The organism is Campylobacter sp. BCW_6460, assembly GCF_001762705.1.
In the GTDB taxonomy this organism is placed as follows: Bacteria; Campylobacterota; Campylobacteria; order Campylobacterales; family Campylobacteraceae; genus Campylobacter_D; species Campylobacter_D jejuni.
On record NZ_MJXI01000034.1, the window covers coordinates 1 to 57,671 of the forward strand.

Below are 57,671 nucleotides of genomic sequence, written 5' to 3' on the forward strand. Positions count from 1 at the left end.
TTCTAAATCTTCATCATTTTTATCATCTAGTTCATCTAAACTAGGCTCAGTATCCAAAGCTGTATGTTCTTGGCTTAAGTCTTCTTTTTCGCTTCCGCCATCTTCCAAAGTTAAATCTAAATCAGTTTGAATGTCTTCTTGAGTCTGTTCTTTAGTTGCTTCTTGTTCTAAATTTTCATCTTCTAAATTTTGAGTTTCTAAAGTTTCGTTTGCATTATCATCTTGCGCATCATCATCAAAACTCAAATCTTCCATTCCATCTGAATTTATATCTAAAGAATTTTCATCAGGCAAATCATCTAAATTTAAATTATCTAAATCCAAGCTTATATCAGCATAAGGATTTTCATCATTGCTTAACATTGGCAAATCAATAGATGTATGTTTGTTTGTATCTTTATTATTAAGTAAATTTAAAAAATCTGTAGGTAAAAAAGGTTTTTGTAAAATTTGCGCATCTATATCTTCTACATTTTGGTTTCGCGGAGCTAAAAAAATCAATCTATCACATTTTTCTTTAAGAATTTTTAAAGGTGCTGGAGTATCGCTATCTACAACAATCACATCATAATTACCCAAATTTTCACTATAAGCATTAAGTTCTTCAAAATCATAAGACATTTTTTTAGCACTAAGGCTTACAAGTCTTGAAACTACAGGGTTTTCATTTAAAAGTAAAATTTTCATCACTTTAATCCTTAAAAAATAATCACTATTTTACGATAATTTCATTTATCCTTTCCTTAGGAGAAAAAAAGAGTTTGCATATGAGTAAAAAGTTCTAAAATTAAATTTTTAAAATATTGCATCATAACTAATAAAATAGCGATCAAAACTACAAAGCCTAAAGCTATCTTTATAGGATAGCCAATAACTAAAAGATTAAATTGTGGCATTGTTTTCATCAAAAGTCCAAAAATAACATCGGCTAAAAGTGAAATTCCAAGTATGGGAAAGCTCATAGTAAAACCTATGATGAAAATATTAAACATACCCATATTTAAATAATGCATTAAATTCTCATGCGGATAAAATCCACCTAAACTAATATAACCTAAAGAATGACTTAAAAACAAAAGCATTAAATGATGACCATCAAAAGCAAGAAAAAACATCAAAGCAAGCAAATTTAAAATTTGTGCCGTAATAGGCATACTCGTTCCAGAACTTGGATCTAATATACTTGCCATAGTAAATCCCATAGTAAAAGCAATCTGCTCACCTGCCATCATAATAATAGCAAAAATAATTTGAAGCATTAATCCTGCTATCATTCCAAAAATCACTTCACTAATAAGCTGTAAAACAAAAAAACTATCTAAATGCAAAGATTCTAATCTAGCCAAAGGATATAAATACATAGTCAAAAATAAAACTATAGTACTTTTTATCACCATAGGGATAGAATTATATGAAAAAAAAGGAAAAAAAACTATAAGACCACTCATTCTAGCAAGAAGCAACATAAAAGTTACAACATTTTTATCGCCTAAATAATTAACAAATTCCATTGGCGTTTATAGTATAAGTTTTATCACAAAAACTTGCAAGCTTACTATCGTGAGTTACAAAAAATAAAGCTGCATCATTTTCTTTAACATAGGAAATTAAAAGTTCGATAACATTTTTAGCATTATCAAAATCCAAATTTCCAGTTGCTTCATCAGCAAAAATAATCTTTGGTTTTTTACAAAGCACGCGCGCGATACTCACACGCTGTTGTTGTCCGCCGCTAAGCTTTCCTATTTTTTGATGTAAAAGCGTATCAATACCTAATCTTTTTAAAATTTTCTCATCTAAATTTTGACCCGATAAAACACTAGCAAGTTCGATATTTTCTAAAGCTGAAAAACCTTTAAAAAGATAATGTGTCTGAAAAATAATACCAAAATCATAACGGCGAATTTTTAATCTTTCGTTTTCATCTATCTGATAAAGACTAGAACCTTTAAAAAAAACTTCACCCTTTTTTGGAATTAATAAAGAAGAAAGTATATGCAAAAGAGTAGATTTGCCACAACCGCTACTCCCTTGAATAGCAATGCAATCTTTAGTATTTAAAGCAAGATTTAAACCCTCAAAAAGCGGATAATCAAAACTATGGCTTAAATTTTCCGCTCTTAAGAGTTCCATTTTTAACCGTTTTTAAAGTTGTGCAGCAACTTCAGCCGCAAAATCTTCAGTTTTCTTTTCTAAACCTTCGCCAACTTCAAAGCAAATAAATTCGACAATTTTAATTTTTCCGCCAAATTCTTTTTCTTTTTCGGCAATTACTTGTTCTACGGTTTTTTTATCATCCATTACATAAAACTGACCCATTAAAGTAAGTTTGCTATCAAGTTGAGAATTATCTGCTATAAAGCTATTCATTTTACCTGGGATAATATTGTCCCAAATTTTTTCAGGTTTACCTTGAGCTTTAAGCTCTTCTTTGATTTTTTCTTCAGCTTCTTTTAAAATTGCATCGCTTAATTGTTTGCGACTTGCAAATTGAGGAATTTTATGTTCAGGTTTATTTGGATCTTTAAGTCTGCGTCTTTCTTCATTTTCTTTTTCAAGTTCAGCAACCAAAGCTTTGTATTCATTTTCAACAAAAGTCATATCCAAATCTTCATAACTTAAATAACTTGGTCTCATTGCTGCAATATGCATACAAATTTGTCTTAACAAATCTCTTGATTTTGAAGCCACTTCAGCGCTATCGCAAGCTGCAGCGATCACAACACCAACACGGCCATTTGTATGGATATAACCATTTACAACGCCGTTAGCACCTGCTTTTAAAGTTGCAAATCTTCTTACAACTAAGTTTTCTCCTATAGTTGCAATTTGACTTTTTAAATATTCTTCAAATTTTACGCCATTGATTGTGCTTGAATGAAGTTCTTCCACACTTTGCAAGCTATTGCTTTGAATATGAGCTGTAGTATCTTTTGTTAAAGCGATAAACTGATCATTTTTTGCCACAAAATCTGTTTCGGAATTAATCTCGCTTACAGTTGCGCTTGTAAAATCATCGCTTACTTTTACACTTACTAAACCTTCTGCAGCAAGTCTATCTGCTTTTTTAGCAGCCTTACCTAAACCTTTTTCTCTTAAAAGTTGTACTGCTTTATCAAAATCTCCATTAGTTTCACTCAAAGCATTTTTACAATCCATCATCCCCGCACCTGTACTTTCGCGGAGTTCTTTTACCATTGCAGCAGTGATTTCAGCCATTATTCTTGCTCCTCACCGAAGTCTTCTTCGCTCATCGCTTCATCTAAAACTTCTTTTTTCTCTTCATCGGTGATTTCTTTTTCTTCATTTGGTAAAGCTTCACCATCTTGTTCTCTTAAAGCTTTTCCTTCATTAATCGCTTCAGCCATTTCTTGACAGAAAAGTTGCACTGAACGAATTGCATCATCATTTCCTGGAATAGGATAAGTTACCAAATCAGGATCGCAGTTTGTATCTAGTGGAGCTACAACAGGAATTCTTAATCTATTTGCTTCTTGAACAGCAATTTTTTCCTTGACTGTGTCAACAACAAAAATCATATCAGGTTGAGTTTTCATATAACGAATTCCACCTAAATAAGCTAATAATTTTTCTTTTTTTCTTGTAAGCATTAAAGCTTCTTTTTTAGTTAAAAGCTTAATACTTCCATCTTCTTCCATTTTTTCAATTACTTCTAATTTTCTAATTGATTGGCGAATAGTACCAAAATTTGTCATCATACCGCCAAGCCATCTATGATTTACATAAGGCATACCGCATTTTTCAGCGTATTCTTTAATCGCTCCACCTGCTTGTTTTTTTGTTCCAACAAAAAGTATAGTTTTTCCTTCGGCAGCAGCGTCACGAACGATATTATAGGTATATCTAAAATATCTTAAAGTTTTTTGTAAATCAATTACATAAATACCTTTTCTCTCGCCAAAAATGAATTTTTTCATCTTTGGATTCCAGCGTCTTGTTTGGTGTCCAAAATGCACACCGCATTCTAATAAATCTCTCATACTAACCATGAGTTTCTCCTTATAAATTTAGCTTTATTCCTCCACATCCCTTAATTTACACAAGCTAAAAAGGATTGATGTGTGTGAAATGAAGCTAAGATTCTATCAAATTTAAGTTTAGTTTTTACTTATATATGTAGTCCTTGGTAAGACTTAGATTATTATTGATTTCTTTTGTGATTAAAAATTGAAACAAATCCACGCTTCCAACACGAAAAGCAGAGGCACAAGAACGAAGGTACAAATCCCACATTCTTATAAATTCTTCATCATATTTTTCCCTTACCTTGTCTAATACTTTGTTAAAATTTTCATCCCATAAATCTAAAGTTTTTGCATAGTGCATTCTTAAACTTTCTGCTAAAAGAAGATGAAAATCCCACTCGCTCATAGCACTTACAACCTCTCTTAAAGAAGGTAAATATCCTCCTGGAAAAATATATTTATCTATCCAAGCATTTGTTTTTCCTTCAAACATGGCTAAAATAGAATGTAAAAGCATAGAACCTCCAGGTTTTAAAACTTGTTTTACTTTCATAAAATAAAGTCCTAAATTCTCTTTGCCTACATGTTCAAACATACCCACAGAAACAACTTTATCAAAATAATTTTCAAATTCTAAATCTTGATAATTTTGAAGTCTTATTTCTATTTTATCTTCAAGATCAAGTTCTTTTACTCTTTCCTTGGCTTTTTTACACTGCTCCTCTGAAATAGTAATTCCAACAACCTTAACTCCATACTTTTGAGCTGCCATAATAGAAAGCCAACCCCAGCCACAACCTATATCTAAAAGCTTTTCTCCTTCTTTTAAATCAAGTTTTTTAAGAGTATGTTCTATTTTGTTAATTTGAGCTTCATAAAGAGTATTATTAGGCTCTTTAAAATAAGCGCAAGAATAGCTCATAGTATCATCAAGCCAAAGCTTATAAAAATCATTACCTATATCATAATGACTTTTAATATTTTTACTTTCCTGTTTTTGGGCTATTTTACTCAAGACATCCTCTGTATTTTTTAAAAAACGCTTATTTGAAAAATAATACAAAACTTTAGCTATTTCATCATAATCACCTTCTATTTCTAGTTTAGACTCCATATAATGTTTTGCAAAAACTAAACTCGTATCACTAAATAATTTTAAAAAAGGTATTTTTTCTTTGAAAATTAAAGAAAATTTAGCAGACTGATTACCCACATGAAATTCTTCTTGATCCCAAAATACAATTCTAAAATTTCCATAATTCCATTTTGAAAGAATAAATTTAATCATTTGTTTTTCAAGCATGACATACTCCAATTAATAATAATTATTATTTGATAGTATCTCTTAATTAGGTTTAAAAATTAATAAAAATGAAGAAAAAATAAGATTTTTGCCATTATCACTAAATAATGGCAAAAAATGTAATATTAATGTAATTTAGACCAAACAGAGCGCTTCCAACCTATAGCAAAAATACTTAAAATTACAAAGAATATCATTACATAAATTCCTGTAGTTTTTCTTTCTTCTTTCTTGCTATCACCCACTTGATCAATATAAGATACAACCTTAGCCTGTGCAGCTTCTGTTAAACCTACTCTTGGCATAGCGGTTCCTGGAAGAAGTTTTTGAGTGTTATTAATAAAATCATGTAAATATTGCTCACCACGAGATCTTATCATCATAGAAAGATCAGGCGGAACAGAACCTAAATAAGTTTTTAAATCATTTTGATTTGATAGAGTAAAAAAGCTATCGTATTTCATATCATGACAACGTCCGCAAGCCTCAATAAAAGTTGCTTTATCTTTAGCAAATTTTATATCTTTTTCCATTAAAGCCACTTTTTGAGCGCTATTTTCCATTTTAGCATATTTTGCCTCAACATCTTTCTTAATAGTAGCATCTTCATTGGCTTCAAATTTAACACTCACATCTTTAAGATAAGCAATTACATTGGCTATATTTGCATTTGTAGCTTCTTCACTTTCTCCTGAAGTATCTTTATTGTAAGCTGTCATAATAAAAGCATCACCAAATTTATGATCTACTTTTAAAGCAAGCGCAGGATGCATAATCAAAGCAGCTAAAAATTTTTCATCAAAAATAGCACCAGCTGCACTAAGATCAGGTGGTATTACTCCCATAGAAGAATCAGTAATATTAGCTGCTATTCCATCTTCTTTTACACCATGACATGCAAAACAGTTATTTTCAAAAAATTCTTTACCTTTTTTTGCATCACCCTTAGCAAAATCGATCTTTGCAACATCTGCCCAAAGTGTTTCAACTTTGCTTAATTCTTCTTTTGCTTTTTCAAGTTCTTTGTTTGCACTCTCTATTCTTTTAGCATCTCCTGAAGCTTGTGCATCTTTTAGAGCTAATTCTTTAGCCTCAACTATACCTTTTGCAAAAGTAGTATCTTCTACAGCAAAATCAAAATTTGCAGGAGCAACATGAGGCTTCATCACTGAATGAGCATAAGGCTCTACCCCCCAATATACAAGTGCGGTAAAAACTACTACAACTAAAAATATTTTTATTTCTCTCATTGTTTAGCTCCTTTTCTCTCCATAATAGTAATAACCGGTAAAACTACAATAAGTAAAAGTAAAAATACTATAGAAGCGTAAAATCCTACCCAAGCATTTACACCTGTTGGAGGTAATTTTCCATAAACTGTTAAAACAATTAAATCGATAAGCAATATCCAAAACCAAATGAAAAATAAAGGTCTTTCATGAGCTGGTTTTACAACATCACTTCTATCAAGCCAAGGAAGCAAGAAGAAAATCACTTGAGCAATACCAAATGCAGCCAAACCTATATCAAAAGCTTTAATACCTGCAATATCAAAGAAAAATCCTCTTAAAACTTCATAACTCCATAAGAAATACCACTCAGGATAAATATGAGCTGGTGTTTTAAGCGCATTAGCTGGATCAAAATTAATTGGATCCATTGCAAATTCAAATTTAAAACAGACCAAATAAAAGAAGAAAATCATAAAAAAGCTTATATACATAAAATCTTTTGATAAAAATCCTGGCCAAAAAGGAATCACTTTAGAACCCTTTGTGTCACCTGCCATGTATTTTTCAGCCTCTAAATCAAAGTCAAGTTCTTCAGAAATTTCATTATTAACATGAGGAATTCTTAAAGAATAGAAGTGAAATGCTATAATAGCAATGATAACTATAGGAAGCAAGCACACATGAAGCATAAAAAATCTTGTTAAAGTTGGATCAGAAACCGCATAATCTCCACGAATCCAAATCACAAGCTCAGGGCCAATAAATGGTATCCCTCCAAAAAGATTAGTGATTACTTGAGCTGCCCAATAACTCATTTGTCCCCAAGGAAGCATATACCCACTAAAAGCTTCAGCAGAAAATACAACAAACAAAAGCATACCGCTAACCCAAATCATCTCACGACCTTTTTTATAAGAACCGTAATAAATTCCTGTTAGCATATGTATGTATATAATCAAAAATACAACAGAAGCGGCAACACCATGCATGTGACGCCAAAGCCATCCATAATCCACCTCTTGCATAATAGTCTTATTCACACTATCAAAAGCAAGTGCAGTATCTGGTTTATAATACATTACAAGTAAAAGTCCTGTAACAAAAAGCACTGCAAAAAGAGTGGTTAAAATAACCCCCATTGCCCAAAGAAAGTTAATTTGCTTTGGTATCCAATACTTTACCATCAAAACATCAAGTAGTTTATGTACTGCAAGTCTTTGATCAAGCCAATCTACAAGACCATTAGCTTTTCTAATTTGTGCCATCTTAAGCCTCCGCTATCATTTTTTTATATTCAGGACCCTCTTCGCCTAAAACAAGTTTGGTTCCATCAATCTTAAAAGGAGGAATTTCAAGAGGCTTTGGAGGAGGTCCAAAGACATTTTTTCCACTTGTGTCAAATTCTCCACCATGACAGGCACATTTAAACAATTGCTCACTTGGTTGGTAAGCAGGTATACAACCCAAATGCGTACAAAGTCCTATAACCACAGTATAAGCTGCGTTATCTACCACAACATCACGTTTTTCATCTTTTGGCATACTCGCATCTTTTTTTAATATAAAAATAGGCTTTTTACGCCATTCTATAGTTCTAAGCTCTCCATCTTGCATTCCTGATAAATCTACTGTAGTAAAACCTGCAGCTTTGACACTTGGAAGCGGATCCCAAGTTTTTTTCATCGCAACAAGCGAGAAAACACCGCCTACAGCAGCTACGCTTCCAAATGCAAAGCCCATAAAGCTTCGTCTACTCTCAGATGTAGCCATAACTTGTCCTTTCGATTTTATTTTTTAACCAAGTTAAAAGTTTATCGAAATTAAAATAAATTTTTTCTTTGTTTAACAAGTTTTGATATTTAGACAATAAGAGCAAAAAGAGAAAAAACAAGCACAGGTAAAGTTATCAAAAAGCCAAATTTACAATATTGCCAAAAAGAAATATTAATGCCTTTTCTAGCCAAAACTCCAAGCCAAAGCAAAGTTGCCAAAGAACCTATTGGCGTAAGTTTTGGGCCTATATTTACCCCCAAAAGATGAGCATAAATCATCAAAGAATCAAAAGAAAAATTCTCAAAATATTCTTTTAATGCCAAATCTCCGATTAAAACCATAGGCAAATTATTAAACACAGAAGATCCAAAAGCTGAAATCAAAGCCACACCAAAAATTCCACTCTTATCTTGCATCAAAAAAGCATAACTTTTAACCAAAATTTCACTCACACCTATTTTATGTAAAGCAAAAACTACCATATAAAGCCCAAAACTAAAAAGCAAAACTCCATAAGGTGCTTCAAAAAGAATTTTAATACTTTTTTTACCTTGAATTTTTAAAACAATAAGCCAAAAAATTCCCGCCCAAAGTAAAGCAAAAAAACTTATTTTAATATCAAAAATTTCACCTATAAAAAAACTGATCACAAAAAGAAATAAAAATACTATGCAAAGAAAAAACAACTTCGATGAAATTTGCTCTTTTTTGACTAATTTAAATTCAAGCCTTTTAGGCAAAACTCTCACATAAAGCACAAAAACCATAACTATAGTAGAAAGCAAAATAAAAAAATTTGGCAAAAACATATTTTTAGCAAATTCTAAAAATTCTATCTTAAAATAATTTGCTGTGATGATATTGGTTAAATTTGAAATAACCAAAGCGTTTGAACTTGCATCACATAAAAAAGAAAGACTAAGCAAAAAAGAACTTAAAATAAAAGCATGATTTTTACAATCTTTAAGAGTTGAAAATAAAGCTATAATAATAGGTGTAATGATTAAAATCGCTCCATCGTTAGCAAAAAATGCAGAAAGAAAAAAGACAAAAATCAACAAAAATAACATCAATTTTTTTGTGCTGATATAAATTTTTTCTTGATTTTTCTCTCTAGAAAAATGCAAAATTTTACTCGCAATAAAATCAAAAAATCCTAAAGCTTCCAAGCTAAAAGAAAGGATAATCAACCCAACTAAAGTTAAAGAACTATCCCAAACCAAAGAAAAAACAAAATAAGCATCTTTAAAATCTACTAATTGAAAAATAAAAACAAAAAAAGCTCCCAAGCTAGAAAATACCCAAATAGGTAAATTCCATGGACGCCAAAAAAGTAAAACTAAAGTAGATAAAAAAATAAAAAAAGCAAGCATTTAAGCTTTTTTCTTTTGCATTTTGATATAAATTTGCAAAATATCCAACGCCACAGGAGTGATTCCACTGATTTGACTTGCAGCAAAAATAGTTGGAGGTTTATGATGATTAAGCTTTTCTACAACTTCATTACTCAAACCGCTTACACTTTTAAAATCAAAATTTTCAGGAATTTTAAGCTCGCTAAGATTTTTCATTTTTTCTACTTGAGCTTTTTGCATACTAATGTAATGATAATACTTTGCCTCATTTAAAATCTCTCTTAAGGAGTAATGATCCATAGTTTCAAACATAGGATCAAGTTTTTTTAATTTTTCTATATCAAAACTTGCTCTTGCGACAATTTTTTGAAGATTGACTATAGAAGAAATTTTATCTTCTCCTAAACTCTCTAAAAAAGCATTATTTTGGTTATTAGGTGTGAATTCTTTAGAAAGTAAAAATTCAAGTCCTTTTTGAAGATTGTTTGCGATATTTTGTATATAAGTAAAATCTTGCTCACTTAAAAGCCCTAAATCATAGCCATATTTTCCAAGTCTAAGTATAGCATTTTCTTCCCTTAAAAGCAGTCTAAATTCCGCTCTTGAAGTAAACATTCTATAAGGTTCTTTTGTACCTTTTACTACCAAATCATCAATTAAAACTCCTATATAAGCTTCATCACGCCTTAAAATCAAAGGCTCTTTCATATCTATGCTTAAACTTGCATTGATTCCTGCCATAAAGCCTTGTGCTGCAGCCTCTTCATAACCTGTAGTTCCATTAATCTGTCCTGCACAATAAAGATTTTTAATCTTTTTAAGTTCTAAAGTATGCTTAAGTTCAGTTGGCTCTATATAGTCATATTCTATAGCATAACCAAAACGGGTTATTTTAGCATTTTCAAAACCCTTTATAGAACGCAGCATTTGAATTTGCACTTCATAGGGCAAAGAAGTAGAAAAACCATTGATATAATACTCCGTTGCATCGATAGTTTGAGGCTCTATAAAAAGATGATGACTTTCTTTGTCGCTAAAACGATTGATCTTATCTTCTATAGAAGGACAATACCTTGGCCCCACGCCTTCAATCTGTCCTGTAAAAAGTGGGGCACGATAAAAATTATTCTTAATAATCTCATGTGTAGTTGTATTAGTGCGTGCGATATAACAAGGAAGTTGAGTAGGATTAAAATTTCTTGAACGAAAACTAAAAGCTTTAGGATTTACATCGCCATCTTGGATTTCAAGTGCGCTAAAATCAATACTTTTTGCATCTACTCTTGGGCAAGTTCCTGTTTTTAAACGCCCCATTTTTAAACCCAAAGTTTGTAGATAATTGCCTAAATTTACTGAAGCAAGCTCCCCTACCCTTCCTGCTTGAAGTTTATTTTCGCCTATATGAATAAGTCCATTTAAAAAAGTCCCTGTTGTAAGTATCACTTTTTTGGCAAAATATGTATTTTCTAAATTTGTTTTTACGCCTTTAACTTCATCATTTTCTACGATTAAAGCATTCGCTTGTTCTTGAGAAATTTCTAAATTTGGAAGTTTTAAAAGTTTATTACGTGCAATGATACGGTACTTATCCATATCAATTTGCGCCCTACTTCCTTGAACGGCTACACCCTTACTTTCATTTAAAATGCGAAATTGTATTCCCGCTTCATCGGTGATTTCACCCATAAGACCACCCATGGCATCAAGTTCTTTTACCAAATGCCCTTTTGCAAGTCCACCTATAGCTGGATTACAACTTGCTGCTCCTATTTGCTCAATCAATGTAGTTAAAAGTAAGGTTTTTTTACCCATTCTAGCAGCAGCAGCACTTGCTTCAACACCCGCATGTCCACCACCTATAACAATGACATCAAACATATTTTGCCTTGAAAAATGTGAATTTTTAAAAGAAAGATTATATAATATTTAGACTTAAAACAAACTCGTTTTAAGCCTAACAAAAATTTATTTAGCTTCTTGAAGAGAGAAAATTAACTCATTATAAGTTTTATCTGCATCTTTGCAGAAATTTTTAAGCATCTCAACACCTTTATTTAAACCTTGTTGCTGTTCTACTCTTAAAAGATCGCTATAAAGGCTTTCTATTGTAGAAATAGCGCTTTTATTTGGCATACGACGAACGGAATAATAGCCTATGATATTATTATTAATATCTATTGATGGAGTTACATTTGCAAAAACCCAGTAGTAATTGTTATCTTTAGTTTTGTTTTTTACGTAAGCAAAAATTTCCTTACCCTCTCTCATATAATCCCATAAATATTTAAAAACAGTTTTTGGCATATCTTCATGTCTTACTATGTTATGAGGTTTATTTAAAACTTCACCCATGGTATAACCTGCATACTTTAAAAAATCATCATTTGCATAAACTATTTTACCTTTTAAATCTGTTTTAGAAGTAATTAAACTATCTTCTTGTAAAAAAATTTCTCTTGACATTTTCCCACCCTCTTAATTTATATTTTTAATTTTGCTAAGATTTCAGCACTTCTTTGCTCTAGTGATTTAATATCATTTACAATCGCATCATAAGCTTTTTGATCGATATAATCTTGACTTGATTCTTCTATTGCTTTTTTAGCATTATCTTTTATAAATTCTTTAGCTAAATTTAACTCAGTTTCAGAGCTAAGTTCATTAATAACACCTTGAGCTCTCTCATCTTGGCAAAGATTAGAAATTGGATCTACACTTTCAAGATTGAAATTTTGAGCTCCATTTAAATTTAAATATATATTTGATTTATAAAGAATATGATCGATTTTAACTACAGATAAAATCAATCTCTTTGCAAAGGATCCAAAATTAACACCAAGAGCACTACTATTTTCTTCTAGACGTTTAAAAGCTTGAGAAAATTTATTAATTCTTTCTTCAGATTCACTAACAATGTTAAAAACTTGATCGCTGCCACTTTGGATATTTACAAAATCCTGTTGCATAGTCTGAATTGCAATGGAAATTTCGCTTGTAGATCTTTGAGTTCTTTCTGCTAACTTTCTAACTTCATCAGCCACAACCGCAAAGCCCCTACCATGTTCTCCTGCACGTGCAGCTTCAATAGCAGCATTTAAAGCTAGAAGATTGGTTTGATCAGCTATATCGCGTATTACTTCAACCACTGAAGTAATATTTTGGGAATTAGCTACAAAAGTTTGCACTGTTTCCTTGCTCGAATTTACAACATCCATTAAAGAACCCATAGCACTTTGCAAAGAATCCACCTCTGAGCCATTTTCTGTAGCTGTATGAGTAATGGCATCAACTGTATCATATACATTTTTCATCATGCTAATATCTTGATTTAATGAGCTAGAAATTTGAGACATATCTTTATTTTGATTTCCAAGGCTTAAATCCATTAAAGTTCTTGATAAAGCATTTTTAAAAGTGGATCTTGCTGTCACTTCTATGTTTGCTAAAGCTTTATTTATAAATTCGATATTATGAGCAAAAATTCCTTTTAAACCTTCAGGCAAAGCTTTGCGATAAAATTCACCTTTTTGAGAACAAGAAATAGAAGTATTAATTTCCCTTAAGTAAGCTTCTAGTCCATCAATAGTATTGTTAAGATTATCTGCTATTTCGGCTAATTTTTTGCTTTTTGTTTTTACATAGATCATTCTATTGTCAAAATTTCCTTCTTTTAACTCTCTACAAAGAACCAAAAGTTTATCTATCATTATTTGCTCATCTTTGTGTTGTCTAAGCAAATAAATCGTTAAAACAGCGATTAAAATAAAAATTATCACTCCAATATAAATATGAATAAAAATGGCGCCTAAAACACCGATAATACTTAGAAAAATAGTTGATAATAATCCATTTTTCACCATAAATTTACCCCTTTATTAAAAATTTTTGAAGTCATAAATTAAAGTATATTTTAGTAATATATATTACTTTAATCACTAAAAATTATACAAAAAAATAATTAAATATATCTTATTTAATTATTTTTTTGTAAGTTAAAAATAAGTTCATTATAAGTCATTTTATAAGAACTTACAATATCCATTAAAGCTGAAATTCCAGCATTAATGCCTGATTTTTGCTCTTTTTCAAGTAAAATTTTATAAATTTCTTTAATTATAGAAAGAGATTTTCTATTAGGCGCACGGCGAACAGAATAATAATTGATGATATTTCCATTGGCATCAAATGAAGCACTTACATTTGCAAATACCCAGTAAAAACTACCATCCTTAGCTTTATTTTTTACAAATGCAAAAATTTCTTCTCCTTTTTGAATATAATCCCAAAGACATTTAAATACAGTACGTGGCATATCTTCATGTCTTACTATATTATGAGGTTTATACAAAAGCTCATCGACCTTATAACCTGCATATTTTAAAAAGTCATTATTGGCATAAATGATATTCCCCTTAAGATCTGTTTTAGAAGTAATTAAAGCATTTTCAGATAAAACTATTTCTTTCATAATTAAAACATCCCAATAAAACAAATAAATCAAAAATAGAATTATTACTAACAATAAACAATAAAAAGTATACTAAATTATAAAATTTTCAAAAAATATTTTAAATTTTATAATGCAAATAATGAGAAATTTTGTAACATTTATATAAAAAATTATCATATCATATAAAAGAAAGTATTTCTAGATTTGTTTTTTTGTTAAAATTTACAATACGCATTGTTAAAATTATATTTCACAAAAGATCAAAAGGAGTGAATAAACTTGGAAACTTTAAGTCAAACTTTAGCTGAAAGAAAACCGCCTTTATATAAACGTATTATAAAAAGTCTTGGATTTTGGGTGATTATAGGCATTATTACAGGTATTATACTTGGTTATACAGATAAAGAATTAGCCATTGCTAGCAAACCAGGAGTTGATTATTTTATAGGTGCTTTAAAGGTTCTTATAGGTCCTATTATTTTTGTTACTTTGGTTTTGGGCATCATTAGTCTTGAAAGTTTAAAAAAAGTAGGTAGTATTGGCGCTAAAGCGGTTATCTACTTTGAAGTTGTAAGTACTTTAGCACTTGCTATAGGTATTTTTATGGCAAATGTTATGCAACCAGGCCATGGAATGAATCTTGATCCAAGTCAACTTGATACAAAAAGCGTTCAAAAATACATTTCTCAAACCACAGAAGTAAGCGCGAGCTCTGAGATCATGCATATTTTAAAAGATGCTATGCCTACTGATATTATCACGCCTTTTACAGAAGGAAAAACCATACAAGTTTTAGTTATTGCTATAATTACTGCTTTGATTATTTCTTTAATGAGAATAGAAGATAAACAAGCAATTCAAAGAGTTTTTGAAGTGGTACAAAATTTTGTTTTTAAAATTCTACAAATCATTATGTATTTTAGTCCTATTGCCGCCTTTTCAGCAATGGCTGTACTCATAGCTCAATACGGAATTGGCTCTTTGATCAACTTAGCATATTTACTTTTAGTAATGCTGATTTCATGTCTTGTTTTTATATTTGGAATCTTAGGTCTGATTTGTTATTTTGCAAAAGTAAATATCTTCAAATTTATGAGATTTATCTCAAGAGAAGTATTGATCGTTTTTGCAACCAGTTCAAGCGAGTCTGCACTTGCTCCTTTAATGAGAAAACTAGAAAAAGCAGGACTTTCTAAAGCAACAGTCGGACTTGTTTTACCAACGGGATATAGTTTTAATCTTGATTGTACAAATATTTATCTAGCTATGAGCTTAATCTTTCTAGCACAAGCTTTCAATGTAAATTTAAGTTTAGCACACGAAATCAGTATTTTAATAGTATTAATGATAGCCTCAAAAGGTGCAGTAGGTGTAACTGGATCAGGTTTTATAGTGCTTGGAAGTACGCTTGCGGCTCTAGGAAATATGGAAATTTCAGAAGCAAATGCAACCTTAGCGCAAGTTCTACCAGTAGCTGCCATAGGTGTTCTTTTAGGTGTTGATAAATTTATGTCTGAAATGAGAGCGGTTGGAAATCTTTGTGGAAATTCAGTAGCAGCCTTAATCGTTGCGATCTGGGATAAGCAAATTGATCGGGAAAAATTCAACTATGCTATGGATAATCCAGAAAAATTCCATAATGCTGGAATGAACTAATGGGTTCTTTGGAGGAAATCATATCGATTAACCTCCTCTAAAGTATTATCTTTTTTCCTAAATTGTTTTAAAAAACTTTCATTGAAATTAAAACTAAATCCAACTTGAACAACGGTATCATCAACAGTCTCTCTTGCGCTATAATCACGACGCAATAAATTTAAACTAAATACACTATAAGGAGAGTAAGATACTTGATAATTAGTTTTATCATTATCCTTGCTTATATCAAAAGCAAAAGCGGTGTAAGTTGGAATTACAAAACTCATTCCAAGCTGTAAATTTTTTTCTGCTTCATTGGGTATATAATAATTACTATAAGCCTTTATAAATTTACTATAACCAAACTCTGTACCAAAGCTTTTAGTATCTTTTTGTTCTTTTTGTTTATCAATAAAACCATTAACTCCAAATAAAAAATCATCTTTTTCATAACGATTGATTAAGCCCCCTGAGTAATTATAATTATCTTGAGCCACAAAAAGTTCTTTTTGAAAAAGCAAAGAATTATTCTCTCCCTCATAAAGAGAACTTAAATTTTTAACCTGCGCGTTTTCGTTTTGAAAATCTAAATTCCCATCTGTTTTATCTATACCATTATTATTTTCTAAAGTTTTTGAAAGCAAGCTATCAAAAGTGCTTTTAAAATCCACATTCTCTTCTTGAATTTTTGGAGCTTCTTTGGTATTTTTATAATCAAAGTGCTCCCAAGAATTTTGATTATTATTTTTTGCTAAAGCCTCTGTAAGTTCATCGGCATTGAGTAAAGAAAACAATGCTATTATATAAAAAATACCCCTCATTATTCTTATATTCCTTATTATTTCTTGTTTGAGTATTTATTATAAAAAAATAATATAAATAAAAATTCCATAAAGACTAAAAATTAAAATTAGCAAATTTAAAGTAAATAAGTGTATAATTAAAATAAAAAAGGGTTATTAATGCAAAAAGACAACCTCATAGCTTTTGTTATTTTTATTATTAGCACCATCGCATTTGTTATTTGGGGATTTGGTTATATTTCGCAACATCAACTGATTCTTTTTATTCTTGCTTCTATATTTGGCATTTTTATGGCATTTAATATAGGTGGAAATGATGTAGCCAATTCTTTTGGAACAAGCGTTGGTGCAAAAACAGTAACCATTAAACAAGCTTTAATTATAGCAGCTGTTTTTGAGCTAAGCGGGGCAATCTTCGCAGGCGCAGAAGTTACTAAGACCATACGCAGCGGTATTGTTATTTTTCCAAATTCTTTAGATCCTATGCTTTTTGTTATCATTATGCTTGCTGCACTTTTAAGCTCTGGGGTTTGGATTTTTATTGCAACCAAGAAAGGCTTACCTGTATCAACCACACACAGTATAGTTGGTGGGATTGTAGGTGCTAGCATTATGATGGGGCTTTTAAAATTTGATGGGATTCAAACACTCTCCATGGTTAAATGGAGTGAAATTTTAAGAATAGCTATTTCTTGGGTAGCTTCGCCTCTTTTAGGGGGTATTGTAGCTTATACTATTTATTCATACATTGATAAGAAAATTTTGAAACCATCAGAAAAACTAAACGATGATTTGAAAAATATCAAAAAAGAAAGAAAGAAATTCAAAGAAGAATATTTTTTAGATTTAAAAACAAAATCCCAAGAAGAACAAATTAAAGAACTTTCCGCTATAGCTTTAGATGAGGAAGAACAAGAAAATAATTTCTATAGAAATAAAATGAAGGAATTTAAGGATCAAGAAAAAGATATAGATATTTACTCTATTTTAAAAACTCATATGCCAATCATTGCTTGTATTGCTGCTGCTATCATTTCGGCAATGTTTTTATTTAAAGGTTTAAATAATGTTAGCACTTTAGATATTTTACAAAACTTTTGGATTATCGGAATTATAGGAACTATAAGTTATGTTGTAACATTTGCTATAGTCAAAATCGTTAAAAAAACAGAACTTAATAAAACTACTGATAGAATTTTCTCATGGTTTCAAATATTTACAGCCTCTAGTTTTGCATTTTCACACGGAGCCAATGATATAGCCAATGCTATAGGTCCTTTTGCGGCGATTTTAGATGTCTTAAAAAACGGCACAATTAACGCGACTTCTCCTGTACCTTTTGCTGCTTTAGCTATGTTTGGAGTTGCTCTAGTTGTAGGACTTTGGTTTTTAGGTAAAGAAGTGATTACTACAGTGGGTTCAAAACTTGCAACCATACGCCCTACTACTGGATTTTCTGCAGAACTTGGTGCAAGCATAGTTATACTCTTAGCTACACAATTTGGGATTCCTGTTAGCTCCACCCATATACTCATAGGTGCTATCTTGGGTATAGGAGTGTATAATAAAAATGCAAATTGGATTATGATGAAGCCTATAGGATTGGCTTGGATTATCACTTTACCAGCTGCTGGTATTATGGCAGCACTTGTATTTTTAGGATTTAAACTATCTTTAGGAATTTAAGTAAAGCTTATTTTTCTAAAATATTTTTTCCTTTAATTATATGCATTTTAATCTTTCCAAAAAGTTTATCCTCAGAATAAAGAGAACTTTTTGGAGCAAAAATTTCTTCATTCTCATCAAAAAGAACTAGATTAGCTTCTTTTCCGACTTCTATAACTCCACTATTTAAACCTAAAAATTCACTAGGATTTTTACTTGTAAATTGACAAAGCTCTTGCCAATTTAAAAATCCTTCTTTGATTAAAAAAGTATAGCAAAGACTTATAAATTCGCATACGCTATGGATTCCAAAGGCCGCTTCATCAAAAGCTAAATCTTTTAAAGAAATTGATTTTGCACTATGTAAAGAAGTTAAAAAACTAATTTTTCCTTCTTTTAAAGCCTCTCTTAAAGCCAAAACATCTTCTTTACTTCTTAAAGGTGGCATAAGTTTCGCAGCAGTATTAAAATCTTCACAAGCACTATCATCTTTGATAAGATGATGAATGCTTACAAGTTTTAAATCCTTTTCATCTAATAATACCAAAGAATCTCTCAAACTTAAAAGATCAAAAACAACCTTATTTTTATAAAATTTAGCCAATTCTTTCATTTTAGCCACCTGGCTAGTTTCAGCGATTTTACTCATGCCTATAAGCCCTAGCTCAAAACTCATTTCACAATCATTCATCACTCCATTATCATCAAAATCCTTATCATAACAACGCACAAAAATTGGAGAGTCTTTCATAAAGGCATATTGTGAACTTACTTTTAAAGTATTTGCATCCAAAGAACTATCAAGCTCTAAAGCGCAAGCACCTTTATTTAAAAGAGTGGCTAAATTTTTAAGCTTGCCGTTTGCATCCTTGACCCGAACACTTGAAAAAATTTGCATCTTTCTTTGAGCTAAATTTTGTAAAAATAAAGCAAAACTTTCTTCATCAAAATCCATACAATCACGCAAAACTATACTAGAAATTCCTCCTTTTAGACACTCATTTTCTAAAAGCTCTAAATTAGCTAAAGAAAATTTATCGTTTTTTAAACTCACACACAAATCCACAAAAGATGGAAGTAAAGTCATGCCTTTAGCATCTAAAATTTCTTCACCTTGTAAATTAGAACCAATATTAGTAATTTTTCCTTCTTTAACCTCTATATCTTGTAAAGAATTTCCATAAATTTTTGCATTTTTAATTATCATGATTTTTCCTTAATCATTTTGCTTTAGTAAATTCTGCGTTGCTTCTTGCACACTTTTACCCTTAAAAATTGCCACTACTTCATTTACAATAGGAGTATAAATTCCTTTCATTTTTGCTAATCTTTCTATAGCATAAGCAGTTTTTACACCTTCTGCTACTTCATTAAGTTCAGCTAAAATACTATCTAATTTTTGATTTTGCGCCAGTTTTAAACCCACTCTATAATTTCTTGATAAAATACTCGTTGCAGTTAAAAACAAATCCCCTGCTCCACTTAATCCTAAAAAAGTTTCTTCTTTAGCACCAAAAAATTTACCAAAACGGTGCATTTCTACAAGTCCTCTTGAAATCAGTGCTGCTCTTGCATTATTACCAAGTTTTAACCCATCACTAATCCCACTTGCAATCGCTAAAACATTCTTATAAGCACCACAAATTTCAGCACCACGCACATCATTATCAATATAAGTTTTAATAAAATCAGGGAAAAAACTTGCAAATTTTTTACAAAGCTCTTGATTTATCCCGCTAATTATCAAGGCTGTAGGAAGTTTTTGCATTACTTCAGCAGCAAAAGAAGGGCCACTTAAAACACAAAAATTTTCTTTTGACACAAAATCCAAAAAAATTTCATCTAAAAATTGACAACTTTGATCTTCTATGCCTTTTGAAGCAATTAAAATTTTTTGTCCCTTGTTGATAAAATTTTCTTTAAGCCAAGCACGCATTCCTTGAGAACTTAAAGCAAAAACAAGATATTCACATTCTAAAGCTTCTTTTATGCTAACAAAATCTTCTAAATCACGCTGATGCAAAGAACTGATAAAACAATTGTGATTTTCTTTTAAGGCTAGATGTAAAGCACTGCCCCATTTTCCCGCACCAATAACCGCTATACGCATCAACCAAGCTTTGCTTTTAAAATTTCATTTACTTTTGCAGGATTAAAAGCTCCTTTACCTTCTTTCATTGCTTGACCCACAAAAAATCCAAAAAGCTTCTCTTTACCACTTTTATATTCTGCAACCTTATCAGCATTTGCATTTAAAATTTGTTCAATCACCGCTTCTATGGCTGAGTCATCACTTACTTGCTTAAGTCCTAGCTTTTCTATAGCTTCATCAATTTCCACACTAATATTTTCAAATACAAAAGCCAAAACATCTTTAGCCGCCTTTGCACTGATAGTGCCATCTTCTATGCGTTTAATTAAAACTCCAAGCTTTTGAGCATCTACAGGAGAATTTTCTATAGTCAATTCTCCTTTTAAAAGTCCCATGAGTTCAGTATTTAACCAATTTACACAAAGTTTAGGATTTAAATTTTGAGAAATAAGACTTTCAAAAAAACGACTCATTTCTAAAGAACTGATTAAAACCTCAGCATCACTTTCTTTTATACCAAGCTCGTCTATAAAGCGTGCTTTCTTCTCATCAGGAAGTTCAGGGATTTTAATATCTAAAAACTCATCTTTTAATAAAACAGGCAATAAATCAGGATCAGGAAAATATCGATATTCTGCTGCTTCTTCTTTGCCACGCATACTTCTCGTAACTAAATTTGTCGTATCAAAAAGTCTGGTTTCTTGAACTACTTCTTGTTCGTAAGTTCCATCTTCCCAAGCCTCACTTTGTCTTTTTACCTCATATTCTATGGCTTTTTGGATAAAACGAAAAGAATTAAGATTTTTAATCTCTACTCTAGTATAAAGTTTTGTATCGCCCTTAGGTCTTATGCTAACATTTGCATCGCATCTAAAACTTCCTTCTTGCATATTTGCATCTGAAATATCTAAAAAGCGTATAATAGAATGAAGTTTTTTAAGATAAGCTACTGCCTCATCACTACTTCTAAGCTCAGGCTCACTGACAATCTCAAGCAAAGGAGTTCCTGCACGATTTAAATCCACTTTAGAAAAATTACTTTCATGGATATTTTTACCTGCATCTTCTTCCAAGTGCGCTCTTGTAATACCTATGCGTTTATTTTCACCATTTACATTGATAAAAAGCTCACCCTTTTCTACTATAGGGATATCAAATTGTGAAATTTGATAAGCCTTAGGTAAATCTGGATAAAAATAATTCTTGCGATTAAAAACACTTTTTTTATTAATTGTTGCATTGACAGCTTTTCCAAAAGCTATAGCTTTTTTTACAGCCTCTTCATTTAAAACAGGCAAAGCTCCTGGTAAGGCCAAACAAGTGGGACAAACATTAGTATTTGGAGCTTCTCCAAAAGAAGTTGCACATGAGCAAAAGATTTTTGTTTTTGTATTTAACTGAGTATGAACTTCAAGACCTATAACTACTTCAAACATAAAATTTCCTTGAATTTTTAAATGTTTTATTTTATCTTTTTTTCTTTTAGAAAGGCTTTAAATATTAACTTTAAATGCTATAATCCTTAGGCAATTTATATTTAAGGAGTTAAAATGCCATTATTAGACAGTTTTAAAGTTGACCATACTAAAATGCCAGCTCCTGCTGTGCGTTTAGCTAAAGTTATGAAAACACCTAAGGGTGATGATATTAGTGTGTTTGATTTGCGTTTTTGCATACCAAATAAAGACATTATGAGCGAAAAAGGCACTCATACCTTAGAACATTTATTTGCAGGATTTATGAGAGATCATTTAAATTCAAATTCAGTTGAAATTATTGATATTTCACCTATGGGTTGTCGCACGGGTTTTTATATGAGTTTAATTGGAACACCTGATGAGAAAAGTATTGCAAAAGCTTGGGAAGAAGCTATGAAAGATGTTTTAAGCGTAAGCGATCAAAGCAAAATTCCTGAACTTAATATCTATCAATGCGGAACTTGTGCCATGCATTCTTTAGATGAAGCCAAACAAATTGCCCAAAAGGTTTTAAATCTAGGTATTAGCACAATGAATAACAAAGAATTAAAACTCGAGAATGCTTAAAAAGAATCTTTATTTTTAAATGATTAAGCTTTAATTAATATATTTTTATATATGATTTTGAAATTTTATTATTTTAAAAGGAGAAAAAATGAAACTGATGTGCGAGATGTGTAGTATCTAGTGCGTCCTTTGGCTTAACATTATGTTTCCAAAGGTCCAAAAAGTGGATAAGGAGATATAATGTGTAAGAAAGTCAAAAAAGTTTATTTTTTCAAAATACTCATTTAAAATCTTAACTTACAAAAATTTCTCTAATAAAATTTAATTCAAAATATCTTCTTATCCTTAATTTTAATTTAAGGAGTAAAAATGAATTTACCTATACTTGATTTACAAGCTTATGAAAAAGATAAAAGCACTTTTCTTAAAAACTTAAGAGAAATCGCTTCTAAAATAGGCTTTTTTTATCTTATCAATACCGGTATAGATAAAAATTTAAACAAGAAATTATTCAAACTTGGCAAAGAATTTTTTAATCTTCCTAGAAGTTCGAAAGAGCTTATTTCTATGGTGCATTCTCCTCAATTTAGAGGTTATACTAGCGAAGGTTTTGAATACACAGCAGGAGCTAAGGATTATAGAGAACAACTGGATATAGGCACAGAAAGAGATGCTTTAAACTGGAATTTAAACTCACCCTTATGGCAAAGATTAGAAGGTCCTAATCTTTGGCCTAGTGAAATTCCAGAACTTAAAAAAACTTTCTTAACTTGGCACGAACAAACCAAAAAAGCTTGTTTAAAGCTTTTAAAAACCTTCGCTCAAGCCCTTGATCTGCCTAGCAATGCTTTTGATAAACTTTATGGAAAAAATTCTTATGAACATTGTAAAATCATACATTATCCTAAAAGTTCAAAAAACACTACTCAAGGCGTGGGTTCACATAAAGATGTCGGGCTTATCACTTTTGTTTTTCAAGAAAAACAAAGCGGACTTGAAGCTTTTATAGATGGTAAATGGCTTAGTATACCCCCACTTGAAAATAGCGTTGTAGTTAATATAGGAGAATTTTTAGAACTAGCTACCAATGGCTATTTAAAAGCTACTATTCACCGCGTGAATTTAAGCCCAAAAGAACGCTTTAGCATAGCTTATTTTCTTGGAGTGCAACTTGATAAGGATATACCTATTTTTAAGTTAAATCCAGAGCTTGCTAAAGAAAGCAAAGGTGTGGATACTGATCCTAAAAATCCACTTTTAAGAAATGTTGCAAGTAATTATTTTAAAAGAATGATACGCTCTCATCCTGATGTAGCAAGCATTTATCATAGTGACTTGATAGAAAAATTTAGTTTTGCGTAAAGGAGAAAAAATGACTTTATTTACTAAAGCTTTTTGCGTCGCTACTCTTTTTACCGGTTTTGCATGGGCAAATGAAGAACTTAAAGTTGGCTCTTCTACAACACCTCATGCAGATATTTTAAGATTTATAAAATCAGCGCTTCAAAAACAAGGTTATGATTTAAAAATTTATGAATTCAATGATGGAGTAATCCCTAATGTAATGGTTGAAAATGGTGAGTTAGATGCTAATTATTTTCAGCATGAACCCTATTTAAAAGAATTCAATCAAAGACAAGGCACCCATCTTGTAAAAGTTGCCAGTATCCATATAGAACCTATGGCAGTGTATTCTAAAAAACATAAAAAATTTAACCCCAAGGAAGGACAAAGCATTTCTATACCCAATAATCCTACAAATGAAAGCCGTGCTTTACGCATTGTAGCAAGCAAAGGACTTATAGAAGTTAAGGATAATGAGCTCATCACTCCTTTAGATATCACTAAAAATCCTAAGAAGCTTAAATTCGTAGAGTTAAAAGACGCTCAACTTACAAGGAGTTTAAATGATGTAGATTATTCTCTTATTAATAGCAATTTTGCTATTTTAGCAGGTTTAAACCCTGTAAAAGATGGGCTTTATACAGAAAGTAAATATAGTGAATATGGCAACATCATCGCTGTTAAAGAAGGTAATAAAAACCTTCCTAAAATCAAAGCCCTAGTAAAGGCCTTGCAAAGCGATGAAGTTAAAAAATTTATAGAAGAAAAATATCAGGGTGCTTTAATCCCTACATTTTAAGGAGAATAAATATGAAAAATTCAATCATTTCTTATCCAAGAATAGGTGCAAATAGAGAATTAAAATTTGCTATTGAAAAATACTTTAAAAACCAAAGTTCTAAAGAGGAGCTTTTAAAAAGCGCTAAGGATTTAAGGATTAGACACTGGCAAGAAATTCAAAAAGCTGGCATTGATTTTATCCCTAGTAATGATTTTTCACTTTATGATAATGTCTTAGATGCGGCTGTGCTTTTTAACATTGTTCATACAAAGTATAAAAATTTAAATTTAGATGCTTTAGATGAATACTTTGCTCAAAGTCGAGGTTATCAAGGAGAAAATGGAGATGTTACAGCCTTAGCAATGAAAAAATGGTTCAATACAAATTATCATTATTTGGTGCCTGAGTGTGATAATGCTGATATTATAGCTTTAACAGGGGATAAAATTTTTAAAGAATATCTCGAAGCTAAAGATCTTGGCATAGAAAGCAAGCCTGTTTTAATAGGCATTTTCACACTTTTTAAACTCATTGCCTTTAAAGATGAAAAAACTCAAAAACTCGCCAAAGAAAAGCTTTTAAACGCTTACATAGAGCTTTTTGATAAACTAAATGAACTTAAAGTGACATGGCTTGAACTTGATGAGCCTTATTTGGTTTATGATTTAAGCAAGGAAGATATCGCTTTGTTCGAAGAATTTTACCAAGAACTTTTAAATCACAAAAAAAATCTTAAAATTTTACTTCAAAGCTATTTTGGAGACTTAAGAGATATTTATCCTAAACTTTTAGAAAGCAAATTTGATGCTTTGGGGCTTGATTTTATCGAAGGTAAACAAAGCTTAGCCTTAGTTCAAAAATACGGCTTTGCTAAAGATAAAATCCTTTTTGCAGGTCTTATTAACGCCAAAAATATCTATGCTAATGATTATGCTAAAAGCCTAAAGCTTATTAAAGAGCTTCAAAAATATACACAAAATATCATCTTAAACACTTCTTGCTCACTTTTACATGTGCCTTATAGCACTGAATTTGAAAGCAAATTGGATCCAAGCTATCTTAAACTTTTTGCCTTTGCTAAAGAAAAACTTCAAGAACTTAAAGATTTAAAAGAAATTCTAAATTCTAGCGAAGAAAATCCGCTCTTTAGAGCCAATCAAGAGCTTTTTAAAAATATCCCAGAGCGTTTAGATGAAAAAGTCAAAGCAAGGCTTAAGGCTTTAAAAAAAGAAGATTTTACCAGAATGCCTAGTTTTAAAGAACGCGCCTTAATCCAAAAAGAATTTTTAAAACTCCCTCTTTTACCAACCACAACCATAGGTTCCTTTCCTCAAAGTGCTGATGTAAGATCTAATCGCCTTGCCTTTAAGCAAGAAAAAATTTCAGCTCAAAACTACACTGAATTTAACCAACAAAAAATCAAAGAATGCATACAAATTCAAGAAGAAATAGGACTTGATGTTTTAGTGCATGGAGAATTTGAAAGAAATGATATGGTGGAGTATTTTGGAGAGAATTTAAAGGGCTTTTTATTTACTCAAAATGGTTGGGTGCAAAGCTATGGCACAAGGTGCGTTAAGCCTCCTGTAATTTGGGGTGATGTATCACGCACAAAGCCTATTACCTTAGCTTGGTCTAAATTTGCACAAAGTTTAAGTCAAAAAATCGTAAAAGGTATGCTAACTGGACCTGTAACCATACTTAATTGGTCCTTTCCAAGAGAAGACATCAGTCTAAAAGAAAGCACTGAGCAAATTGCCTTAGCTATAAGAGATGAAGTATTAGATCTTGAAAATGCAGGTATAAAAATCATACAAATTGATGAAGCGGCTTTGCGTGAAAAACTACCTTTAAGAAAAAGTGATTGGCATAGTGAGTATTTAGATTGGGCTATTCCTGCTTTTAATCTTGTGCATAGCGGGGTAAAAGCTAAAACTCAAATTCACACTCATATGTGTTATAGTGAATTTAGTGATATCTTAAAAGAAATTGACGCTATGGATGCTGATGTGATTTCTTTTGAAGCTTCAAGATCAAACTTAAGTCTTTTAGATACCCTAAAAGCTATTCATTTTAAAACTGAAGTAGGACCAGGAGTTTATGATATACATAGCCCTAGAGTTCCAAGCATAGAAGAGCTAAGCTTAACCATAGAAAAAATTTTAAACAAATTACCTAAGGAGCAAATTTGGATCAATCCAGACTGCGGACTTAAAACAAGGGCTTATGAAGAAGTTATAGCCTCTCTTAAAAATTTAGTTACAGCTACGCAAAAAATACGAAAACAATTATAAGGAGTTTTTATGTGTAATTTTTCTTTTGAAGTTTTTCCACCAAGAAAGGATGAAAATATCAAAAATCTTCATGCTATCTTAGATGATTTAGGGCAATTAAGCCCTAATTTTATCAGCGTAACCTTTGGAGCTGGAGGCTCTGTTAACTCACAAAACACTTTAGAAATTGCAAGCTTAATCCAGAAAGAATATCAAATTCCTAGCATAGTACATTTACCTTGTATCCATTCTAGTAAAGAAAAAATCACTCAGATACTTCAAAAATGCAAAGAAAAAAATCTTAATCAAATTCTTGCCCTAAGAGGCGATATATGTGAGAATTTAGAAAAAAGCAAAGATTTTTCTTATGCTAGTGATTTAATTTCTTTTATAAAAAAACAAGAATATTTTGAAATTTATGCCGCATGCTATCCTGAAAAACATAATGAATCTAAAAATTTCATCGAGGATATACACCATCTTAAAACTAAGGTAAATGCAGGAACAGACAAGCTCATTACTCAACTTTTTTACGATAATGAAGATTTTTATACTTTTAAACAAAATTGTGCTTTAGCAGGTATTGACATACCTATTTACGCAGGTATTATGCCTATTACTAACAAAAGACAGGTTTTAAAAATTTCTCAACTTTGCGGAGCTAAAATCCCTCCTAAATTTGTTAAAATTTTAGAAAAATATGAAAATAATACTTTGGCTTTAGAAGATGCAGGTATCGCGTATGCTTGCGATCAAATTGTCGATTTAATCACAAGTGGCGTAGATGGAATTCATCTTTATACTATGAATAAATCCAAAGCAGCTATTAAAATTTATGAAGCTGTAAAGCATTTGCTTAAAGAAGAGCTTCGTGCTTAGAAAATAAACTATTTTTTGCTTTTATCTTAACTTATTTTCATTTTTTAGCTTATGGTTTTCTATAAGTAAAACAAAAATTAAAGATAAAAGCAAACCTGGTATAATACCCAAGCAAAGATAGAAAAAAGAATTATATTTAAAAAAGAAGAAAAGTGCGCCAAAAAGCATTAAAGCTAAAGATGCACCTTTAAAAAATTCTAAAATATAGATCAATGACCTTCCTCAACAACAGTTGCACCCGCTAAATATACATAAGTTAAAATCATAAAAATAAAAGCTTGTAAAAATGCCATAAAAGTTAAAAGCACATAAGCAGGAAGCGGAGCTATATAAGGAACTAAAGCTAAAATTACCATCAAAAATAAATCGTCACCTTTAATATTTCCAAACAAACGGAAGGACAAAGAAACCACACGAGAAAGATGAGAGACTATCTCTATAGGAAACATCAAAGGAGCTAAAAGTTTAATAGGTCCCATGAAATGAGCAAAATACTTTACAAAACCTTGTGCCCTAATACCCTCAAAATGATAATATACAAAAACTATAATAGCTAAGGACAAAGTCAAATTTAAACTTGCAGTTGGAGCGTGAAAACCAGGTATTATACCTATAATATTACTAAAAAACACTATAATCCCCAAAGTTGCAACCAAAGGAAGATATTTTCTTGCACCTTTTTCACTTCCCATGGTATCTCTACCCATAGATAAAACTCCCTCTAAAAAAGCCTCACCTAAATTTTGCATACCGCGTGGAACAAGTTGCATAGAACGAGTAGCCATCATAGCCACTATAACAGCAATTAAAGCTACCAAACCTATGTGAAAAAAATAAGAAAAAGTATGACTTGCATCAAGCAAAGAGCTAAATAAAAATAAATCTTTCATGGTTTCCTCAAAAATTTTATTCTAAACTCGAAATTTTAGCAAAATCTTACTTATATTTTAATGAAAATTTACATCCATTCTAAAACTTGCGAAAGTTCTTTAGCAACAAAACACTTAAGCCCTATATCTTCCAAAGGCTTAGAAGGAACAATGGCATTTTTAAATTTTTGCATTTTAGCTTCTTTTAAACGCGTATCAAGGCTAAAAACCTCTCTAATTTCTCCATTTAAACTAAGCTCCCCTATAAAAATACTATCTTTGCTCAAAGGGCGATTTTTAAAGCTTGAAATAATAGCTGCAACCACAGCCAAATCCGCCGCAGTTTCACTTACTTTTACTCCGCCGCTAATATTTACAAATACATCATAATGCCCTAAAGGAATTTCAAGTTTTCTTTCAAGCAAAGCCAAAAGCATATCTAAGCGATTTTTTTCATATCCTGTAGCGCTGCGTTTTGGGTAAGAACTTTCACACACTAAAGCTTGAACTTCTAAAACCAAGGCACGAGATCCTTCCATCACAACACCTAAAGCACTTCCTGAAATAGCCTTTCCACGAGTAAAAAAACGATTTGCTAAATCTTTTGCGCTGATCAAACCTTTAGCAGTCATCTCAAAAATACCTACTTCATTCGTTCCACCAAAACGATTTTTAAAGCCTCTTAAAAGTCTGATTTCTTTAGTGGCATCTCCTTCAAAATAAAGCACCACATCTACCATATGCTCAAGAACCCTAGGCCCTGCTATAGCACCTTCTTTAGTAATATGCCCTATGATAAAAGTACTGATATTATAAGCCTTGCTAACACGCATAAGTTCAAAAGTAATCTCACGCACCTGAGTGATGCTTCCTGCTGCTGAAGTGATTTTATTTGAATATAGAGTTTGTATAGAATCAACGATAAGAATGCTATAATCTTTTTTGTGCAATTCTTCTAAAATATTTTCAAGGCAAAGTTCAGTAAGTAAAAATAAATTCGGAGTATTAGCCTCAAGACGATCAGCTCTTAATTTAATCTGGGCTTTACTTTCTTCGCCACTGACATAAAGCACTTTTTTACCCTGTTTAGCTAAATTTGAAGCAATTTTTAACAAAAGCGTAGATTTTCCCACACCTGGACTTCCGCCTATAAGCACTAAAGAACCTTCAACAAGCCCTCCGCCTAAAACCAAATCAAGCTCATTATCATCTGTGCTGTATCTTGTAAAATGTTCTAACTCCACATCTTCAATACAAACAGCCTCACTTGTTTTCATACTAACTTGTGCAAGCTCTTTTAAAACTTTAATTTGCTCAGCTTTTAATTCTATAAAACTATCCCAAGCTCCACAATCAGGACATTTTCCAAGCCATTTGCTTTGTTGATTTCCACAAGCTTGGCATTCAAAAAGTGCTTTATTTTTTGCCATTATTCAAAAATAGGATCTAATAAAGTATCTAAGTAAGCATTTGCATTAAATTCTTGTAAATCCGTCATTTGCTCACCCACGCCTACATAAAAAATAGGAAGCTCAAGCTCTCTTGCTATACTAAAAAGTGCACCCCCTTTAGCTGTCCCATCAAGCTTTGTGATAATCACACCATCAAGTTTTACAAGCTCATTAAAAGCTTTAGCTTGTAAAATTCCAGCATTTCCCTGTGTTCCATCTAAAACTAAAATTTTTCTATGGGGTGCACCTTCTAAAGCTTTGTTTGAAATTCTCACAATTTTTTCAAGCTCATGGGCTAAATTTTTTTGATTTTGCAAACGCCCTGCTGTATCGATAATAACCCTATCAAAATCCTTTGCTTTTGCTTTAGAAATGGTATCAAAAGCAACCGCTGAAGGATCATGCCCTTGTGCAGTTAAAACTATATCTACATCCACTTTTTGCGCCCAAAGTTTTAATTGCTCAATCGCACCTGCTCTAAAAGTATCACACGCTCCTAAAATCACTTTTTGATTTTGGTTTTTATATAAATAAGCAAGTTTGGCAATACTTGTTGTTTTTCCCGCTCCATTTACTCCTAAAATAAGCTCTACAAAAGGTTTTTCTTGATTGGTTTCTTTTTTTTCATAAAGAAAATAAGAACCCATAACACGCTTTAAATCTTCTTTTTTTACTTCATTTTGAGGCGGTAAATAATAAATTATCTCTTCAACTATTTCATAACTTACATCTGCTTCAAGCAAAATTTCTTCAAGCAAATCTTTGGTTATCTTTTTATTCTCTCCTTTAACTCCAATAATATTTTCAAGAGTTTTTGCAAGTCCTTTTTTAAAAAAATTAAACATTAAAGTATAGCCTTTTGTATATCGATTTCTAGCATTTCTTCAGGAATAAGCCCTAAATACTGATTAATCAATTTAGAATGCTTGTTGTAAAGAAACATGGTAGGAATTCCATTTACCCCACCTAAAACTTTAGCTAAAAGATAGTTATTTTCACCATTAGAGACTTTATAAGATATTTTATGTTGTTCTATAAATTTTTGAATCTCCTCATTAGACTTATCCTCTAATAAAACTCCAACTATATTAAAATCATTGTTATACTTTTCTTGCAGTTTGTTAAGATGAGGAATTTCGGCAATACAAGGAGTACACCAAGTAGTAAAAAATACAAACAAAGTTGCCTTATCTTCATCGTTGAAATTTAAAACGGCATTTTCTTTTTTTACTGAAATTGATCCTCCATCAATCAAATTAAGTTTAAAATTCATATCATCACTTTGATTTATACTTGCCTCGGTGCTTAAATTTACATCATTTTGCTGTTTTTCTTTATCATTGCTACAAGCAACAAATAAACAAGATATTACCACTAGTAAAAGTATTTTTTTAATCTTCATTATTTATCAATCCTTTATTCTTCTTTATAAAAATGCTAAAATTATAACATATATAAGATAATATTTTTTTAAAGGCATATTAATGGAAAAAACAGATTTTAGGGCATTGCAAAAAATACGCCTTTTCAAACATTCAAAACTAAATTTCAAACAAGATTATAAAATATTTAAAGAATGTCTTAAAATAATAAAACTATTTAAAGCTAAAAATATTTTAATTTTTATTCCTTTGCATTATGAACCAAACTTAATAAAATTTCGCCATATTCTTAATAAAAATTACAAACTTTTTGTTCCATTTATGCAAGATAAAAGTTTAAAAATTGTAAAATTAAGATTGCCTTTTATTAAAAAAAGGTTTGGGGTTTTAGAGCCTATAGATTCTTTTTTTAAAGCAAAAATTGATTTAGCCATTGTGCCTGTAATTGGCGTCGATAAAAATTTAAAAAGAATAGGACATGGGCAAGGTTTTTATGATAGATTTTTTGAAAATTTAAATTACAAACCTCATATAATATTTGTCCAAAGTATAGATGCTTTAAGTCAAAATAATCTAACACAAAAGCATGATATTTCAGGAAAATTATACATAAACCCTTATAAAAAATATTACAAGAAAGAAAGAAAAAATGATAGAATCACTGATCGCATTTATAGCCGCTATAGTCGGACTCGGTATAGGATATTTAGTTGCAAAAAAAATCAATGATGCCAAATATGAAATTTTCGTAGAGCAAGCTAAAGCTAAAGCTAAAGCTATAGAATACGAAGCAGAGCTTATTTTAAAAGATGCAAAAAATTCAATTCTTAATGCAGAATTAGAAGTTAAAAAAAAATATGAAGAAAAAACTCACAAAATTCAAAAAGATTTTAATCAAAAATTTGATGATCTTTCTAAAAAAGAACAAAAACTTCAGCAAGAAGAAGAAAAACTAAAAGAAGATAAAGAATACCTTTGCAAGTCACAAAAACACATTCAAAACTTACAATCTGATGTTGATAAATTAAAAAATAAATATCAAGAAAAACTTGACGATGTTTTAAAAATTTTAGAACATTCTACAGGACTTACACAAAATGAAGCTAAAGCAATCATTCTTAAAAAAGTAGAAGAAAATTCTCGCGAGCAAATTGCACATATAGTAAGAAAATATGAAGAAGAAGCAAAAAATGAAGCCAAAAGAAAAGCTAATTTCATCATTGCTCAAGCTACCTCTCGTTTTGCAGGTGAATTTGCAGCTGAAAGACTTATCAATGTTATTAACATTAAAAACGATGAACTTAAAGGACGTATCATTGGTAAAGAAGGACGCAATGTTAAAACCTTAGAAATGGTTTTAGGTGTTGATATTATCATCGATGATACACCAGGTGCTATTATAGTAAGTTGTTTTAATCTTTATCGCCGTGCTATTGCTACAAAAGTTATAGAGCTTTTAGTTGAAGATGGCAGAATTCAACCCGCGCGCATAGAAGAAATTCACGAAAAAGTGTGTAAAGAATTTGATAGTGCTATTCTAGAAGAAGGCGAAACCATAGTTATGGATCTAGGTTTAAATAAAATACACCCTGAAATTGTAAAACTCATAGGAAAACTCAAATACCGCGCAAGCTATGGACAAAACGCTTTAGCACATTCTTTGGAAGTAGCTCACCTTGCAGGAATCATTGCTGCTGAGTGCGGTGGGGATGAAAACTTAGCACGTCGTGCGGGAATTTTACATGATATAGGAAAAGCATTAACCCATGATTTTGAAGGATCTCATGTGGATTTAGGCGCAGAACTTTGCAAACGCTATAAAGAGCATCCTGTAGTAATCAATGCTATTTACGCACACCATGGACACGAAGAAGCTGCAAGCATAGAATCAGCAGCTGTTTGTGCAGCAGACACTTTAAGTGCTGCACGACCTGGAGCTAGAAGAGAAGTGTTAGAAGCTTTCTTAAAAAGAGTCAGTGAGCTAGAAGATATCGCTAAAAGTAAAGAAGGGATTAAAAATGCCTATGCAATCAATGCCGGAAGAGAAATTCGCGTCATAGCCAATGCTCAGCTTGTTAATGATGATGAAAGTGTACTTTTGGCTAAGGAAATAGCAGCTGAAATTCAAGAAAAAATGCAATATCCTGGCGAAATTAAAGTCAATGTTATACGTGAACTTAGAGCTGTAGAATACGCTAAATAAGGTTTATTATGCAAGATATGATTGATACTTTAATAAAATATGGTTATATTGTTTTATTCTTTTACTCTTTAGGAGGTGGAATGGTTGGAATTTTAGCTGCAGGAGTTTTAAGTTCTCAAGGAAAAATGGATCTTAGTTTTTGCATTACTCTTGCTTTTATTGCTAATACCATAGGTTCAACTTTGCTTTTTATACTTGGAAAATATTATAAAAAAGATATTATGCCTTATTTTAAAAAACACCGACGCAAGCTAGCCCTTGCTATGATGAAAACAAAACAACACGGAATTATTTTATTTGTAACTCAAAAATTTATTTATGGTTTAAAAACTTTCATTCCCATAGCTGCAGGTATGGCAAAATATAATTTTATTAAATTTTTTATTATCAATACTCTAGCTAGTTTGGCATGGGCTATTGTTCTAGGTTTTGTTGCTTATACTTTTGGGTATGTTATTGAAGCAATTTTTGATAAACTGAGTTTATATCCTTATACTGCTCCTTTATTTTTATTATTTTTAGCTGGAATAATTTGGCTCTATTTAAGTAAATTTTCCAAAAAATAATGTCTCTATGGAATTCTTTTTCTTACTCTTTTAAAGAATTTCATTATTTATTTTTATCTGTTGTTATTATTTTTATTTTTAATATCCTTTTAGAATATAATAATTTTTTAAAATTTAAAAACCAAAAACATTACTTTATAAATAACGCTCTATTAACGCACCAATATACAAAATATAATAAAAAAAATAAAAAATACTGGGTTTTAAAGCTACAAACTGAAAACTTCACTTTTTATACTACAAGTTTTAAGGATTTAAATTTAAGCAAGAATCAACTTTTAAGCCTTAGAATTATCACCCATAATATTAACTTTAAAGACTATCTGAGCAAAAGTTTTTACGCACCTTCTTATGATTTTCAAAAATTAAAAGAAAAAGAATACAATCCCATTATATCTTACTTCTTAAATCAACATACAAATGAAAAAATTAAAGAATTTTATGGTGCTTTATTTTTTGCACTGCCCATATCTTTAGAGCTTAGAAACGATGTAAATTACTACGGCATAGCACACCTTATAGCAATTAGCGGTTATCACATAGGCTTGCTTTTTAGTTTAATTTTCTTTATTTTAGCTCCAATTTATAGTTTTTTCCAAAAAAGATATTTTCCTTATAGAAATTTACGTTTAGATTTAAGTATTTTAATTTTTACACTACTTTTAGCTTATGCTTGTTTAATAGGATTTGTCCCTTCTTTTGTGCGCTCCTTGATTATGGCTTTTTGGGTTTTTTATCTATTGTGTAAAAATATAAAAATTATTAATTTCTTTACGCTTTTTTGTAGTATTTTATTATGCATTTCTCTTTACCCTAGACTTTTATTTAGCATTGGATTTTTATTTTCTATTTTAGGTGTTTTTTATATTTTTTTATATATGCATCATTTTGCAAATAAATTTAATAATCTTATAAATATTATTTTGCTTAATATTTGGACTTTTTTTGCTATGGTTTTACCTGTGCTTTATTTTTTTCCACTTATAAGCTACCAACAAATTTTAGGTATTATTTTGAGTGGAATTTTTGTAATATTTTATCCTTTAGTATTATTTTTACATCTTATAAACTATGGAGATTTGTTCAATTTTATCTTAGATGAATTTTTTAAATTTAAAATTTATGGAACTAATATCCATATCCCATTTTGGATTTTTATAAGTTATCTTATTGTTTCTTTAATCTCTGTGCGATTTAAATATCTAGCTTTTCTTTGTATTTTTGCGAATTTTATTCCCTTCATTATGATTGTGATTTAGAAAATAATAGAGTTTAAGCCCAAAAAGATAAATAATCCAAGAAATATAAATCCAAATAAAAAAGAATAAAATAGTAGAAAAAGATCCATAAACACTAGCGTATGTTTTATTATATACCACATAATATACAAACAAATTTTTTCCTATATACCAAATAGCACCCGCTCCAAAAGATACTAAAGCTAAACTTCTAAGAGTTCCCTTATGAACAGAACTTGAATAAGATATAAAAAATAAACCCCAAATAATTACAAAGGGTAAAATTTCAAAAAAATTAAACCCTATTTTATAATCATCTAAAGTTTGTTGGATAAAACCTGAAATATAAAAACTAAGCCCAAGCCCTAAAGGAACAAGAGTCAAAAGAGTCCAATAAGAACTAATGCTTTGCCAAAGTCCTTTAGGTTCATTTTTAGTAATACGATTGATTACAAAATCATAGCCTGAAAAAAAAGCTAAAGAAGTAAATGCCATAGCAATAAGACCTACAATACCCAAATTTACACTATTTTTTAAAAAAGTATCGATGTAAGTAGCAACAACATCTTGTTGCGTTGGTATTAAAAAAGCAAAAATTACTTGCTTTGCTTTTTCATAATAAGCTTTAAAACTAGAAATTTGCGTAAAAACAGAAAAACATACAAATAAAATAGGTATTAAAGATAATACAGTATAAAAACTAAGCGCTGCTGCATAATTTAAAATTTCCTTATCACGCAAATTTAGCAAAATAGTAAAAAAATTTTTCACCTTCTAAAGTCCCATTTTAAAAGGATTTAGTATATTATTTGGATCAAAAGCTTTTTTAATATTTCTCATTAAATTCATTTCGGCTTCAGAAAAAGCTAAATTCATAAAAGGTGCTTTAGAGAGTCCGATACCATGCTCTCCGCTTAAAGTTCCTCCAAGTTTCACTGTTAATTTAAAAATCTCTTCCACAGCTTCATAGCCTTTTTTCACTTGCTCTTGATCATTTTTATCAGGAACCATCACATTAGTATGCACATTTCCATCCCCTGTATGCCCAAAACAAGGAATTTTAAAACCATATCTTTTAGAAATCTCATCTATACCTTCAAGCAAGGCAGGTAGTTTAGAACGCGGAACTGTAATATCTTCATTAAGTTTTAAAGTTCCATACATGGCAATGCTTTGAGAACAATTTCTTCTAGCAAACCAAATATCTGCGGCTTCTTGTTCGTCTTTTGCTATTTTAAATTCACTAGCTCCAGCTTCTAAAAAATAATGTTCTAAATTTCTTAAATCCTCATCAATAGCTTCTTTAACATTACCATCCACATCAGCAATCAAAATAGCACCAGCTTCTATAGGCAAACCTTTATTAAATTTACTCTCAACCGCTCTAATGCTAAGATTGTCTAAAAATTCCATAGATACAGGACTTACACCGCTAGCAAGACTTTTGTAAACCGCATTCATAGCACTTTTTACACTTGGAAAAATAGCAAAAGCGGTTTTTTTGAATTTAGGTAAAGGCATTAATTTTAAAGTAAGCTCACTTAAAACTGCCAAAGAACCTTCACTAGCGATTAAAATTCCTGCCAAATTATAACCTGCCACATCTTTAATAGTGCGTTTTCCTGCACGAATGATTTCTCCGCTAGGCAAAACAGCCCTTAAAGCCATCACATAATCTTTTGTAATGCCATATTTTGCAGCTCTCATTCCCCCAGCATTTTCGCTTACATTACCCCCTAAGCTAGAATACTCCATGCTAGCAGGGTCAGGCGGGTAAAAAAGTCCGTATTTAGCCACTTCTTTTTGTAAATGTATATTAATAACCCCAGGTTGCACAACAGCCACTAAATTTTCAAGATCAATTTCCAAAATTTTATTCATATGCTTTTCAAAAGCAAGCACCACACCGCCATTAACAGCTAAAGCTCCTCCTGTAAAACCAGATCCTGAGCCTCGCGGTATGACTATGATATTATTTTCATTGCAAAATTTTAAAATTTGAGCAATATCTTCTTCATTTCTTGGAAAAAGAACCCCATCGGGTAAATAATGCTTTTTTGTCGCATCATAGCTATAAGCTCTTTTGTGAATTTCATCAAAATAAGCGTTTTCTTCTCCTAAAAATCGTTTAAAATATTGTTCAAATTCTTTTTTCATGTTTATTGCACCTTGGGAAGATTAATCAAAGCATCATAATACCTATAATAATTTCCTATTTCTTGAGAGTTAAAATCAAAAAAATTACTTTTATATCCACCTATACGAGAATAAAAAGGAACCTGAACGCTAGTTGGCTTGCTTATAGGCACTTCATAAAGCTTATTAAAATCTTGACAATCCACAACTTCTGCTTGGTTTTCCAAAGCCACAACCAAAATGCCAACCGCATTATCATCACAAAATTGCCTAAAATCTGAACGCTTAGGAGAAAGAGTGGCCGTTCTAATTAATTGTGCTCCAAAAATGTCAATATGGGTAAAATATATCTGCGGAAATTCTCTAACAAGTTCATTATAAGTTTGTTCATCAGGAGCAATTACCAATCCTCTATCATAAAGAAAATTTAAAACAACCTCATCACCTACTTTAGGTAAAACATTTGGTAAAGGCAAAGCATCTTGCTTAAGAGCTGAAAAAACACTAAATTCTAATTTTGCCAAACCATTTTTTTTATCTATAACACTTGCTCTAGCGATGATACTTTGCGAATTGCTAAAATGTTGCACTACTACACCACTTGAATAAAGTTTTATATCATCACTATCTTTAATATAACCATAAATATCATCAACTTTTACAAGTTTACTTTTTATAGGTTTTAAATCAAATCCAACCGCAAAGAGACTAAGGTTTAAAGCTAAAAAACACACTATAGTTTTAAACAAATTTACTCCTTAAATAAAAATTTATAGAATTATAATCCTTTTTTGTTAAGCAATTGTAAGAAAAATAAAGTAAAATATAGCTTTCAAATTTCAAAATTCTTTTAAAAATTAAGGTTATCTCATGAAAAAATTATTGCTTTTATTTATTTTTGTTGTTCAAAGTTTTGCAGCTTTAAGTGTTGAAGAGCTAACTTGGGATAATGGGGATACCTTACTTAAATTCTTACAAAGAAATTCCATACCTATGTCGCTTTATTATGGACTTGATAGAGAAGATCAAGAGCTTGCTTCTGATATAGCCTACAAAATAAAATATCAAGTTTTAAAAGATGAAAACAACAACATAGAACAAGTTTTAATTCCAATTAGTGATGATTTACAAATTCATATCTATAAAGATAAAGGTGGACAATACACTCTTGCTTTTACTCCTGTATCTTATCAAAAAGAAGATAGAATTTTACATTTAACCATTAAAAGCTCTGCTTATCAAGATGTCTATGAAGAAAGTGGTAGCAGCACTTTAGCTCGTGCTATGGTTCGTGCTTTTCGAGGAAGTATAAATTTTCGCAATATCCAAAAAGGTGATGAAGTAACCCTATATTATGAACAAAAAAGACGCATGGGTAAACTTTGGGGTGATATAAATATAAAAATGGCAATGGTAGAAATCAATAAAAGCGCAAGAGAAGTCTTTTCTTATAATGATATATTCTATGATCGTGATGGCAAAGAATTGGAATCTTTTTTGCTTACAAAACCTGTGAATTACACTAGAATTTCTTCTCCTTTTACAACAGCAAGATATCATCCTATATTAAAACGCTATCGCGCCCATCTTGGTATAGACTATGCTGCACCTACCGGAACCCCCGTGAAAAGTGCTGGCAAAGGAGTAGTAACCTTTATAGGCACAAAAGGTGGTTATGGAAATGTAATTCAAATCAAGCATGACTCAGGTTATATGACTTTATATGCTCATCTTAGTCGTTTTGCAAAAATTAAAAACGGACAAAAGGTAAATCAAGGACAAGTAATTGCATATGTTGGTTCAACTGGTATGAGCACAGGTCCTCATTTGCATTTTGGAGTATATTTAAATAATAGAGCTATAAATCCTGCATCTGTTGTAAAAATCGCCAAATCAGAACTTAGTGGAAAAGCGAAAGAGAATTTTAAACATATCATAGCTGGATACGAGCAGGTTGTTAAAGAAGCCCTAGCTTCAAATCAACCCAATCCTCCAAAAGAAGAAGATTTTGAAAACTATATAGAATTTTAATTACTCAACAACGCTTTATCTTTTGCATTGATTAAAGAATTTAGAAGAGTTGCAAGCTCTTCTTTTTCTTTTTCATTAATTTCACAAAAATCCGCATCAATCAATTGTTTCACCAAAGCTTCATTTAGCAAATCCCCATCGCCAAATTCTCTAGCTTTTTGAATGATTTTTAACACTCTTAAATCTTTTCTTTCGTACATTTTAATCCTTTAAATAAACCACACTCACAAAACGCTTAGTCGTTTTATCTCGACGATAAGAAAAAAAACTCTCATCATCAAAGCTACAAATTCCACAATCTTTAATATTTTCAATGCCTAAATTTTGCGCTTGAAATTTTACTAAAGCTTTTAAATCAAGTTTATCGTCTTGAACAAATTCTTTAAATTCTTTTTTAGCAAATTCTAAAATTTCTCCATCTATTTCATAATTTTTAGCACAAATTCCAGGCAGGATAAAAAGATGAAATTTATTTTTATCTAAATGTGAATTTTGCATAGCAATTTGATCAACGCATTCTTTTAGGATATTTTCAAAGCTTCCTTTTCTACCTGAATGCAAAGCTGCTATAATGCCACTTTCATGATATAAAATTAAAGGCAAACAATCCGCACTTAAAACACAAAGAGCAGTATTTTTTTCCTTACTTATAAGCCCATCACAACTGAGATTTTTTAAATTTTTATCATAAATAATAACTTTATGAGAGTGAATTTGATCCATAAAAACACATTTTTCAATGTCTTTAAAACCTAAATGAGAAAATAAATTCTCATTATGAATTTTAGCCCTAAAAACATTATAATCCTTATCAAAAGCACAAAAAATACCGACTTTATCATTTTCTAATAAAGATAAGAAATTCTTTCCACTTCTTCCCATGATAATCCTTTGTTTTTGCCTTGTAATTGTGCATAAATATAACGAGCAAGCAAATCACTTTCTATGTTGATTTTTCTACCTACTTGATAGTCTTTAAAAAGCGTTTCTTTAAAGGTAATAGGAATAATAGTAAGCCTAATACCATTTTTTAAAATTTCATTGATAGTAAGACTTACTCCATCAACACCTATACTTCCTTTTTCTGCCATAAATTTCATAGCTTCTTTAGGTAAAGATATATGAAAATCTACTCCATTTTCATCTTTTTGAATTTTTTCAAGTGTGCCAATAAAATCAATATGTCCTTGCATAAGATGTCCATCAATTCTATCACCGTATCTTAAAGCAGATTCTATATGAACTTTATCTTTTAAATTTTCTATAGCTATATGAGTGCGACTTTCACGAGAAAGCTCCACTTCAAAACCTCCCTCATAAAGTTTTGTTACACTCAAACAAGCTCCATTCACAGCTATACTATCGCCAAGATTTGGGCGATATTTTGCTTTTAAACTTAAAGTATTGTTTTGATAAGATTGAACTTTAGCAATTTCTCTTATGAGTCCATTAAACATTTTTTACCTTAAAAAATCTTATTTAATAATTTATTTACCGCTTTATCTACTTTATCGCCTGTACTTTTAGCACCATCACTCACACCACCACCTACTACATTTTTAATAGAATTTAACACACTTCCTGCATTTAAATTTACTTTAGGGTTTTCCGTAGTTCCTGTAATGCTTCCTTTAAAATTGGCTCTATCGAGTTTAATATCAAAAGGCAAATTTAAAGCCCCGCTTTTAGAATTTAAAGCTCCTGATTGTACTAAAATATAAGAACGATCTGCTTGCATATTAAGATCAAGTTTGATATTTTCTTTTTTAATCAAAGCTTTAGCATTAACAGTGCGATAAACATCATTTGTAATATCTTTTAGCGTTAAAATTTTTAAAGCATTGGTAATAAGATTTGGTTTTAATTTACCCTCTTTCATGTCCAAATTAACCTCGCCTTCTTCGCTTAAAAGATTGTAATTTGCCTTCACATCTGCCTTGCCTTGATAAACATCCATAAAGTCCAAACTTTGAGCTAGACTACTTAAATCCACTCCATTTAAATCAGCAAGCAAAAGGTTATTTTTAAGTGTGCTTTGAAGCTTCCCTTCAAATAAATTTGGACTATTTACAACAAAATTTAAACTCTTATCAAAACCTACCTTTCCATTAAATTCTGCCTTACCTTTAAGTTTTCTATCCAACAAAAAGCCTAGTTTTGAAAAATCATTTATCTTTAGACTAAAATCCGAATTTAAAAGCATTTTGCCTATATCAAAACTTCCTTGTAGTTTTGTAAGATCAGCTAAAGATGAATTTAAAACGGAATCAAATTGAGCGATATTGTTTTTAAAATTAATTTTGGTATTTAAATCATAACTTGTATTGTTTGGAAAATTTTTATTTAAAATGTTACTTAAAGTTGTAGCATTTAAAATACCTTTAGCTTCTAAATTTGCTTTACCATTAAGGTTGTTAAATTCGATATTATCTAAATTAACTTTTGCATTAACAATCCCACTGGCATAATTTGGCATACCTGCTATAACAAAAAGTTTAGATAAATCAAGTTTATCAATGTTTAAATCAAGTTTTTTACCATTTGAATCAGCCTTGATTACACCATCTGCCAAATTTGCATTTGCATTTAAATTTTGTATTTGAGTGCCTATAATATGAGCTTTTGCAGTAAGATCTGCCTTACCTTGTAATTTTTGTCCTGCTATAGTACTAAACTGAGACAAGTCATCAATAAAAGCATTTAAATCTGTATTTAACTCACTATTTTTTAAATTATAAGTTCCTTGAAGTTTTTTAATATTAAGCAAATTTGAAGCAAGTAAAGCATTGTAAGAAATATTGCTATTTTTTGCATTTGCTTTAGTATCAAGACTAAAAATTGTATTTGGAAGTTCTATTTTGGCTATTTTTTTAAGCTCATTGGTGTTAATCTTTGCATTGTTTATTTTTGCTTCAAGATCGAAATTAGAAAAATCTAAATCCGCATTTAGAAGTTTAGCATTTAAATTTCCAGAAACCAAAGCTCCATATCCTGCAAGAGCTAATAATTTTTCCAAACTTACTTCATTAATATCTGCAAAAATTTTATTATTTTTCAAACTTGCCTTTACCTCTCCACCAAGTCCGATAACTTGAGCATTTAAACTTGATAAGGCATTATTTACAACACTTGTTTGACCTATCACACCCAAACTACCATTTAGTCTAGTTTTTGTAAGTTTTTCAAGCTTTGCAAGAGAAGGAATACTTAAATTAAAATCAGTACTTAAAGCATTCTTGCTAATATCATAAAGAGTTTTTTGGGTTTGCAAGTTAAGATAATCATTGTAAATTTTACTTACAGCATAAATCTTATCTTCTTTAACATTGGCCAAAATTTCTGCTTTAGGATTAGAATTTAAAGGCAAGTCTAAAGAAAAATCTTTTTTTATCGCCTCATAGTTTATATAACTTGTATCAAGTTTTATGATAATATTTCCATTAGGTTTTAAATTCTGTGCTGAAATTTTTGCTTGAGCATTTAAAAAACCTTTAGCGTAACTAGGGTAAGATAAAAGATGAAGTATTTCTTCTACCTTAAGATTTTGCGCATCTAAATTTAAAGCAATAGGATTGTAATTATACATTCTTGCATTTAAAAGTACATTTGAACCTAATAAATAACCTTTTCCATCTAAAGTAAAATCACTTGCTTTACCTTGAATCTTACCGCCAAAAGAAAGGTTTTGATTTAAATTTAAACCTAAATTTTTAGCATAATTTTGATTTAAAGAAATAAGATAGTCAAAATCAAATCCAAGCTTAAAAGGACTCAAAGCTCCCTTGAGATTGAAATCTGCCATATTTGCGATATTTGCTTGCAGTTCAAGACTTGAAAAACGCAAATTAAAATGCGTGATATTTACGTCTAATCCCGCACTTTCTTTGATCTTTTTTTGCGCTATATTTACCACTATATTATTACCAAAACTTGTGAAAAGTATGGTATAAATAGCAATTAAAAGCACAACAACAAAAGCTATAACTCCATAAAAAATCTTTTTCATTTTTATCCTTTAGTTTATTTTATAAAATAACTTTAGTCTATAAAACTAAACTTTTATAAATATTTTAATTTAAAGTATTGACAAAATTCATTTTTTATAGTATGATTTTATCACTCTAAATAAAAGAGTGCTAAAATCAATATTTTTAAGGATGGACAAAAATGAATTTTCAACCTTTAGGAAAGCGTGTTCTAGTTAAACGCGTTGAAGAAACCAAAACAACAGCCTCAGGCATAATTATACCAGATAATGCTAAAGAAAAGCCTTTAATGGGTGAAGTAGTGGCAGTAAGTAAAGAAATCACTGATATTGCAAATGGTGATAAAATCGTGTTTGCTAAATACGGTGGAACAGAAATTAAACTTGATAATAATGAATATTTAGTTTTAAATTTAGATGATATCTTAGGAATTTTAAAATAATTTATAAAAAGGATAAAAAATGGCAAAAGAAATTATTTTTTCAGATGAAGCAAGAAATAAACTTTATGAGGGTGTTAAAAAACTTAATGACGCGGTAAAAGTAACTATGGGGCCAAGAGGACGCAATGTTTTAATCCAAAAAAGCTTTGGTGCTCCAAGCATTACTAAAGATGGCGTAAGTGTTGCTAAAGAAGTAGAACTTAAAGACAGTCTTGAAAATATGGGTGCTTCACTTGTAAGAGAAGTAGCAAGCAAAACAGCTGATCAAGCAGGGGATGGAACAACTACTGCAACGGTTTTAGCTCATGCAATTTTCAAAGAAGGTTTAAGAAATATCACAGCAGGTGCAAATCCTATTGAAGTAAAACGCGGTATGGATAAGGCTTGCGAAGCTATAGTAGGCGAACTTAAAAAACTTTCTCGCGAAGTAAAAGATAAAAAAGAAATTGCACAAGTTGCTACAATCTCAGCCAACTCTGATGAAAAAATCGGAAATTTAATCGCTGATGCCATGGAAAAAGTGGGCAAAGATGGTGTTATCACTGTTGAAGAGGCAAAATCAATCAATGATGAATTAAATGTAGTTGAAGGTATGCAATTTGACAGAGGTTATTTAAGCCCTTATTTTATCACTAATGCAGAAAAAATGACAGTAGAGCTTTCAAGCCCTTATATCCTGCTTTTTGATAAAAAAATTGCAAATTTAAAAGATTTATTACCGGTTTTAGAACAAATTCAAAAAACAGGCAAGCCACTTTTAATTATCGCTGAAGATATTGAAGGTGAAGCGCTTGCAACTTTGGTTGTAAATAAACTTCGCGGTGTTCTTAATATTTCAGCCGTAAAAGCTCCAGGTTTTGGCGATAGAAGAAAAGCTATGCTTGAAGATATAGCAATTTTAACAGGCGGAGAAGTGATTTCTGAAGAACTTGGAAGAACTCTTGAAAGTGCGACCATACAAGATCTTGGACAAGCTTCTAGCGTAATCATCGATAAAGACAATACAACCATAGTAAATGGCGCAGGTGAAAAAGCAAATATCGATGCAAGAGTAAATCAAATCAAAGCACAAATTGCTGAAACAACTTCAGATTATGACAGAGAAAAATTGCAAGAAAGACTTGCAAAATTAAGCGGTGGTGTTGCAGTGATTAAAGTAGGTGCAGCAACTGAAACTGAAATGAAAGAGAAAAAAGATCGTGTTGATGATGCTTTAAGTGCTACTAAAGCAGCAGTTGAAGAAGGTATAGTAATTGGTGGTGGTGCAGCACTTATCAAAGCAAAAGCTAAAATCAAACTTGATTTAAAAGGTGATGAAGCAATTGGTGCAGCTATCGTTGAAAGAGCTTTAAGAGCACCTTTAAGACAAATTGCTGAAAATGCAGGATTTGATGCAGGTGTGGTTGTAAATAGCGTAGAAAATGCTAAAGATGAAAACACAGGATTTGATGCTGCAAAAGGTGAATATGTCAATATGCTTGAAAGTGGAATTATCGACCCTGTTAAAGTAGAAAGAGTAGCTTTACTTAACGCAGTTTCTGTAGCTAGTATGCTTTTAACCACAGAAGCAACAATTAGTGAAATTAAAGAAGATAAACCTGCTATGCCAGATATGAGCGGTATGGGAGGAATGGGTGGTATGGGCGGAATGATGTAATATCTGCTCTAACCTCTAATCAGCAAGAAAAATTCTTGCTGATTACCAATTTAATTTAAAAACACTCCCTTGATTTTCTACAGATTCGCAAATAATCTTAATATCATTATCATCACAAACTTTTTTTACCAAAGAAAGCCCTATACCAAATCCTCCTTGATCGGTATTAAATCTTGTATATCTATCAAAAATTTGATTTAAATTTGACTTTGAAATTCCACAACCTGTATCCGCAATACTTAAAAAATTGGCTTTCAAAATTATAGAAATTACTCCACCTTTTTTATTGTATTTAATAGCATTGCTTATAAGATTATCAATCAATTTAGAAATTTGATTTTTAGGGGCAAAAATATTTGCTTGATTTAAATCAAGCTTTAGTGTAATTTTTTTTTGCTCAAAAAATACTTTAAAATATTCCAATCTTTCTTCAAGTAGCATTCTTAAATCAAATTTTTGTTTTTCTGTTTCTAAGGTATTAGGAAAATTATAAAAAACAAGATCAGAATACACTTGAGACAAACTTTTTGCAGCAAGCTTAATCCTTGTAAATTTAGCATTATCTCCTAAATTTTGATGCTCAAGTTGTTCTATACTCATCAAAATAACACTTAATGGAGTATTGAGTTCATGAGTTGAATCTTTAATAAAACGATTTAGTGTGCTGATTTTATCCTCTAAAGGCTTTAGAGCAATTTTTACTAGAATATAAGATATTAAGCCCAATATGCAAAAAGCCATAATAGCAAAACCAAAAACTTTCGTTCTAATCCAAAAAAGATCTTTACCAACATCTTCACCCTGTATTAAAATTTGCAAACCATCGTTAGTATTTACTTCTTCATTGCTAGCATGTCTTAAAAAATAATGATCCGCACTCATAGGAGCAAGGAAAAAAACCTTATTATCACAAATACCTCCACCTTTAAGCTCTATCTTTGCCTTTCTTAAATCAAAATCTATATTACTAAAAACAATCTTTTTAGCATCAAATATAGCAAATTTTAGTGCTGTGCTTTGAGCAATATTTTTTGCACTTATATCTATAGGGGTAAAACGAGAATTTAAGATGCTTATAACAATATTTCTATGATTTTCCCTCAAAGTGGCACCCTTTAAAACAACCAATTCTTCATATAATTTTTGATACCATAATGCAAAAAAAATAGTTAAAAAAATACCTGTAGTTGTTAGATAGATTAATAAAATTTGCCTAATGACTTTTTTAGCCATAGCAATATCCCCTGCCTCTTTGATTTATAATTTTTTCTTTTCCTAAAATTTTACGTAAATTTTTCACATAAGCCCTTAAACTTAGCTCACTAGGCTCTTCATCATAATCCCAGAGTTCTTCAAAAATTCTCTCTGTGCTTAAAAAGTTGTTTTTATTTTTAAGTAATAAAGACAAAAGCTTAATTTCTTTACTCGGTAAAGTCAAGGCTTTATTATTATAGTAAAGAATTTGTGTAGTAAATTCAAATCTAAATCCATCCCCTAAATCTTCAAAATCTTCATTTTTATGTGAAAAAGCTCTTTTAAGCAAAGCTTTAACCCTAATAGATAGCTCAGCAAGTTCAAAAGGTTTTTTTATATAATCATCACAACCTGCATCAAAGCCTTGTTTTAAATCGTTTGTTGTGTTTAAAGAAGTCATGAAAATTGCTGGGGTTTGCTTTCCGCTTTTTCTTAATTCTTTAAGCAATGAAAATCCATCTCCTAAAGGAACTTTTACATCTAAAATCCAAAGATCAAAATATCTTTCATAAGCTATATCTAAAGCTTCTTGCGCATTATTGCATAAAAATACTTCATATCCTTCATCATTTAAAAACTCTTCAATGATCTCACTCAAACTCAAATCATCTTCTAAAAGTAAAATTTTAGCAGCCATAATTTAAATCTTTCTAATTTCAAATCTCTTAAAATATATATCATTGTATCAAAATTCCTATCAATTATTTAATAAAATTTCATTTTTATTTAATTTATTTTTATCTATAATCCTTTTATATAAATAAATTTTTCCTTAAGGAGTTAAAATGCTTCCAAAATGGGATAATAGCTATAGTGTGCACAATGCTAAAATTGACGAGCAACATAAAAAGCTTTTTGAACTTGCTGCAAAAGTTGAAGTTGTATCAGATAGATCTGTAAGTAAAAATGAAGTCAAAGAACTTTTGGCTGAATTTTTTAATTATATGAAAGATCACTTTAATGATGAAGAAAAATACATGCAGCTAATAGGCTATCCAAATTTAGAAGAACATCGAAAAATACATAAAGAAATCATCCAAACCATGATTAATTTAATCAAAGATATCAAATCAACCAATGATCTTAAAGAAAAACTTTATATAGTGGCTAAAAAGTGGCTTTTAGAACACATACTATACGAAGACATGAAAGTTGAAAAATGGAGAAGTTCTTCTTTATCTACAGATGATGGCAGTGATATTAGCTTTGAAGCAGCAGAAGATGAAGATAATGAGCATCCACAATTTTATCTTTATATCTGTAATTGTCCTGGTAAAATTCACGATGTTCCTTATAACATTCATCAAAAAATAGAACTACAAGGTCACAAATTTACCTGCAAAACTTGTAAGCAAATTATAAAATTTTACAAAAAACATTCTTAAGGAGGATAAAATGAAACACAATGTAAAAACTTATTCTTTTAGAATGCCTTTAGAGCTTAAGGAGCGTTTGGATAATTTAAGTAAAAATCTTTCTAAGCCAAAATCAGCTATAATAAAAGAAGCTATAGAAGCTTATCTTAATGAAGTTGAAGATTTTTCTTTTGCTGTTAATGCCCTAGAAGAACTTAAAGATGGGGATTATCAAAAGGCGAGTAAAAAAATAGATAAAATTGTCAAAAATCTTCAAGAAAATTCTAATGATAACGAACTTGGTGATTTTGATTTTGCTATTGAAGCTTTAGAAGAACTTAAAGATGGGGATTATCAAAAGGCGAGTAAAAAAATAGATAAAATTGTCAAAAATCTTAAACAAACAAAATAAAAACTTTATCACAATTTTTTGTGATAAAGACTTATTAATTTTTTATGTTAAAATACATTTACGAATATTAAAATGGAGTTAAAAAGTGGCTCCGGATGTAGGATTCGAACCTACGACCAATCGGTTAACAGCCGACTACTCTACCGCTGAGCTAATCCGGAATATTTAAAAGTAAAATGTAATTATAGTGAAATTAAAAAACTTTGTCAAGGGTTTTTACACAAAAATGCATTTTTTATACAAAAAATTAATTTACTCCTTAACAATAACACTTTTTAAATTTCTAAAATAAAACAAATTTACCCCATCTTCATATAAATAATCAAGCTTCATTCCATGTGTTTCTAAAATAGTATTTACAATATAAAGCCCTAATCCAAAACTTGATTTTTGTTTTGATCCTTGAGTAAAAGCTTGAGTATAATATTCTAAAGTATTGTTAAGCTCAGGACCACGATTTTTAAAACAAATATAATCGTCTATAATATCAATTTGCACAAACCCATCTTCAGAATGTTTAATACCATTATCTATCATATTTTTAATCGCCGTAGTAAAAAGTTTAAAATCCACATTTACAAAAAAACTTTCTTCCATAAAAATACGTATATTGCTATCATCTCGCATTGCAATTTCTTTGGCTTCATCTAAAACATCTAAAATATTGTATTTTTTTCTATTTATAAAAGCAGCCCCTGAAGTAATTTGCTCAATAGCAGCAAATTCATTAATTAAAATTTCAAGTCTAGTAAAAACCCCATTTAAGCGCTCTTTATATTTATTATCTTCTATCATTTCTAAAGTTAAAAGCCCCTTAGTAATAGGAGTTTTGAGTTCATGCATAATATTTCTTAAAAAAAACTGACGAGATTGGTTTAGCTTTCGAATTTGAACAATGGCTTGATAAAAAGCTTCACTTACTTGTGAAATTTCATCCACCCCAGTGCTTACATCTTCTATATCACTAAGCTTTCCTTGGGCAAATTTATCAATTTGTTTTTTAAGTCTTTTGAGTGGTTTTAATTTTTTAAATATATAAATATAAAGTAATACAAGAATACAAATCACAGCTACAGCTATAGCTTTGATAATAAAATACCTATAGGTTTGATAATCTTGATCCTTATAAAGATAAACCTTTCCATCATAAATAATATTTAAATACACCTGTCTATTATAAGAAATAATCTCGATTAAGCCATTATTAACCTCAACTCTAGCTAAAACATCACCTCTAAAAAGAATTTTACGGATCTGCTTTGCTTCTGTTATCTCATCCATTTTATTATAATTTTTTGTCTGCTCTTCAAATTCTTTTTCACTGATAACTCCTGCAAAATTTAAGAGCCTTGCATTAGCTATTAAAGAATATTTTGTATTTAATTCTCTAGTATAATTTTGCTGATCGTATTCTATAAGCCACAAAAAGCCAAGTATAACACTAACCCCAGCAAAAATAAAAATAAAAGTTATAGTATAGAAAATCGAAGATTTGTTCATTGAGTAAGCTTATAACCTATTCCACGTATAGAGTGAATATATTTTGGAGTTTTTGGATCATCTCCCATCTTTTGACGAATTCTGCTGATAATAACGTCTATACTTTTATTGCTAGAATCCTCACTAATAGAAGAACAATTATAAACAAGCTCTTCACGACTTACCACTCCACCCTCTTTTTTAATCAAATAGCTTAAAATATCAAATTCAGCATTAGTTAAAGTAAGCTCTTGTCCTTTCATGGTAATAATATGCTTATATTGATCATAAACAAGATCTTTTACACTTTTTGCTATGGCGCTTTTTGTATTTGAAATACGTCTTAAATGACTTTTAATACGTGCTTGTAATTCTTTTGGATTATAAGGTTTTGGTAGATAATCATCTGCTCCAAGCTCTAAAGCATTAACCTTATCTGTAATATCATGTCTTGCACTTGAAATAATAATAGGTATATCATACTTTTTACGAATCTCTTCACACACTTCAAGCCCATCAAGTCCTGGCAAAGAAAGGTCTAAAATGATAAGCTGATACTCTTTTAATGCGAGCTTAGAAAGACCTATATAAGGCTCATGAGCTATATCAACTTTCATATCAAATTTTTCCAAATATTCAGCTGTAATTTCCGCTAATTCTAAATCGTCTTCTATCATAAGAATATTTGTCATAGTTTTCCTTTATTTTAAACTTAATTTTAATTTTAAACTAAAATTTATAACGAAAGGAAAATCCTTCCGTTATTTTTATTTAAGCACAAGCAAAGTCGCAAAACCATTGCGGTATACCCAAACTTTAGTAAATTCTTTTTTACTAACTTGTTTTAAGGCTTGTTCTAAATCTTTTAAATTTTTAATTTCACTTTGTCCAACACCTATGATAATATCACCCTCTTGGAAACCAGAATTTTTTCCTTTGCTCTTTTCTTTAACACTATCAACCAAAACACCATTAACATCTTTTGGAATTTGCAAACGATCCTTAAGTCTTGGATCTAAATTTCTCAAACTCAAACCATCAATCAAATCGCTTTGTACGCCTTTAGGATTTTCTTTTTCACCTTTAAGAGTAAAACTTGCTTGCTTATTTTCTCCATCTCTTTCGTAACTTAATGAAATTTTTTGACCAATCTCTAAAGTTCCTATATAATTTTTAAGATCAATAGGACTTTTTATAACCTTATCATTAACTTTAGTAACTAAATCTCCACGCTTAAGCCCTGCTTCATCAGCACTTGAACCTTTTTGAACATCAGTAATCAAAGCTCCTTCTTGATTTTTGTAAGCTTTTTTAGTATCACCTTGCAAAGCTGAAATAGTCACACCTAAAAATCCTCTATCAATCTTGCCTTTTTCAATAAGTTTTTTAGCTATATCTTTAACCATATTTGAAGGTATAGCAAAACCTATGCCGTTGTTTCCACCTCCGCGAGAAAGAATAGCTGAATTAATACCTACTAAATATCCACGACTATCCACCAAAGCTCCACCTGAATTTCCCGGATTAATAGAAGCATCTGTTTGTATAAAATTTTCATATTGATTTAAACCTATATTGTCTTTATTTAAAGCAGATATTATCCCACTTGTAACACTAAAACCGACTCCAAAAGGATTTCCAAGTGCAAAAACAACATCTCCTTCCATTAAATCATCAGAATTTGTGAAAGTAATAGCTGAAAGATTATTAGCCTCTATTTTTATAACAGCCAAATCTGTTTTTGGATCTTTACCTATAAGTTTTGCTTTATATTCTGTATCACTTCCTGGTAAATTTACTGTAATCGTATCAGCATCATCTACAACGTGATTATTTGTTACTATATAACCATCTTTTGAAATAATCACCCCTGATCCCAAAGAACTCACCACTTCTTTATCATTTTTTCCTTTTCTTTGAGGAAAATCAAAATCAAAAAATTGTTTAAAATAAGGATCATTAAAAAAATCATCCAAAGGGCTTGGACGATTCGCTCTTGTAATAGTTTTTGAGGTAGAAATATTAACCACTGATTTTTTTGCATCTTTAATAGAATCATGATAAGAAAGCACTGCATTTCCAGCAGCAGGGTTTACACGATTAGCCGTTGTAGTTGATTCGTTAAAATTAATACTTGCAGCAAATAAAGCACTCGCTAAACTTAATGATAAAAAAATCTTTTTCATTTCATTTCCTTTTATTCTTAAAGATAAATTATCTCGTAAAATATTTTACTGTCTTCATAGTATAAAACCGAAAATTTACAAAATTGTAAATAAAACCTTGAGTGATAAAAATTTATAAAACTTGATTGACTTAGGCTAAAGTTTATGTTATAATTTAATCCTTTATATAATCAAGTAAAAATTTTTAAGGAAATATAACATGAATAGTTTATACGAAACTCTTGGAGTTAGCAAAAACGCTAGTGCAGATGAAATAAAAAAAGCTTACCGTCGCCTAGCTAGAAAATACCATCCTGATATCAACAAAGAAAAAGGTGCAGAAGAAAAATTTAAAGAAATTAATGCTGCTTATGAAATTTTAAGTGATGAAAAAAAACGAGCTCAGTATGACCAATACGGCGATTCTATGTTTGGTGGACAAAGTTTTCATGATTTTTCAAGAAATACTGGTGGGGTAAATTTAGACGATATTTTAAAAGATCTCTTTGGAGGAGGCTTTGGTGGACGCTCAAGAGGGGGTTTTAACGGCTTTTCTTCAAAAGGCTTTAGCAGTGGTTTTGGAGGATTTGGAGGTTTTGAAGAAGAAAATTTAGACAGCAATCTAGAGCTTCACATTCCTTTTGAAAAAGCTGTTAAAGGCGGGGAACATAGTTTTAATTTTCAAGGCGAAACCATTAAATTTAAAATTCCACACGGTATAAAAGAAGGCGAGAAACTAAGAATTCGCTCTAAAGGAAAACAAAGCAGAAATGGAGCTAGAGGCGATTTAATCATTATTGTAAAAATAGAAGAAAGTCCTATTTACACAAGAGAAGATGATGATTTATATCAAAAGGTTGATATTTCTTTAAAAACTGCACTTTTTGGTGGAAAAATAAATATAAAAACACTCAAAGAAGGCAAGGAAGAAGCGACAATTAACATAACACCTAATTCAAAAAATAACCAAAAAATTCGTTTAAAAGGTTATGGGGTGCAAAATAGAAAAAGTGATATTTATGGGGATATGTATTTGATTTTAAATGTTGTTTTGCCAAATTTAGATGCTCTTGATGAAAAATTTATAGAACTCTTAAAAGAAAAATTACCTTAAAGAAAGGAATAAAATATGGAACACCATTATGATGAACCTGTATATTTAATCAGTGTTGTGGCTAAAGTTTTAAGCATACATCCACAAACCTTAAGGCAATACGAAAGAGAAGGGTTAATAGAGCCAAGTAGAACCGATGGAAAAATAAGACTTTATTCTCAAAGAGATATTGACCGTATTAAACTTATATTGCGTTTAACAAGAGACATGGGAATCAATCTTGCTGGGGTAGATGTTATCTTAAAATTGAAAAACCAACTTCACGAATTTGAAAATTTAATTGATGAACTACGCTTAGAATTAAGTAAACAACAAGATAAAGAAGCGACTAGTAAAGCCGTTGTTAAGCATAAAAATAGCTTTGATTTGATTTTTTATGAGAAAAAATAAAAAATAATGGATAATTTTTTAGAAATTTTTTTAATCACCGTTGCTATAGCTATAGTTTTAAATGTCATATTTAAAAAATTTGAAATTCCAACTATCATTGGATATATAGCTGCTGGAGAAATCATTTCTGAAATTTATCATTTAAGTGGCAAAGGCGAAATCACCCATATAGCCGAATTTGGTATAGTGTTTTTAATGTTTACCATAGGGCTTGAATTTTCTTTTAAGCATTTAATGGCAATGAAACAAGAAGTTTTTTTAAACGGCTCTTTGCAGATGCTTACTTGTGGCTTTGTTTTTATGCTACTTGCTATAGGAATTTTAGGACTTGGAGATAAAAGCGCTACCATAGTAGGCTTTGCACTAGCACTTTCTTCAACCGCAGTGGTGCTTAAAATTTTAAATGATAATGGCGATATAAATGAGCAATATGGCAGAAAAGCATTGGGAATTTTGCTTTTTCAAGATATAGCCGTTATTCCTTTGCTTTTGCTTGTAGATATTTTTTCATCCAACAATCAAAACATAGAAAAACTCCTTTTTACCACTTTAATTTCAGCACTTATTTTAATCACTTTATTATTTTTCATAGGTAAATATCTAGTGGATAGAATTTTTAGACTCATTATCCACACTTCTTCTCAAGAAATTTTTATTAGTACTGTTTTATTTATGGTTATTGGAGCAAGTTTTTTAGCAAATTATTTTGGATTTTCTTATTCTTTGGGTGCTTTTATAGCAGGTGCTTTGATAGCAGAAACAAAATATAAACACAAAATAGAAGCGGACTTGATCCCATTTAGAGATTTGCTTTTAGGGCTTTTTTTCATAACTGTAGGCATGCAAATTCAACTTGATGTAGTGGCACAAAATTGGTTTTTAATCATAGTTTTAACCTTTCTTGTAATGGCTTTAAAATTTGGCATAGTTTTTGGCTTTTTGTTTCTTTACACCAAAAAAAGAGTAGCGCTTAAAACAGCTTTTGCCATAGCGCAAATTGGCGAATTTGCCCTAGCAATTTTTTCTCTTTTACAAGCAAAAAATATGCTTGATATCAAAACTTCACAAATTTTAATTGTTGTTTCTATTTTAACCATGATTATCACGCCTTTTATTTTAAACAATATAAGAAAAATTACCAATGTTGTAGAAGATATAGCACTTAATACCAACGCTGTGCAAAATATTGACAGCAATATCAAGCTTAAAAATCATCTTGTTGTTTTTGGCTATGGACGCTTAGGACAAGAAGTCGTACAAAAAATCAAAAACTCAGGCGTACCTTATCTTGTTTTAGAAAGTGATTTAAATTTAGTAGAACTTGGAGTTAGTCGAGGTGAAAATGTCGTTTTTGCCAATGCTGCTCAAGAAGAAACCTTAAAAATTGCCAATATAGAAGAATGTGCAGTAGCTATTATCACAGTTACAAATGAAGCTAAACTTGAAATTTTATGTCAAGTGCTAGCTAATTATCCAAAACCTATAGATACTATCATTCATGTAAATGGAACTTTGAAAAAGATGCTTTTTTCTAGCATAGATGAAAATATACGCATCATTCGCTCTGAAAAAGTAATCGCTAGAAATTTAGTTCAAGAAGCACTAGAATGCCGCATTCATAAAAATACCTAAGGAAGAATTTTGACAAAAAACGAAGAAAAAGCCTTACGCGTAAAATACCTAAGAAATCTTGAAAAATTTTTCAATGGCGCTATATCTGCACTTAAAAAAGAAGATTTTGATAAAACTAAATTTGAAGAAAGAATGTTAAAAAATGCTAAATTTTTTGAAAAAAATCCCGCGGTAAATCTTAACTCAACCTACGCAAAAAATCTTGAATTTTTTGTCAATTCCTGTTTAGATTTTTCCAAAGAAAAAAGCGAACTTTTAAATCTTGCCAATGCTTTAGATAAGCAAAAAAAACAAGGTGAGAAAAAAGAAAAACATAAAAATTATTTAAAGGATTATGAATGATTAATATATTTTTTGATATGGATGGAACTTTAATCGATAGTGCAAATGCCATTTCTTGTGCAGTTAATGAAATAAGGCAGGATTTAAACCTAGCCCCACTTTCAAGAGAAATCATTATGCAAACCATCAATACTCCCAATATTGACTGGGCAAAAGAACTTTATAATATAGAAAATTTCCATCATTCTAGTTTTAAAGAAGGCTATGAAAAATATTTTGTCAAACACTATGAACAAAGCGTGGTGCTTTTTGAAGGAGTGAAGGAACTTTTAGAATTTTTAAAAAGCAAAAATTGTTTTTTAGCTATTGCCACTAACGCCCCTCAAAGCTCACTTTCAAGCATACTTAAAAAACACGATATCATTCCTTATTTTGATAAAATTTTAGGTATAAGTTTAGGCATAGAACCCAAACCTCATCCTATGATGCTAGAGCTTTTAAAAAGCGAAGCTCCATATAAAACAAGCGTTTTTATAGGGGATAGTCAAAAAGATAAAGAATGTGCTAAAAATGCCAATTTGCCTTATTTTCATGCCAAATGGTATCAAAAAGATTTAAAAGAAAATGAATTTAGCAACGCTAGTGAACTTAAAGGCTTTTTGCAAAAGTATTTATAAGTTTTTTAATGAAATTTTAGTTAAAATTAGAAACAAATTTTAAAAAGAGTAAATTATGAGTGAATTATTAATAGAAATTGGCACAGAAGAATTACCTGCTATTCCCTTGTTAAAAGAATTAGCTAATATAGAAAAAAAATGGAAAAATGTTTTAGAAGAATATCGCTTGGTAAGTGATTTTAAATTTTATTATACTCCGCGTCGTTTAGTTTTTTTTCATGAAAATTTTGCAGACAAACAAGAAGATAGTTTTGCTGAATTTATAGGAGCACCTAAAAATGTTGCTTATAAAGATGGAGTTTTAACTCCTGCGGGACAAAGCTTCCTGCAAAAAGCAGGGATAAGTGAAAATGAACTCGCTTTTAAAGAAATCAAAGGTAAGGAAGTTTTATATCATCAAAAAGCTATCAAAGGTTTACAAAGTCAAGAAATTTTAGGAGAAATGGTAGAAAAATTTCTAAAAAGTCTTAGTTTTGGCAAAAGTATGCGTTGGGGTGCAAATTCTTTTGAATTCATTCGTGCGATCCGTTCTATAGCTTGCATTTTAAATGATGAACTTGTTGATTTTCAAAGTTATGGGGTAAAAAGTGCTAAAAAAACTTTCATTCACAGAAGTGTAAGTTATGATTTGAAAGATTTTAACAATGCAAAAGAATATTTTGAACTACTAGAAAAAAACTATATCATCCTTGATCCAATCAAAAGAAAAGAAAAAATACTTGAACAATTTAAACTCATAGAAAGTCAAAAAAATATACAAATTGGAGAAGATGAGGAGCTTTTAGCCGAAGTAGTTGCTATCACAGAATATCCTAATGCACTTTTAGGAAGCTTTGAAGAAGAATTTTTAGAAATTCCTAGCGAAGTCATCATCACTTCAATGAGAGAAAATCAACGCTATTTTGCGGTTTTTAACGACAAAGGCTTAAGTAATCATTTTATAGTAGTAAGCAATGCAGTATGTAAGGATTATTCAAAAATCATATATGGAAATGAAAGAGTTTTGCGTGCAAGACTTAGCGATGCAATGTTTTTTTATCAAAATGATTTACAAAATGGTTTGCAACCTGAAAAACTTGCCAAAATGACTTATCTTGAAGGTTTAGGCACAATGCAAGATAAAAGTTTAAGAGAGATTAAAATTGCTGAAATTTTATGTCAAATGCTTCATAATGATAAAATCGAAAATATCAGCACAGCACTAAAATACGCCAAAGCAGACTTAGCCACACAAATGGTTTATGAATTTACTGATTTGCAAGGCATTATGGGGAGTTATTATGCGCAAAAAATGGGCTTAGATTATGAAATTTGCTTAGCCATCAAAGAACAATATCTTCCTAATTCTGAACAAGCTCCACTTCCAAGCACAGAATTTTCAAGCATAGTAG

Annotated in this window: 55 protein-coding genes, 1 tRNA gene and 2 pseudogenes (1 of these 58 running past the window's edge); 22 read left to right on the forward strand and 36 right to left on the reverse strand. The window is 30.5% G+C overall.

Translation table 11 applies throughout. The features are described from left to right. The 14 genes and pseudogenes from AJ881_RS06510 to cetC form a co-directional block, all read right to left on the reverse strand. Window positions 1–687, reverse strand: a pseudogene (locus tag AJ881_RS06510) (highly acidic protein); the annotation flags it as partial. Window positions 688–743: 56 nt separating this feature from the next. Further along, window positions 744–1,511, reverse strand: a complete 768-nt coding sequence (gene fliR / locus AJ881_RS06515; RefSeq protein ID WP_070283126.1) for a flagellar biosynthetic protein FliR — start codon at window positions 1,509–1,511, stop codon at window positions 744–746. Then, a complete protein-coding gene (locus tag AJ881_RS06520; RefSeq protein ID WP_002870701.1) occupies window positions 1,498–2,133 on the reverse strand; it encodes an ABC transporter ATP-binding protein in 636 nt (211 codons plus the stop codon). The genes fliR and AJ881_RS06520 overlap by 14 nt, the downstream gene beginning before the upstream one ends. A gap of 12 nt (window positions 2,134–2,145) precedes the next feature. Continuing rightward, window positions 2,146–3,219, reverse strand: a complete 1,074-nt coding sequence (gene tsf, locus AJ881_RS06525) for a translation elongation factor Ts (RefSeq protein WP_002852901.1) — start codon at window positions 3,217–3,219, stop codon at window positions 2,146–2,148. Then, window positions 3,219–4,010 (reverse strand): 30S ribosomal protein S2, encoded by a 792-nt coding sequence (gene rpsB / locus AJ881_RS06530; RefSeq protein WP_044780078.1) that lies wholly within the window; start codon window positions 4,008–4,010, stop codon window positions 3,219–3,221. Before rpsB ends, tsf begins: the two co-directional genes overlap by 1 nt. Before the next feature lie 115 nt (window positions 4,011–4,125). Continuing rightward, entirely contained in the window at window positions 4,126–5,289 is a 1,164-nt protein-coding gene (locus tag AJ881_RS06535) for an SAM-dependent methyltransferase (RefSeq protein WP_070283125.1), read from the reverse strand. A gap of 125 nt (window positions 5,290–5,414) precedes the next feature. Next, entirely contained in the window at window positions 5,415–6,539 is a 1,125-nt protein-coding gene (locus AJ881_RS06540) for a cytochrome c1 (protein ID WP_070283124.1), read from the reverse strand. Continuing rightward, a complete protein-coding gene (locus AJ881_RS06545) occupies window positions 6,536–7,786 on the reverse strand; it encodes a cytochrome b (RefSeq protein WP_002852758.1) in 1,251 nt (416 codons plus the stop codon). The genes AJ881_RS06540 and AJ881_RS06545 overlap by 4 nt, the downstream gene beginning before the upstream one ends. A gap of 1 nt (window position 7,787) precedes the next feature. Next, window positions 7,788–8,291: a ubiquinol-cytochrome c reductase iron-sulfur subunit gene (gene petA, locus AJ881_RS06550; protein WP_002852880.1), complete on the reverse strand. Its 504-nt coding sequence runs from the start codon at window positions 8,289–8,291 to the stop codon at window positions 7,788–7,790. An 89-nt stretch (window positions 8,292–8,380) separates the two neighbouring features. Beyond that, window positions 8,381–9,667 carry an arsenic transporter gene (locus AJ881_RS06555; RefSeq protein ID WP_070283123.1) on the reverse strand — a complete coding sequence of 429 codons (1,287 nt, stop codon included), beginning with the start codon at window positions 9,665–9,667 and terminating at the stop codon, window positions 8,381–8,383. Further along, window positions 9,668–11,527, reverse strand: coding sequence for a tRNA uridine-5-carboxymethylaminomethyl(34) synthesis enzyme MnmG (gene mnmG / locus AJ881_RS06560; protein ID WP_070283122.1), 1,860 nt, complete (start codon window positions 11,525–11,527; stop codon window positions 9,668–9,670). A gap of 87 nt (window positions 11,528–11,614) precedes the next feature. Continuing rightward, entirely contained in the window at window positions 11,615–12,112 is a 498-nt protein-coding gene (cetB, locus tag AJ881_RS06565; protein ID WP_044780082.1) for a bipartate energy taxis response protein CetB, read from the reverse strand. A gap of 17 nt (window positions 12,113–12,129) precedes the next feature. After that, window positions 12,130–13,509 carry a bipartate energy taxis response protein CetA gene (gene cetA, locus AJ881_RS06570; RefSeq protein WP_070283121.1) on the reverse strand — a complete coding sequence of 460 codons (1,380 nt, stop codon included), beginning with the start codon at window positions 13,507–13,509 and terminating at the stop codon, window positions 12,130–12,132. A gap of 113 nt (window positions 13,510–13,622) precedes the next feature. Further along, window positions 13,623–14,117: an energy taxis response protein CetC gene (cetC, locus tag AJ881_RS06575; RefSeq protein ID WP_044780084.1), complete on the reverse strand. Its 495-nt coding sequence runs from the start codon at window positions 14,115–14,117 to the stop codon at window positions 13,623–13,625. A gap of 261 nt (window positions 14,118–14,378) precedes the next feature. Between cetC and AJ881_RS06580 the strand changes: the two genes are divergently transcribed. Further along, window positions 14,379–15,755, forward strand: a complete 1,377-nt coding sequence (locus AJ881_RS06580; protein WP_044779083.1) for a cation:dicarboxylate symporter family transporter — start codon at window positions 14,379–14,381, stop codon at window positions 15,753–15,755. On the opposite strand, the gene AJ881_RS06585 is transcribed toward AJ881_RS06580, so the two are convergent. Beyond that, window positions 15,752–16,558 carry an inverse autotransporter beta domain-containing protein gene (locus AJ881_RS06585; protein ID WP_002887816.1) on the reverse strand — a complete coding sequence of 269 codons (807 nt, stop codon included), beginning with the start codon at window positions 16,556–16,558 and terminating at the stop codon, window positions 15,752–15,754. The genes AJ881_RS06580 and AJ881_RS06585 overlap by 4 nt on opposite strands. A gap of 141 nt (window positions 16,559–16,699) precedes the next feature. Here AJ881_RS06585 and AJ881_RS06590 point away from each other — a divergent pair, with 141 nt between their 5' ends. Beyond that, complete coding sequence (locus AJ881_RS06590; protein WP_070283120.1) at window positions 16,700–18,226, forward strand: inorganic phosphate transporter; 1,527 nt, start codon at window positions 16,700–16,702, stop codon at window positions 18,224–18,226. Between the two features lie 7 nt (window positions 18,227–18,233). On the opposite strand, the gene AJ881_RS06595 is transcribed toward AJ881_RS06590, so the two are convergent. The 3 genes from AJ881_RS06595 to gatB are packed head-to-tail and all read right to left on the reverse strand — an operon-like array spanning window position 18,234 to window position 21,733. Continuing rightward, window positions 18,234–19,412 (reverse strand): metal-dependent hydrolase, encoded by a 1,179-nt coding sequence (locus AJ881_RS06595; protein ID WP_070283119.1) that lies wholly within the window; start codon window positions 19,410–19,412, stop codon window positions 18,234–18,236. Window positions 19,413–19,421: 9 nt separating this feature from the next. Further along, on the reverse strand, window positions 19,422–20,318 hold the full coding sequence (locus AJ881_RS06600) for an NAD(P)H-dependent glycerol-3-phosphate dehydrogenase (RefSeq protein WP_074486803.1): 897 nt from the start codon (window positions 20,316–20,318) through the stop codon (window positions 19,422–19,424). Further along, window positions 20,315–21,733, reverse strand: coding sequence for an Asp-tRNA(Asn)/Glu-tRNA(Gln) amidotransferase subunit GatB (gene gatB, locus AJ881_RS06605; protein WP_002870820.1), 1,419 nt, complete (start codon window positions 21,731–21,733; stop codon window positions 20,315–20,317). Before gatB ends, AJ881_RS06600 begins: the two co-directional genes overlap by 4 nt. 114 nt (window positions 21,734–21,847) lie before the next feature. Here gatB and luxS point away from each other — a divergent pair, with 114 nt between their 5' ends. The 5 genes from luxS (at window position 21,848) to metF (ending at window position 27,559) form a co-directional block, all read left to right on the forward strand. Continuing rightward, the gene (luxS, locus tag AJ881_RS06610; protein ID WP_070233546.1) at window positions 21,848–22,342 is read left to right on the forward strand and encodes an S-ribosylhomocysteine lyase; all 495 of its coding nucleotides are present in this window, start codon (window positions 21,848–21,850) and stop codon (window positions 22,340–22,342) included. A 309-nt stretch (window positions 22,343–22,651) separates the two neighbouring features. Further along, window positions 22,652–23,644, forward strand: coding sequence for an isopenicillin N synthase family dioxygenase (locus AJ881_RS06615; RefSeq protein WP_070283118.1), 993 nt, complete (start codon window positions 22,652–22,654; stop codon window positions 23,642–23,644). A gap of 10 nt (window positions 23,645–23,654) precedes the next feature. Further along, window positions 23,655–24,425 (forward strand): MetQ/NlpA family ABC transporter substrate-binding protein, encoded by a 771-nt coding sequence (locus AJ881_RS06620; protein ID WP_070233548.1) that lies wholly within the window; start codon window positions 23,655–23,657, stop codon window positions 24,423–24,425. 11 nt (window positions 24,426–24,436) lie between these two features. Then, window positions 24,437–26,701: a 5-methyltetrahydropteroyltriglutamate--homocysteine S-methyltransferase gene (gene metE, locus AJ881_RS06625; protein ID WP_070283117.1), complete on the forward strand. Its 2,265-nt coding sequence runs from the start codon at window positions 24,437–24,439 to the stop codon at window positions 26,699–26,701. Between the two features lie 9 nt (window positions 26,702–26,710). Next, window positions 26,711–27,559, forward strand: a complete 849-nt coding sequence (gene metF, locus AJ881_RS06630; RefSeq protein ID WP_052949266.1) for a methylenetetrahydrofolate reductase [NAD(P)H] — start codon at window positions 26,711–26,713, stop codon at window positions 27,557–27,559. Window positions 27,560–27,580: 21 nt separating this feature from the next. On the opposite strand, the gene AJ881_RS06635 is transcribed toward metF, so the two are convergent. From AJ881_RS06635 to AJ881_RS06655, 5 genes are all read right to left on the reverse strand, one after another. Then, window positions 27,581–27,772: a membrane protein gene (locus AJ881_RS06635; RefSeq protein ID WP_002852856.1), complete on the reverse strand. Its 192-nt coding sequence runs from the start codon at window positions 27,770–27,772 to the stop codon at window positions 27,581–27,583. Continuing rightward, the gene (locus tag AJ881_RS06640) at window positions 27,769–28,449 is read right to left on the reverse strand and encodes a F0F1 ATP synthase subunit A (RefSeq protein ID WP_002858390.1); all 681 of its coding nucleotides are present in this window, start codon (window positions 28,447–28,449) and stop codon (window positions 27,769–27,771) included. Before AJ881_RS06640 ends, AJ881_RS06635 begins: the two co-directional genes overlap by 4 nt. A gap of 68 nt (window positions 28,450–28,517) precedes the next feature. Further along, a complete protein-coding gene (gene radA, locus AJ881_RS06645; protein WP_002870828.1) occupies window positions 28,518–29,858 on the reverse strand; it encodes a DNA repair protein RadA in 1,341 nt (446 codons plus the stop codon). Beyond that, window positions 29,858–30,724: a signal recognition particle-docking protein FtsY gene (ftsY, locus tag AJ881_RS06650; RefSeq protein WP_070283116.1), complete on the reverse strand. Its 867-nt coding sequence runs from the start codon at window positions 30,722–30,724 to the stop codon at window positions 29,858–29,860. Before ftsY ends, radA begins: the two co-directional genes overlap by 1 nt. Then, a complete protein-coding gene (locus AJ881_RS06655) occupies window positions 30,724–31,281 on the reverse strand; it encodes a TlpA family protein disulfide reductase (protein ID WP_070240410.1) in 558 nt (185 codons plus the stop codon). The genes ftsY and AJ881_RS06655 overlap by 1 nt, the downstream gene beginning before the upstream one ends. 82 nt (window positions 31,282–31,363) lie before the next feature. On the opposite strand from AJ881_RS06655, the gene AJ881_RS06660 reads away from it, so the two are divergent. From AJ881_RS06660 to AJ881_RS06675, 4 genes are read left to right on the forward strand one after another with little or no spacing between them, the layout of a single operon-like run. Beyond that, window positions 31,364–31,990: a 5-formyltetrahydrofolate cyclo-ligase gene (locus AJ881_RS06660; RefSeq protein ID WP_070283115.1), complete on the forward strand. Its 627-nt coding sequence runs from the start codon at window positions 31,364–31,366 to the stop codon at window positions 31,988–31,990. Next, window positions 31,911–33,464 (forward strand): ribonuclease Y, encoded by a 1,554-nt coding sequence (gene rny / locus AJ881_RS06665; RefSeq protein WP_070283114.1) that lies wholly within the window; start codon window positions 31,911–31,913, stop codon window positions 33,462–33,464. Before AJ881_RS06660 ends, rny begins: the two co-directional genes overlap by 80 nt. Before the next feature lie 8 nt (window positions 33,465–33,472). Next, a complete protein-coding gene (locus AJ881_RS06670; RefSeq protein ID WP_070283113.1) occupies window positions 33,473–34,030 on the forward strand; it encodes a DedA family protein in 558 nt (185 codons plus the stop codon). Beyond that, window positions 34,030–35,289: a ComEC/Rec2 family competence protein gene (locus tag AJ881_RS06675; RefSeq protein ID WP_070240407.1), complete on the forward strand. Its 1,260-nt coding sequence runs from the start codon at window positions 34,030–34,032 to the stop codon at window positions 35,287–35,289. The genes AJ881_RS06670 and AJ881_RS06675 overlap by 1 nt, the downstream gene beginning before the upstream one ends. On the opposite strand, the gene AJ881_RS06680 is transcribed toward AJ881_RS06675, so the two are convergent. The 3 genes from AJ881_RS06680 to AJ881_RS06690 are packed head-to-tail and all read right to left on the reverse strand — an operon-like array spanning window position 35,233 to window position 38,153. Beyond that, window positions 35,233–36,039 (reverse strand): YihY/virulence factor BrkB family protein, encoded by an 807-nt coding sequence (locus tag AJ881_RS06680; RefSeq protein WP_002870834.1) that lies wholly within the window; start codon window positions 36,037–36,039, stop codon window positions 35,233–35,235. The genes AJ881_RS06675 and AJ881_RS06680 overlap by 57 nt on opposite strands. 3 nt (window positions 36,040–36,042) lie before the next feature. Next, window positions 36,043–37,425 (reverse strand): FAD-linked oxidase C-terminal domain-containing protein, encoded by a 1,383-nt coding sequence (locus AJ881_RS06685; RefSeq protein ID WP_002861914.1) that lies wholly within the window; start codon window positions 37,423–37,425, stop codon window positions 36,043–36,045. Window positions 37,426–37,427: 2 nt separating this feature from the next. Beyond that, window positions 37,428–38,153, reverse strand: coding sequence for a plasminogen-binding N-terminal domain-containing protein (locus AJ881_RS06690; RefSeq protein ID WP_070283112.1), 726 nt, complete (start codon window positions 38,151–38,153; stop codon window positions 37,428–37,430). Between the two features lie 121 nt (window positions 38,154–38,274). Between AJ881_RS06690 and AJ881_RS06695 the strand changes: the two genes are divergently transcribed. Continuing rightward, window positions 38,275–39,435: a M23 family metallopeptidase gene (locus AJ881_RS06695; protein WP_070248819.1), complete on the forward strand. Its 1,161-nt coding sequence runs from the start codon at window positions 38,275–38,277 to the stop codon at window positions 39,433–39,435. Here the strand turns inward: AJ881_RS06695 and AJ881_RS06700 are convergent. The 4 genes from AJ881_RS06700 to AJ881_RS06715 are packed head-to-tail and all read right to left on the reverse strand — an operon-like array spanning window position 39,432 to window position 43,441. Then, window positions 39,432–39,635 (reverse strand): hypothetical protein, encoded by a 204-nt coding sequence (locus AJ881_RS06700; RefSeq protein ID WP_002853612.1) that lies wholly within the window; start codon window positions 39,633–39,635, stop codon window positions 39,432–39,434. The two genes, AJ881_RS06695 and AJ881_RS06700, sit on opposite strands and share 4 nt — an antisense overlap. Before the next feature lies 1 nt (window position 39,636). Then, window positions 39,637–40,317, reverse strand: coding sequence for a polyphenol oxidase family protein (locus AJ881_RS06705; protein WP_002880585.1), 681 nt, complete (start codon window positions 40,315–40,317; stop codon window positions 39,637–39,639). Beyond that, complete coding sequence (locus AJ881_RS06710; protein ID WP_044779063.1) at window positions 40,281–40,892, reverse strand: riboflavin synthase; 612 nt, start codon at window positions 40,890–40,892, stop codon at window positions 40,281–40,283. The genes AJ881_RS06705 and AJ881_RS06710 overlap by 37 nt, the downstream gene beginning before the upstream one ends. A gap of 8 nt (window positions 40,893–40,900) precedes the next feature. Next, complete coding sequence (locus AJ881_RS06715; protein ID WP_070283111.1) at window positions 40,901–43,441, reverse strand: hypothetical protein; 2,541 nt, start codon at window positions 43,439–43,441, stop codon at window positions 40,901–40,903. Window positions 43,442–43,602: 161 nt separating this feature from the next. Here AJ881_RS06715 and groES point away from each other — a divergent pair, with 161 nt between their 5' ends. Both groES and groL read left to right on the forward strand, forming a co-directional pair. Further along, window positions 43,603–43,863, forward strand: a complete 261-nt coding sequence (gene groES, locus AJ881_RS06720; RefSeq protein WP_002825273.1) for a co-chaperone GroES — start codon at window positions 43,603–43,605, stop codon at window positions 43,861–43,863. A 19-nt stretch (window positions 43,864–43,882) separates the two neighbouring features. Then, window positions 43,883–45,520, forward strand: a complete 1,638-nt coding sequence (gene groL / locus AJ881_RS06725; protein ID WP_044779061.1) for a chaperonin GroEL — start codon at window positions 43,883–43,885, stop codon at window positions 45,518–45,520. Window positions 45,521–45,562: 42 nt separating this feature from the next. Here groL and dccS read toward each other — a convergent pair whose 3' ends face one another. Both dccS and dccR read right to left on the reverse strand, forming a co-directional pair. After that, window positions 45,563–46,753 carry a two-component system sensor histidine kinase DccS gene (dccS, locus tag AJ881_RS06730; protein ID WP_070248815.1) on the reverse strand — a complete coding sequence of 397 codons (1,191 nt, stop codon included), beginning with the start codon at window positions 46,751–46,753 and terminating at the stop codon, window positions 45,563–45,565. Next, window positions 46,746–47,411 carry a two-component system response regulator DccR gene (gene dccR / locus AJ881_RS06735; protein ID WP_044779059.1) on the reverse strand — a complete coding sequence of 222 codons (666 nt, stop codon included), beginning with the start codon at window positions 47,409–47,411 and terminating at the stop codon, window positions 46,746–46,748. The genes dccS and dccR overlap by 8 nt, the downstream gene beginning before the upstream one ends. Window positions 47,412–47,559: 148 nt before the next feature. On the opposite strand from dccR, the gene AJ881_RS06740 reads away from it, so the two are divergent. Both AJ881_RS06740 and AJ881_RS09590 read left to right on the forward strand, forming a co-directional pair. Further along, window positions 47,560–48,159: a bacteriohemerythrin gene (locus tag AJ881_RS06740; RefSeq protein WP_002861919.1), complete on the forward strand. Its 600-nt coding sequence runs from the start codon at window positions 47,560–47,562 to the stop codon at window positions 48,157–48,159. Between the two features lie 10 nt (window positions 48,160–48,169). Beyond that, window positions 48,170–48,409 (forward strand): annotated as a pseudogene (locus AJ881_RS09590) (ribbon-helix-helix domain-containing protein); the annotation flags it as partial. Window positions 48,410–48,627: 218 nt separating this feature from the next. Here the strand turns inward: AJ881_RS09590 and AJ881_RS06750 are convergent. The 4 genes from AJ881_RS06750 to htrA form a co-directional block, all read right to left on the reverse strand. Further along, window positions 48,628–48,702 (reverse strand) — tRNA-Asn (locus AJ881_RS06750). Between the two features lie 91 nt (window positions 48,703–48,793). Beyond that, window positions 48,794–50,041: an ArsS family sensor histidine kinase gene (locus AJ881_RS06755; RefSeq protein WP_004305599.1), complete on the reverse strand. Its 1,248-nt coding sequence runs from the start codon at window positions 50,039–50,041 to the stop codon at window positions 48,794–48,796. Further along, window positions 50,038–50,712: a response regulator transcription factor gene (locus AJ881_RS06760; protein ID WP_070283110.1), complete on the reverse strand. Its 675-nt coding sequence runs from the start codon at window positions 50,710–50,712 to the stop codon at window positions 50,038–50,040. The genes AJ881_RS06755 and AJ881_RS06760 overlap by 4 nt, the downstream gene beginning before the upstream one ends. A 75-nt stretch (window positions 50,713–50,787) precedes the next feature. Then, a complete protein-coding gene (gene htrA / locus AJ881_RS06765; RefSeq protein WP_004305601.1) occupies window positions 50,788–52,206 on the reverse strand; it encodes a serine protease HtrA in 1,419 nt (472 codons plus the stop codon). Window positions 52,207–52,405: 199 nt separating this feature from the next. Between htrA and AJ881_RS06770 the strand changes: the two genes are divergently transcribed. The 6 genes in view from AJ881_RS06770 to glyS are tightly spaced (at most 55 nt apart) and all read left to right on the forward strand, a layout consistent with a single transcriptional unit that may run on beyond the window. Next, window positions 52,406–53,299: a DnaJ family protein gene (locus AJ881_RS06770; protein WP_002870990.1), complete on the forward strand. Its 894-nt coding sequence runs from the start codon at window positions 52,406–52,408 to the stop codon at window positions 53,297–53,299. 15 nt (window positions 53,300–53,314) lie between these two features. Continuing rightward, window positions 53,315–53,689, forward strand: a complete 375-nt coding sequence (gene hspR / locus AJ881_RS06775; RefSeq protein WP_044780097.1) for a heat shock transcriptional regulator HspR — start codon at window positions 53,315–53,317, stop codon at window positions 53,687–53,689. A 6-nt stretch (window positions 53,690–53,695) separates the two neighbouring features. Further along, window positions 53,696–55,321: a cation:proton antiporter gene (locus tag AJ881_RS06780; RefSeq protein WP_070283109.1), complete on the forward strand. Its 1,626-nt coding sequence runs from the start codon at window positions 53,696–53,698 to the stop codon at window positions 55,319–55,321. 9 nt (window positions 55,322–55,330) lie between these two features. Further along, entirely contained in the window at window positions 55,331–55,663 is a 333-nt protein-coding gene (locus AJ881_RS06785; RefSeq protein WP_044306143.1) for a hypothetical protein, read from the forward strand. Next, a complete protein-coding gene (locus tag AJ881_RS06790; protein WP_070283108.1) occupies window positions 55,660–56,280 on the forward strand; it encodes an HAD family hydrolase in 621 nt (206 codons plus the stop codon). Before AJ881_RS06785 ends, AJ881_RS06790 begins: the two co-directional genes overlap by 4 nt. Before the next feature lie 55 nt (window positions 56,281–56,335). Further along, a protein-coding gene (gene glyS, locus AJ881_RS06795) for a glycine--tRNA ligase subunit beta (protein WP_070283107.1) crosses the window boundary here: on the forward strand, window positions 56,336–57,671 show its 5' portion. It continues 659 nt past the right edge of the window; only the first 1,336 of its 1,995 coding nucleotides appear in the window; its start codon is at window positions 56,336–56,338; its stop codon lies beyond the right edge, outside the window.

What these genes read in the sequence shown, in the direction of transcription:
- radA (WP_002870828.1), bottom strand. Translation starts at nt 29,858, where the DNA reads ATGGCAAAAAATAAAGCACTTTTTGAATGCCAAGCTTGTGGAAATCAA.
- hspR (WP_044780097.1), top strand. Translation starts at nt 53,315, where the DNA reads ATGGAACACCATTATGATGAACCTGTATATTTAATCAGTGTTGTGGCT.
- AJ881_RS06695 (WP_070248819.1), top strand. Translation starts at nt 38,275, where the DNA reads ATGAAAAAATTATTGCTTTTATTTATTTTTGTTGTTCAAAGTTTTGCA.
- rpsB (WP_044780078.1), bottom strand. Translation starts at nt 4,010, where the DNA reads ATGGTTAGTATGAGAGATTTATTAGAATGCGGTGTGCATTTTGGACAC.
- AJ881_RS06640 (WP_002858390.1), bottom strand. Translation starts at nt 28,449, where the DNA reads ATGAAAGATTTATTTTTATTTAGCTCTTTGCTTGATGCAAGTCATACT.
- AJ881_RS06590 (WP_070283120.1), top strand. Translation starts at nt 16,700, where the DNA reads ATGCAAAAAGACAACCTCATAGCTTTTGTTATTTTTATTATTAGCACC.
- AJ881_RS06555 (WP_070283123.1), bottom strand. Translation starts at nt 9,667, where the DNA reads ATGCTTGCTTTTTTTATTTTTTTATCTACTTTAGTTTTACTTTTTTGG.
- AJ881_RS06545 (WP_002852758.1), bottom strand. Translation starts at nt 7,786, where the DNA reads ATGGCACAAATTAGAAAAGCTAATGGTCTTGTAGATTGGCTTGATCAA.
- ftsY (WP_070283116.1), bottom strand. Translation starts at nt 30,724, where the DNA reads ATGTTTAATTTTTTTAAAAAAGGACTTGCAAAAACTCTTGAAAATATT.
- AJ881_RS06520 (WP_002870701.1), bottom strand. Translation starts at nt 2,133, where the DNA reads ATGGAACTCTTAAGAGCGGAAAATTTAAGCCATAGTTTTGATTATCCG.
- AJ881_RS06700 (WP_002853612.1), bottom strand. Translation starts at nt 39,635, where the DNA reads ATGTACGAAAGAAAAGATTTAAGAGTGTTAAAAATCATTCAAAAAGCT.
- AJ881_RS06540 (WP_070283124.1), bottom strand. Translation starts at nt 6,539, where the DNA reads ATGAGAGAAATAAAAATATTTTTAGTTGTAGTAGTTTTTACCGCACTT.
- metE (WP_070283117.1), top strand. Translation starts at nt 24,437, where the DNA reads ATGAAAAATTCAATCATTTCTTATCCAAGAATAGGTGCAAATAGAGAA.
- AJ881_RS06770 (WP_002870990.1), top strand. Translation starts at nt 52,406, where the DNA reads ATGAATAGTTTATACGAAACTCTTGGAGTTAGCAAAAACGCTAGTGCA.
- AJ881_RS06685 (WP_002861914.1), bottom strand. Translation starts at nt 37,425, where the DNA reads ATGAAAAAAGAATTTGAACAATATTTTAAACGATTTTTAGGAGAAGAA.
- AJ881_RS06710 (WP_044779063.1), bottom strand. Translation starts at nt 40,892, where the DNA reads ATGTTTAATGGACTCATAAGAGAAATTGCTAAAGTTCAATCTTATCAA.
- AJ881_RS06620 (WP_070233548.1), top strand. Translation starts at nt 23,655, where the DNA reads ATGACTTTATTTACTAAAGCTTTTTGCGTCGCTACTCTTTTTACCGGT.
- AJ881_RS06705 (WP_002880585.1), bottom strand. Translation starts at nt 40,317, where the DNA reads ATGGGAAGAAGTGGAAAGAATTTCTTATCTTTATTAGAAAATGATAAA.
- cetC (WP_044780084.1), bottom strand. Translation starts at nt 14,117, where the DNA reads ATGAAAGAAATAGTTTTATCTGAAAATGCTTTAATTACTTCTAAAACA.
- AJ881_RS06595 (WP_070283119.1), bottom strand. Translation starts at nt 19,412, where the DNA reads ATGATAATTAAAAATGCAAAAATTTATGGAAATTCTTTACAAGATATA.
- AJ881_RS06760 (WP_070283110.1), bottom strand. Translation starts at nt 50,712, where the DNA reads ATGACAAATATTCTTATGATAGAAGACGATTTAGAATTAGCGGAAATT.
- AJ881_RS06660 (WP_070283115.1), top strand. Translation starts at nt 31,364, where the DNA reads ATGGAAAAAACAGATTTTAGGGCATTGCAAAAAATACGCCTTTTCAAA.
- rny (WP_070283114.1), top strand. Translation starts at nt 31,911, where the DNA reads ATGATAGAATCACTGATCGCATTTATAGCCGCTATAGTCGGACTCGGT.
- htrA (WP_004305601.1), bottom strand. Translation starts at nt 52,206, where the DNA reads ATGAAAAAGATTTTTTTATCATTAAGTTTAGCGAGTGCTTTATTTGCT.
- cetB (WP_044780082.1), bottom strand. Translation starts at nt 12,112, where the DNA reads ATGTCAAGAGAAATTTTTTTACAAGAAGATAGTTTAATTACTTCTAAA.
- AJ881_RS06755 (WP_004305599.1), bottom strand. Translation starts at nt 50,041, where the DNA reads ATGAACAAATCTTCGATTTTCTATACTATAACTTTTATTTTTATTTTT.
- groES (WP_002825273.1), top strand. Translation starts at nt 43,603, where the DNA reads ATGAATTTTCAACCTTTAGGAAAGCGTGTTCTAGTTAAACGCGTTGAA.
- tsf (WP_002852901.1), bottom strand. Translation starts at nt 3,219, where the DNA reads ATGGCTGAAATCACTGCTGCAATGGTAAAAGAACTCCGCGAAAGTACA.
- dccS (WP_070248815.1), bottom strand. Translation starts at nt 46,753, where the DNA reads ATGGCTAAAAAAGTCATTAGGCAAATTTTATTAATCTATCTAACAACT.
- AJ881_RS06615 (WP_070283118.1), top strand. Translation starts at nt 22,652, where the DNA reads ATGAATTTACCTATACTTGATTTACAAGCTTATGAAAAAGATAAAAGC.
- petA (WP_002852880.1), bottom strand. Translation starts at nt 8,291, where the DNA reads ATGGCTACATCTGAGAGTAGACGAAGCTTTATGGGCTTTGCATTTGGA.
- AJ881_RS06675 (WP_070240407.1), top strand. Translation starts at nt 34,030, where the DNA reads ATGTCTCTATGGAATTCTTTTTCTTACTCTTTTAAAGAATTTCATTAT.
- AJ881_RS06585 (WP_002887816.1), bottom strand. Translation starts at nt 16,558, where the DNA reads ATGAGGGGTATTTTTTATATAATAGCATTGTTTTCTTTACTCAATGCC.
- metF (WP_052949266.1), top strand. Translation starts at nt 26,711, where the DNA reads ATGTGTAATTTTTCTTTTGAAGTTTTTCCACCAAGAAAGGATGAAAAT.
- AJ881_RS06670 (WP_070283113.1), top strand. Translation starts at nt 33,473, where the DNA reads ATGCAAGATATGATTGATACTTTAATAAAATATGGTTATATTGTTTTA.
- AJ881_RS06780 (WP_070283109.1), top strand. Translation starts at nt 53,696, where the DNA reads ATGGATAATTTTTTAGAAATTTTTTTAATCACCGTTGCTATAGCTATA.
- groL (WP_044779061.1), top strand. Translation starts at nt 43,883, where the DNA reads ATGGCAAAAGAAATTATTTTTTCAGATGAAGCAAGAAATAAACTTTAT.
- dccR (WP_044779059.1), bottom strand. Translation starts at nt 47,411, where the DNA reads ATGGCTGCTAAAATTTTACTTTTAGAAGATGATTTGAGTTTGAGTGAG.
- AJ881_RS06655 (WP_070240410.1), bottom strand. Translation starts at nt 31,281, where the DNA reads ATGAAGATTAAAAAAATACTTTTACTAGTGGTAATATCTTGTTTATTT.
- AJ881_RS06790 (WP_070283108.1), top strand. Translation starts at nt 55,660, where the DNA reads ATGATTAATATATTTTTTGATATGGATGGAACTTTAATCGATAGTGCA.
- mnmG (WP_070283122.1), bottom strand. Translation starts at nt 11,527, where the DNA reads ATGTTTGATGTCATTGTTATAGGTGGTGGACATGCGGGTGTTGAAGCA.
- fliR (WP_070283126.1), bottom strand. Translation starts at nt 1,511, where the DNA reads ATGGAATTTGTTAATTATTTAGGCGATAAAAATGTTGTAACTTTTATG.
- cetA (WP_070283121.1), bottom strand. Translation starts at nt 13,509, where the DNA reads ATGGTGAAAAATGGATTATTATCAACTATTTTTCTAAGTATTATCGGT.
- gatB (WP_002870820.1), bottom strand. Translation starts at nt 21,733, where the DNA reads ATGTTTGAAGTAGTTATAGGTCTTGAAGTTCATACTCAGTTAAATACA.
- AJ881_RS06535 (WP_070283125.1), bottom strand. Translation starts at nt 5,289, where the DNA reads ATGCTTGAAAAACAAATGATTAAATTTATTCTTTCAAAATGGAATTAT.
- AJ881_RS06740 (WP_002861919.1), top strand. Translation starts at nt 47,560, where the DNA reads ATGCTTCCAAAATGGGATAATAGCTATAGTGTGCACAATGCTAAAATT.
- luxS (WP_070233546.1), top strand. Translation starts at nt 21,848, where the DNA reads ATGCCATTATTAGACAGTTTTAAAGTTGACCATACTAAAATGCCAGCT.
- AJ881_RS06715 (WP_070283111.1), bottom strand. Translation starts at nt 43,441, where the DNA reads ATGAAAAAGATTTTTTATGGAGTTATAGCTTTTGTTGTTGTGCTTTTA.